The organism is Lamprobacter sp., assembly GCF_034860625.1.
GTDB lineage: Bacteria > Pseudomonadota > Gammaproteobacteria > Chromatiales > Chromatiaceae > Lamprobacter.
Genome location: NZ_JAYESN010000023.1, coordinates 1 through 56,783 on the forward strand (window position 1 = coordinate 1; position 56,783 = coordinate 56,783).

59 protein-coding genes (1 of these 59 running past the window's edge) are annotated in these 56,783 nt (G+C 58.4%); 23 read left to right on the forward strand and 36 right to left on the reverse strand.

Annotation, left to right across the window (positions count from 1 at the left end; genetic code table 11):
- Nucleotides 1-64 precede the first annotated feature (64 nt).
- The 14 genes from VBE63_RS08190 (at nt 65) to VBE63_RS08255 (ending at nt 20,263) form a co-directional block, all read left to right on the forward strand.
- The gene (locus tag VBE63_RS08190; protein WP_323682524.1) at nt 65-673 is read left to right on the forward strand and encodes a hypothetical protein; all 609 of its coding nucleotides are present in this window, start codon (nt 65-67) and stop codon (nt 671-673) included.
- Nucleotides 670-951 carry a hypothetical protein gene (locus VBE63_RS08195; RefSeq protein ID WP_323682525.1) on the forward strand — a complete coding sequence of 94 codons (282 nt, stop codon included), beginning with the start codon at nt 670-672 and terminating at the stop codon, nt 949-951. Before VBE63_RS08190 ends, VBE63_RS08195 begins: the two co-directional genes overlap by 4 nt.
- A 375-nt stretch (nt 952-1,326) precedes the next feature.
- Nucleotides 1,327-1,623, forward strand: a complete 297-nt coding sequence (locus VBE63_RS08200) for a hypothetical protein (RefSeq protein WP_323682526.1) — start codon at nt 1,327-1,329, stop codon at nt 1,621-1,623.
- A 67-nt stretch (nt 1,624-1,690) separates the two neighbouring features.
- On the forward strand, nt 1,691-2,143 hold the full coding sequence (locus tag VBE63_RS08205; RefSeq protein WP_323682527.1) for a hypothetical protein: 453 nt from the start codon (nt 1,691-1,693) through the stop codon (nt 2,141-2,143).
- Between the two features lie 2 nt (nt 2,144-2,145).
- Complete coding sequence (locus VBE63_RS08210; protein ID WP_323682528.1) at nt 2,146-2,922, forward strand: hypothetical protein; 777 nt, start codon at nt 2,146-2,148, stop codon at nt 2,920-2,922.
- Nucleotides 2,922-4,568 carry a hypothetical protein gene (locus VBE63_RS08215; RefSeq protein ID WP_323682529.1) on the forward strand — a complete coding sequence of 549 codons (1,647 nt, stop codon included), beginning with the start codon at nt 2,922-2,924 and terminating at the stop codon, nt 4,566-4,568. Before VBE63_RS08210 ends, VBE63_RS08215 begins: the two co-directional genes overlap by 1 nt.
- Entirely contained in the window at nt 4,558-5,322 is a 765-nt protein-coding gene (locus VBE63_RS08220; protein ID WP_323682530.1) for a hypothetical protein, read from the forward strand. Before VBE63_RS08215 ends, VBE63_RS08220 begins: the two co-directional genes overlap by 11 nt.
- Nucleotides 5,319-6,749: a hypothetical protein gene (locus VBE63_RS08225; RefSeq protein ID WP_323682531.1), complete on the forward strand. Its 1,431-nt coding sequence runs from the start codon at nt 5,319-5,321 to the stop codon at nt 6,747-6,749. Before VBE63_RS08220 ends, VBE63_RS08225 begins: the two co-directional genes overlap by 4 nt.
- Nucleotides 6,746-7,651, forward strand: a complete 906-nt coding sequence (locus VBE63_RS08230; protein WP_323682532.1) for a hypothetical protein — start codon at nt 6,746-6,748, stop codon at nt 7,649-7,651. The genes VBE63_RS08225 and VBE63_RS08230 overlap by 4 nt, the downstream gene beginning before the upstream one ends.
- A gap of 3 nt (nt 7,652-7,654) precedes the next feature.
- Nucleotides 7,655-8,407, forward strand: coding sequence for a hypothetical protein (locus VBE63_RS08235; RefSeq protein WP_323682533.1), 753 nt, complete (start codon nt 7,655-7,657; stop codon nt 8,405-8,407).
- A gap of 112 nt (nt 8,408-8,519) precedes the next feature.
- Complete coding sequence (locus VBE63_RS08240; protein WP_323682534.1) at nt 8,520-9,881, forward strand: hypothetical protein; 1,362 nt, start codon at nt 8,520-8,522, stop codon at nt 9,879-9,881.
- 2 nt (nt 9,882-9,883) lie between these two features.
- Entirely contained in the window at nt 9,884-11,545 is a 1,662-nt protein-coding gene (locus VBE63_RS08245; RefSeq protein ID WP_323682535.1) for a hypothetical protein, read from the forward strand.
- A 2-nt stretch (nt 11,546-11,547) separates the two neighbouring features.
- Entirely contained in the window at nt 11,548-19,038 is a 7,491-nt protein-coding gene (locus VBE63_RS08250) for a PLxRFG domain-containing protein (protein ID WP_323682536.1), read from the forward strand.
- A gap of 250 nt (nt 19,039-19,288) precedes the next feature.
- The gene (locus VBE63_RS08255; protein ID WP_323682537.1) at nt 19,289-20,263 is read left to right on the forward strand and encodes a site-specific integrase; all 975 of its coding nucleotides are present in this window, start codon (nt 19,289-19,291) and stop codon (nt 20,261-20,263) included.
- Nucleotides 20,264-20,623: 360 nt separating this feature from the next.
- On the opposite strand, the gene VBE63_RS08260 is transcribed toward VBE63_RS08255, so the two are convergent.
- The 34 genes from VBE63_RS08260 to VBE63_RS08425 form a co-directional block, all read right to left on the reverse strand.
- The gene (locus VBE63_RS08260) at nt 20,624-20,830 is read right to left on the reverse strand and encodes a Rha family transcriptional regulator (protein ID WP_323682538.1); all 207 of its coding nucleotides are present in this window, start codon (nt 20,828-20,830) and stop codon (nt 20,624-20,626) included.
- Between the two features lie 180 nt (nt 20,831-21,010).
- Entirely contained in the window at nt 21,011-21,415 is a 405-nt protein-coding gene (locus VBE63_RS08265; RefSeq protein ID WP_323682539.1) for a dATP/dGTP diphosphohydrolase domain-containing protein, read from the reverse strand.
- Nucleotides 21,412-21,954 (reverse strand): dCTP deaminase domain-containing protein, encoded by a 543-nt coding sequence (locus VBE63_RS08270; protein WP_323682540.1) that lies wholly within the window; start codon nt 21,952-21,954, stop codon nt 21,412-21,414. Before VBE63_RS08270 ends, VBE63_RS08265 begins: the two co-directional genes overlap by 4 nt.
- Nucleotides 21,955-22,291: 337 nt before the next feature.
- Nucleotides 22,292-23,068, reverse strand: a complete 777-nt coding sequence (locus VBE63_RS08275; RefSeq protein ID WP_323682541.1) for a glycoside hydrolase family protein — start codon at nt 23,066-23,068, stop codon at nt 22,292-22,294.
- A gap of 151 nt (nt 23,069-23,219) precedes the next feature.
- Nucleotides 23,220-23,438 carry a hypothetical protein gene (locus VBE63_RS08280; RefSeq protein WP_323682542.1) on the reverse strand — a complete coding sequence of 73 codons (219 nt, stop codon included), beginning with the start codon at nt 23,436-23,438 and terminating at the stop codon, nt 23,220-23,222.
- A gap of 121 nt (nt 23,439-23,559) precedes the next feature.
- The gene (locus tag VBE63_RS08285; RefSeq protein WP_323682544.1) at nt 23,560-23,931 is read right to left on the reverse strand and encodes a hypothetical protein; all 372 of its coding nucleotides are present in this window, start codon (nt 23,929-23,931) and stop codon (nt 23,560-23,562) included.
- The gene (locus VBE63_RS08290; RefSeq protein ID WP_323682545.1) at nt 23,928-24,125 is read right to left on the reverse strand and encodes a hypothetical protein; all 198 of its coding nucleotides are present in this window, start codon (nt 24,123-24,125) and stop codon (nt 23,928-23,930) included. Before VBE63_RS08290 ends, VBE63_RS08285 begins: the two co-directional genes overlap by 4 nt.
- Before the next feature lie 32 nt (nt 24,126-24,157).
- Complete coding sequence (locus tag VBE63_RS08295) at nt 24,158-24,382, reverse strand: hypothetical protein (RefSeq protein WP_323682546.1); 225 nt, start codon at nt 24,380-24,382, stop codon at nt 24,158-24,160.
- 11 nt (nt 24,383-24,393) lie between these two features.
- Entirely contained in the window at nt 24,394-24,603 is a 210-nt protein-coding gene (locus VBE63_RS08300; protein ID WP_323682547.1) for a hypothetical protein, read from the reverse strand.
- On the reverse strand, nt 24,596-25,243 hold the full coding sequence (gene thyX, locus VBE63_RS08305) for an FAD-dependent thymidylate synthase (RefSeq protein ID WP_323682548.1): 648 nt from the start codon (nt 25,241-25,243) through the stop codon (nt 24,596-24,598). Before thyX ends, VBE63_RS08300 begins: the two co-directional genes overlap by 8 nt.
- An 8-nt stretch (nt 25,244-25,251) precedes the next feature.
- Complete coding sequence (locus VBE63_RS08310; protein ID WP_323682549.1) at nt 25,252-25,482, reverse strand: hypothetical protein; 231 nt, start codon at nt 25,480-25,482, stop codon at nt 25,252-25,254.
- Between the two features lie 259 nt (nt 25,483-25,741).
- A complete protein-coding gene (locus tag VBE63_RS08315) occupies nt 25,742-25,960 on the reverse strand; it encodes a hypothetical protein (protein WP_323682550.1) in 219 nt (72 codons plus the stop codon).
- Nucleotides 25,961-26,042: 82 nt separating this feature from the next.
- A complete protein-coding gene (locus VBE63_RS08320; RefSeq protein ID WP_323682551.1) occupies nt 26,043-26,294 on the reverse strand; it encodes an HNH endonuclease signature motif containing protein in 252 nt (83 codons plus the stop codon).
- Complete coding sequence (locus VBE63_RS08325; protein WP_323682552.1) at nt 26,287-26,487, reverse strand: helix-turn-helix domain-containing protein; 201 nt, start codon at nt 26,485-26,487, stop codon at nt 26,287-26,289. The genes VBE63_RS08320 and VBE63_RS08325 overlap by 8 nt, the downstream gene beginning before the upstream one ends.
- Nucleotides 26,484-29,384, reverse strand: coding sequence for a DUF927 domain-containing protein (locus tag VBE63_RS08330; protein WP_323682553.1), 2,901 nt, complete (start codon nt 29,382-29,384; stop codon nt 26,484-26,486). Before VBE63_RS08330 ends, VBE63_RS08325 begins: the two co-directional genes overlap by 4 nt.
- Nucleotides 29,384-29,704: a hypothetical protein gene (locus tag VBE63_RS08335; protein ID WP_323682554.1), complete on the reverse strand. Its 321-nt coding sequence runs from the start codon at nt 29,702-29,704 to the stop codon at nt 29,384-29,386. Before VBE63_RS08335 ends, VBE63_RS08330 begins: the two co-directional genes overlap by 1 nt.
- Nucleotides 29,705-29,770: 66 nt before the next feature.
- Nucleotides 29,771-30,751 (reverse strand): hypothetical protein, encoded by a 981-nt coding sequence (locus VBE63_RS08340; RefSeq protein ID WP_323682555.1) that lies wholly within the window; start codon nt 30,749-30,751, stop codon nt 29,771-29,773.
- Nucleotides 30,752-30,767: 16 nt separating this feature from the next.
- Nucleotides 30,768-31,151, reverse strand: a complete 384-nt coding sequence (locus VBE63_RS08345) for a hypothetical protein (protein WP_323682556.1) — start codon at nt 31,149-31,151, stop codon at nt 30,768-30,770.
- Nucleotides 31,152-31,206: 55 nt separating this feature from the next.
- Nucleotides 31,207-32,745, reverse strand: coding sequence for a DEAD/DEAH box helicase (locus tag VBE63_RS08350; protein WP_323682557.1), 1,539 nt, complete (start codon nt 32,743-32,745; stop codon nt 31,207-31,209).
- A complete protein-coding gene (locus tag VBE63_RS08355; protein WP_323682558.1) occupies nt 32,742-33,032 on the reverse strand; it encodes a VRR-NUC domain-containing protein in 291 nt (96 codons plus the stop codon). The genes VBE63_RS08350 and VBE63_RS08355 overlap by 4 nt, the downstream gene beginning before the upstream one ends.
- Nucleotides 33,016-33,405 (reverse strand): hypothetical protein, encoded by a 390-nt coding sequence (locus VBE63_RS08360; protein ID WP_323682559.1) that lies wholly within the window; start codon nt 33,403-33,405, stop codon nt 33,016-33,018. The genes VBE63_RS08355 and VBE63_RS08360 overlap by 17 nt, the downstream gene beginning before the upstream one ends.
- Nucleotides 33,402-34,121, reverse strand: a complete 720-nt coding sequence (locus tag VBE63_RS08365) for a PD-(D/E)XK nuclease family protein (protein ID WP_323682560.1) — start codon at nt 34,119-34,121, stop codon at nt 33,402-33,404. The genes VBE63_RS08360 and VBE63_RS08365 overlap by 4 nt, the downstream gene beginning before the upstream one ends.
- Entirely contained in the window at nt 34,122-34,649 is a 528-nt protein-coding gene (locus VBE63_RS08370; RefSeq protein ID WP_323682561.1) for a hypothetical protein, read from the reverse strand.
- Nucleotides 34,650-34,728: 79 nt separating this feature from the next.
- Nucleotides 34,729-38,514, reverse strand: coding sequence for a DNA polymerase (locus tag VBE63_RS08375; protein ID WP_323682562.1), 3,786 nt, complete (start codon nt 38,512-38,514; stop codon nt 34,729-34,731).
- An 80-nt stretch (nt 38,515-38,594) separates the two neighbouring features.
- The gene (locus VBE63_RS08380) at nt 38,595-38,846 is read right to left on the reverse strand and encodes a hypothetical protein (RefSeq protein ID WP_323682563.1); all 252 of its coding nucleotides are present in this window, start codon (nt 38,844-38,846) and stop codon (nt 38,595-38,597) included.
- Nucleotides 38,839-39,105 (reverse strand): hypothetical protein, encoded by a 267-nt coding sequence (locus tag VBE63_RS08385; protein ID WP_323682564.1) that lies wholly within the window; start codon nt 39,103-39,105, stop codon nt 38,839-38,841. The genes VBE63_RS08380 and VBE63_RS08385 overlap by 8 nt, the downstream gene beginning before the upstream one ends.
- 213 nt (nt 39,106-39,318) lie before the next feature.
- Complete coding sequence (locus VBE63_RS08390; RefSeq protein WP_323682565.1) at nt 39,319-39,465, reverse strand: hypothetical protein; 147 nt, start codon at nt 39,463-39,465, stop codon at nt 39,319-39,321.
- A gap of 1 nt (nt 39,466) precedes the next feature.
- Complete coding sequence (locus tag VBE63_RS08395; protein WP_323682566.1) at nt 39,467-39,757, reverse strand: hypothetical protein; 291 nt, start codon at nt 39,755-39,757, stop codon at nt 39,467-39,469.
- Complete coding sequence (locus VBE63_RS08400; RefSeq protein WP_323682567.1) at nt 39,754-40,362, reverse strand: hypothetical protein; 609 nt, start codon at nt 40,360-40,362, stop codon at nt 39,754-39,756. The genes VBE63_RS08395 and VBE63_RS08400 overlap by 4 nt, the downstream gene beginning before the upstream one ends.
- A 1-nt stretch (nt 40,363) precedes the next feature.
- The gene (locus VBE63_RS08405; RefSeq protein WP_323682568.1) at nt 40,364-41,545 is read right to left on the reverse strand and encodes a DUF2201 family putative metallopeptidase; all 1,182 of its coding nucleotides are present in this window, start codon (nt 41,543-41,545) and stop codon (nt 40,364-40,366) included.
- A gap of 14 nt (nt 41,546-41,559) precedes the next feature.
- Complete coding sequence (locus VBE63_RS08410) at nt 41,560-42,690, reverse strand: hypothetical protein (RefSeq protein WP_323682569.1); 1,131 nt, start codon at nt 42,688-42,690, stop codon at nt 41,560-41,562.
- Nucleotides 42,691-42,831: 141 nt separating this feature from the next.
- Nucleotides 42,832-43,920, reverse strand: coding sequence for a hypothetical protein (locus VBE63_RS08415; RefSeq protein ID WP_323682570.1), 1,089 nt, complete (start codon nt 43,918-43,920; stop codon nt 42,832-42,834).
- A gap of 94 nt (nt 43,921-44,014) precedes the next feature.
- Nucleotides 44,015-44,464 carry a hypothetical protein gene (locus VBE63_RS08420; RefSeq protein WP_323682571.1) on the reverse strand — a complete coding sequence of 150 codons (450 nt, stop codon included), beginning with the start codon at nt 44,462-44,464 and terminating at the stop codon, nt 44,015-44,017.
- Between the two features lie 975 nt (nt 44,465-45,439).
- Nucleotides 45,440-46,093 carry a hypothetical protein gene (locus VBE63_RS08425; RefSeq protein WP_323682572.1) on the reverse strand — a complete coding sequence of 218 codons (654 nt, stop codon included), beginning with the start codon at nt 46,091-46,093 and terminating at the stop codon, nt 45,440-45,442.
- Between the two features lie 899 nt (nt 46,094-46,992).
- Between VBE63_RS08425 and VBE63_RS08430 the strand changes: the two genes are divergently transcribed.
- On the forward strand, nt 46,993-47,496 hold the full coding sequence (locus tag VBE63_RS08430) for a hypothetical protein (RefSeq protein WP_323682573.1): 504 nt from the start codon (nt 46,993-46,995) through the stop codon (nt 47,494-47,496).
- 9 nt (nt 47,497-47,505) lie between these two features.
- Here VBE63_RS08430 and VBE63_RS08435 read toward each other — a convergent pair whose 3' ends face one another.
- Both VBE63_RS08435 and VBE63_RS08440 read right to left on the reverse strand, forming a co-directional pair.
- Nucleotides 47,506-48,996 carry a hypothetical protein gene (locus VBE63_RS08435; RefSeq protein WP_323682574.1) on the reverse strand — a complete coding sequence of 497 codons (1,491 nt, stop codon included), beginning with the start codon at nt 48,994-48,996 and terminating at the stop codon, nt 47,506-47,508.
- The gene (locus tag VBE63_RS08440) at nt 48,993-49,796 is read right to left on the reverse strand and encodes a hypothetical protein (protein WP_323682575.1); all 804 of its coding nucleotides are present in this window, start codon (nt 49,794-49,796) and stop codon (nt 48,993-48,995) included. The genes VBE63_RS08435 and VBE63_RS08440 overlap by 4 nt, the downstream gene beginning before the upstream one ends.
- Before the next feature lie 358 nt (nt 49,797-50,154).
- Between VBE63_RS08440 and VBE63_RS08445 the strand changes: the two genes are divergently transcribed.
- From VBE63_RS08445 to VBE63_RS08475, 8 genes are all read left to right on the forward strand, one after another.
- Nucleotides 50,155-50,658: a hypothetical protein gene (locus VBE63_RS08445; RefSeq protein ID WP_323682576.1), complete on the forward strand. Its 504-nt coding sequence runs from the start codon at nt 50,155-50,157 to the stop codon at nt 50,656-50,658.
- Between the two features lie 3 nt (nt 50,659-50,661).
- Entirely contained in the window at nt 50,662-52,740 is a 2,079-nt protein-coding gene (locus VBE63_RS08450; protein ID WP_323682577.1) for a hypothetical protein, read from the forward strand.
- A 40-nt stretch (nt 52,741-52,780) separates the two neighbouring features.
- The gene (locus tag VBE63_RS08455; protein ID WP_323682578.1) at nt 52,781-53,023 is read left to right on the forward strand and encodes a hypothetical protein; all 243 of its coding nucleotides are present in this window, start codon (nt 52,781-52,783) and stop codon (nt 53,021-53,023) included.
- A gap of 61 nt (nt 53,024-53,084) precedes the next feature.
- Complete coding sequence (locus tag VBE63_RS08460) at nt 53,085-54,110, forward strand: hypothetical protein (RefSeq protein ID WP_323682579.1); 1,026 nt, start codon at nt 53,085-53,087, stop codon at nt 54,108-54,110.
- A gap of 354 nt (nt 54,111-54,464) precedes the next feature.
- Nucleotides 54,465-55,259, forward strand: coding sequence for a hypothetical protein (locus tag VBE63_RS31335; RefSeq protein WP_416274525.1), 795 nt, complete (start codon nt 54,465-54,467; stop codon nt 55,257-55,259).
- Nucleotides 55,260-55,399: 140 nt separating this feature from the next.
- Complete coding sequence (locus tag VBE63_RS08465; protein ID WP_323682580.1) at nt 55,400-56,173, forward strand: hypothetical protein; 774 nt, start codon at nt 55,400-55,402, stop codon at nt 56,171-56,173.
- Nucleotides 56,174-56,252: 79 nt separating this feature from the next.
- Nucleotides 56,253-56,504: a hypothetical protein gene (locus VBE63_RS08470; RefSeq protein WP_323682581.1), complete on the forward strand. Its 252-nt coding sequence runs from the start codon at nt 56,253-56,255 to the stop codon at nt 56,502-56,504.
- Nucleotides 56,504-56,783 carry the 5' end (the start) of a hypothetical protein gene (locus VBE63_RS08475; protein ID WP_323682582.1) on the forward strand. Its footprint extends 329 nt past the window's final position, so only the first 280 of its 609 coding nucleotides appear in the window; the start codon lies at nt 56,504-56,506; its stop codon lies beyond the right edge, outside the window. The genes VBE63_RS08470 and VBE63_RS08475 overlap by 1 nt, the downstream gene beginning before the upstream one ends.

Consider the following 56,783-nt stretch of genomic DNA (forward strand, 5'->3'; position numbering starts at 1 on the left):
CTAGTGACGATACTGATCTGCGCAACGACGTCGTCGATCGTATTGTTCTCACGCCGCCACTTTAATGAGCTACACGCGCCCTCCCTTTGGCGACACGGTCGATCTCGATGCGGGAGGGGTCGCCTACACAAGACCGCGAGCGCACGACACGATCCCGAAGCGGTTTTTTGCCGCTCTTGATGATGCTCAGGCGTCGCTCTCGGCTGAAACGTATGGGCCGGGACCGAAGGGTCCGCTCCGTGTTCAGCTGGCAGACGACGCGGCGTTGCTTGAGGCTGAGGCTGGGGCGAGGCTGATCTTTCATGGCTCGCTGTCTGCCGAGCTGGCTAACACGACGGCCTCGTTCGACGCGACGGTTGTCAACAGAAGCGCCTTTGCCGCGCGACTGGATGACGGGGTAGCGGTGTTTGACGCGCAGCTGGTTCTGCGCGGATCGCTCGATGTTTGGCTGCAGAGTAGCGCTGCTAGCTTTGCGTCGAGTATGACGCCTCCCGTGTCGTTCGACCCGCTATGGCGGGCGTTCTCTCGCCCACCCCAGCAGTCCGAGTTCTCGCGTTCGGCCCAGCAGGCCGAGTTTTCTCGTCCCGCACAGCAGTATGAGTTTTCCCGCTCAGCTTTGCAGCCCAAGTTTAGCCGTGGCACAAGCTGGGATCGAAACAGGAGAGGATTATGAGACTTGGCGCAGCTAACCAGCAGCCCGGTGAGCGACTTTCGTACACTGTTTGGTATAATGACGCACTAACAGTCAGCGACAACGCGCTAGAGTCTAGCGTGACGGTAGAACCCGCTGGCGAGTTAGTTATCAGTGAGGTGCAGACGCTTGCTGATCGTGCGCGTTTCTGGGTGAGCGGAGGCGTGTCAGGCACTCAATACAAAGTGACGATTTCAACCTCGACTGAAGAAGGTCGCGTGTTTGAGGATGAGTTGATTTTCCGCATTCAAGAGATTTGACGTGAAACGCTTAGCGCTGCTTGCCCCTCTTCTTCTCACTAGCTGCATGGCTGCGAACCCCGCGCGCCCGGTACTGACATGCTCCGGCGAGTGCACGTACTATGGCCCCCAAGCACCGGACCCGAGAGTTGAAATGGCCCGCGTTCTGACGGGCGGACTCTCAAGTGTCGTAGGTATCGCTGTTGGAGGCGACGTCCTGAAATCACTTGGCAGCGCATCTGGCGCAATTAACACCGTCGAGCGCACAACGAACAACACCACAGCTCGCGACTATACTGTCCGCGAGTCGAGCCAATCGAGCGTCGTCTCTAACACGAGCAGCGCAACGACTAACACACAGATCACAGCAACACACGAGTCAATAGGAGTAGAGCCATGAAACTCGCACATTTCTTTGTCGAACGTCTTGACGAGCGTAGCACTTGGCGTGCATTGGTCGCGTTTTTGACGCTCATTGGTATCGGCCTGAGTCCGGAGCAGAAAGATGGGATTATTGCGGCGGGGGTCGCGATTGGTGCTGCGCTTGAAGCGCTGCTTCCTGATCCTGCTGGTCGCATCCACAATCGGGTGTCAGAGCAATCCGACACATCCGAGTTGCCATCTGCAGCCGACGCCAAACCTCGCTCAGCTAGCCACAGCGACGCTTTCGGACCTTGGCACAGCGGTAATTGAGTCAACGCTAATCGAACTGCGCTGTCTTTATTAAGGCTGCCGTTTACCGGACGAGGCGTGAATAGCCATGACTCAAGTTCTTGAGCCTGCGAATGTTGCACATGATGTGGATGCGGCTCACGCCAGACTTCGCTCTCATCAAGCAAACCTCGACTACGTCAACAGCCGATTGGATGGCAATGAGCGACGTATTGATCGGCTTGAGCGACGGATTGATGACCAAAGCCAAGTATTAGCGGATACTAAAGCAATGACGACATCAATCCGAGAAGAGCTTTGTTCGCAGCACAAAATGCTGGAACGCGCAGCAGAGCGGCAAGCGGACATAATTGAAAGTCTCCAGGAACACATTCAGCAAGAGATCATGCAGGAGAAGACCCGTACAGAACAGGTTGAGCGTTTGCATCGGACGATTCTGAGGGCGACGACGTTGTTTGGTGTTTTGGCGCTAGGTCTCGCTGCGATTGCCGAACAGCGCGGATTGTTTGCTCAGGTGATTGCGCTTATGGGTGGGGGCTAGCGGTGAAAATCGTCATCGACCAGTGCAGTGGAATTGCCCCCCGGACGCCACCGGCGCGCTTGTCGGCGGAGGGGGCGCAGATCGCTCGTAATGTGGACGTCCGTCGCCAGACCCTGCAGCCACTTAGAGCGGCGAGCAGTCTCGCGGTGACCTTGCCATCGGGCACGAAGACCATTTACAAGTGGGGTGGGACGCTGAGTGAGCGCGTCTGGTTTGCCTGGTCGACAGATGTGGATGTCTGTCGGGGGCAGATCGCTGGTGACGACCTGGAGTGGACGATTTTTACGGGCGACGGCTATCCGAAGATCACGAACGCGAACATGTACGGCTTGAGTGAACCGCCTGAGCCGGCCCCTTACGACCCCTACGAGCCTCCTGATCTGGACGAACCGACGGGTAGTACGTCTTTCAGTGAGGTGTATTCGTCGTATGTACGCGTGTTTGATTCGATTCATGCCGGTGCATCGACCCTGCGGATCATCATCGCCCCGTTAGAGGATGCGTTTGCGCTAGCCTCTGGCCCCGTCTCTATCTCGGGCGGGGCGATTGCGACGACTGAGCCCGTTGATCTTTCGGGTCTGAACGCGGCGATCAATGGCACCTACAACACGCTGAGTGCGCTCGAGTCGGCTGTGCTGGCTTCGTTGCCGTCGAGTTATGGCGGCAGATTCGGGTCGACCTATCTCGGGCGTGTTTTCACCGTACATCACGGCGCTTATGGCCCTGTCGGCGAGGAGATCACCGTTGGGTCTCCCTTCACCGTGACCTGGGGGTCGTAATGAGCACGACGGGATGGGTTAAATCGCCGACGGCTGTTCGCCTGGGCTTGCCTGCTCCCGAGGTGCCGCTATGGGTGTCGGTGCACGGTGTCGGCGCTTTGATCCCGATCGGCAAAGAGGTCTGGTCTCGGTTCGATACGAGTGCACCGCCATCATTCTCGCTCGACGAAGGCGAGACGTGGACGACGATCTCGATCTCCTCGAACACCGACGCGAGGGCGCTTCATGTCGATATTGCAGGGGCGATTCCCGCAGCGGATATGGGAGTGGCGCGGTTGAGTGACACGCTGTTCCTCTACCTCACCGACCCGGACCCCACGAAGGCGCTGTGGTTCAAGTGGGGCGAGACGGACGAGGACATCCTTAAGCGCACCTACGAGACGAGCTACGCGGAGACGCGCCTCTATACCTGGACCTGGATACGCGAGATCGATGGGATGATCATGGAGTCGGCTCCGGCTGAGCCGTCGCAGATGGTGAGTGTCTGCCCGTTGTCAGACGTGGTTCGATTGACGTTTCCCGGCACAGGCAGTTATCCGACGCTGCCGGCGAGCGACGGGCATTTTGCAACCGGCGTGCGGATTTACCGCTCCGCTGGTGGGTCGTTCTTGTTTGTAGCTGAGTTGGGACTCGATGAGTTCTCTGTAGAGGGCGAATCAGGGGCGCCGTTTGCGAGCGATGCACTTCCTCCCGAGATGCTTGGGGAGTTGATGCCTTTGACGATGGAGCCACCCGAGGGCTTGCGTGGCATCGTGAATTTGCCCAACGGCATCGTTGCCGGCTTCCACGATCGAGACCTGTATTTCTGCGACCCTTATCGTCCCTACTCTTGGCCTGAAGCCTATCGGCTGACGGTGGACTATCCAATCGTCGGTTTGGGCGCACTCGACACTACGCTCGTTGTGCTGACCAAAGGGCATCCGTATTTCGTTCAAGGGGCGCACCCAGACTCAATGGTAATGGTTCGCAGCCCCGTGGAGCAGTCGTGTGTCAGCAAGCAGAGCATCGTTTCGCTTGGGGGCTCGGTGCTTTACGCAAGCCCGGACGGATTGATTGCCCTCTCTCCTGGGGGCTCGTCCAACGTCACCGACGCGTTGTTCACTCGCGAGCAGTGGCAGGAGTGGTTCGACATCGAGAACCTACATGGCTACGCACATGATGGTCGTTACCACGCTTTTCACCCACGCAAGACGCATGAGATTCGCTACCAGGACTCTGAGGTCACCTCCGAGGTGCCGCTGAGTGGGTTCGTCTTCGATCCAGGCAGGGGCGTGCTCATCACACATGATCTGCCGTATTTGGGTGGGTTCTCAGACCTTCGCTCAGATCAACTCTATGTCCTGGACAGTCGCTCACTCCGCGTCTGGAACGAGGGGGTGCAGGAAATCTACACCTGGCGCTCAAAGCGTTTCGATGTGCCTCACGAAAGCTGGTTTTCTTGGGGGCATGTGGAGGCGTATGGCTACCCGGTGACGTTCCGGCTGATCGTCGATGGCCGAGAGCGATTTGTGCATGAGGTGGCATCGCGTCGGGCGTTTCGCCTGCCGGTAATCGTGGGTCGGGATTGGGAGGTCGAACTGAGCGGGCAGCATGAGGTGACTAAGATCACGCTCGCTCAGTCGTCGCAAGAGCTGTATGAGTCGTGACACCCGTCTGCCGACGATCACCAGCGACATCCCCGCTGATCTGCGAGCGTTCACGGATGAGTTGCGACGCGCGCTGACGCAGCCATCCGGCTATCGAGCTTGGCCGAACCATCGCCTACCGCATGTCTCCAGCCAAATCCCAGAGGATTTGCGCAAACTGATTCGCCGCATTCGCGAGGAGTTGCGCCGGGCGGTGCCGTCTGAGTGCATCCCGAAGTGGCGCGAGGATGAGTTCGGGCGCGAGTGGCTGAATCCCCGAGACACGCTTCCGCATTTGAGTTCGTCTGCTGAGCAGGATGTTCGGCGGTTTTTTGAGCGGGTCCGCGAGATGATGGTCCGCGAGCAGCCCGAGATTTGCCCGGAAGAGAAAAACTGCGACTCGCCCGAAGGCGAGTGGGTGACGTCCTTGATGTATCCACTGGAGTTCATCGAGGAGATGAAGGCGTCGTCGCAGGTAATGCGGGGGCAATTCTACCAAGGGACGTGGGATGCGTATGTGCCGTCATTGGTGGTGACGGGCGGGTATATCGAGATCATTTGGAATAGCATCTTTACTGAAAGTTGGGATGCGTATACGCCTTCGTTGGAAGTGACGGGCGGATGGATTGCAGATACTCGGGTTTATGCCGAGGTTGCGGAAGCGATCACAACGACAGTGCGGCTAACAGGGTTCTTGAAGCCGGGCATCTTTGCGACTGCGCCGAATGAGATGATTACATCATCCGCGTCTATTGTGAGTGGTGGGTTAGAGTGAAGATTCAAGTCCAAGGGTTGTACAAGGTGTGGGTGGAGCGCGAGGGGGTGATTACCCAAGAGACGCCTTGGTTTGACAATCTCATCACGGATAATGGGATGGATTTGATTGGGTATCACGACGACTATGGTGTTAACTGCTATGTAGGCTCGGGTACGGCGGATGCCCGTTATGATGACGTGGCGCTCGGACGCTATGTGGCTTCGGTTGACTACCTTGGCAGAGCGTTTACGGACGGGACTGCAGAAACACCTCCGTATCGCGGGTATAAAATAACCTATCGATCAGGTATTGGTTCGATTGCTGGCCCTGTGAGCGAGGTGGGGATTGGGCCGGGCAGCAGCAATCTGTTCTCGCGGGCGTTGCTCCCTGTTGAGTTGCTTTTAGATGGTGATGTGGATCGCCTCTATGTGATGTGGGAATTTCGTCAGTGTATTCCGACGGAAAGCTACGAATTTAGTGTTGAGGTTGCGGGGGCGATGCGGGATTGTGTGGCGTTCCCAATCAACACGGGCCATAAGCACATTTGGCTAAGCTACTCAGGGTGGAATTTTAAGCCAGGCGAGCCGTTGTTTCGTTGGAAGGCACCAGCTGACGGCACTAAAAATAAGATACGTCTGGATGGCTCTTGGGTGTTAGGCGACCCAAGCGAACTAAAAGCTAGTGGCACTGATTCCTACTCGCGTCGAAGGAGTTATATACCTGGAAGCCATAGACTGACGTTCGATGTTCAGTTCGGCCCTGGCCTGACGGGTATGATTGACGGCTTGCAATTCGGTCAGGGGAGGGATTGGCTTGATGTGCACCATAGTAACGGAGGCACTTGGCAGGTCGACTTCACACCCGAGATCGCACTAGAGGACCACCAGCGCATCCACTTTACTTTTGATCTGTCTTGGGCACGCTGCGGTAGTTCGAGCGACGGTGAGGGCGATCCGGGCACGCCGCATACGCCGGGTGAGTCGTATCCTGAGCCGGAGGGCGATCCGGGCACGCCGCATACGCCGGGTGAGTCGTATCCTGAGCCGGAGGAGCCAACAGACCCGACAGACCCCGAGGAGCCGATCGACCCCTCCACCTGGATCGAAAGCGTCGACGCTGAGTTCTGGCCGACACAGCGACTGGTGCTTGGCGTGCTCCCTGCTGAGGGCGATTCCGTCCACATTGAGACATGGGAGTCCGCGTCCGATACGGTATTCCCGAGCGATGACGTGATCGCCTCTGTGAACGCGAAGACGGCAGAGACAGGTGTCTCGGCTGCGTATGGGGCGGTAACGGCAGAGGGCTACACGCTCACCTTCTCAATCGCTGAGTCGACCGGCGCTTTCGACGCTGAGGTCACGGTGGCCCAGCACGAAGATAGGGAGTACCTCGGGGAAATCACGACCGTGTTCACCTCTCGGCGCTACAGGCTGTATAGACAATGATTATTCCGGTTCGATTTTCAGGCGAGTATCAAGTCCAGGTACTCAAGGCCGACCGCACGGTTCGCTATCGCTCTCATTGGATGCCGAACATCGTCACGAATGCCGGTCTCGACCGCGTGGGGAGTGGCAGCGACTTCTTGAATGAGTGCCATGTCGGCACCGGGACGGTGGTTCCCCAGGCGACTGACTCGGCCCTTGAGCAGCATGTGGCTGGCACAAGTAATCGCAAGAACGCTTCGAGTGGCCGGCTGATGGAAGCGCCGTTTGGGGGGCGTTACCAGGTGAGCTGGGAGTTTGGCCTGGGTGCCGTCGTTGGCAATATGTCCGAGGTAGGCGTCGGCTGGAGCAGTGGCGGGCTATTCTCGCGGGCGCTGTTTGTGGATGTGAATGGCAATCCGACGACGATCACGGTGCTTTCCGATGAGATGCTGTACGTCACCTACCGGCTGTTCAATTACGCCCCGCAGGCCGACGAGACATTTACCTTCAGCACCCCGTCCGGGACTCGGACAGCGGTTGTGCGGCCCGCCGACTTGGGTAACGGGGGCTATCGGTCAGGATGGGGGATACAAAACGGGGTGGAGTTTGGGTCACGGGCTGATTACCCCACTGTTGTTTACGACGGTGCTTTGGGCGATGAGTTTTCAACGCCAACAGGAGTGAGTTCGGAGGCAAGTAGCGGTGGGTCGGTTAAGGCATACAGTGTAGGCAGCTATCAGCGAGACACTGAGTTTTATTGGAGTCTAACGAGGGCGAATTTTGCGGCGGGTATTACAGCGTTCTTGTTCCGCTCACAAGGACTTGGCGCGTATCAGTTCTCGGTCGACCCGCCGTTTATGAAGACCGACGCCGATCTGCTCTCGATGACTTTCCGCACACAATGGGGGCGTTACGAGGATTGAGCGATGGCGATGCCGGGTGATGTGTTGTCGGGCGATCCTGCGGTGGGGGAGATTCTGGACCCTGACACCTGGTTCGCCTATCGCTGCCCTTGGATTGATTACGAACGCGGCGGGGTGGATGTCGGTGATCCGTCTCAGGGCTATAACGTGCAGACGTGGCGACTGCGGGGGATGTTGGCTCCGTGTAATCGCTATGACGGCCAGTGGGCGGGCGATTGGCGCGGATTGGTCCTCGATGCGCCGGGCAACTCGGATATTCCTCCGCGTCGACTCTGGCCGGTGGCTGACGTGCGGGAAGTGGCCCTAGCGTTTGATCAGAACATGCGACCGGCGGCGGCTTTTGTCGATGGGGCGATTGGGAAGCTCTACTGGTACGACTCAGATCGGGCTAAGACGGTGGTCGATGTGATCCCTGGAATGCGCTCTCCCCGGCTGTGTCTGGACGATAAGCGGGTGACTCAGACAGCCGCTTCGGACATTCTGTTGTTCTATTTGGCCGATGGGAAAGTCTGTATGCGCCGACAGCGCGATCGTTTCTCAGTGCTGTATGTGTTGAAAGAGCGTACAGGTGCCCGCGCATTAGGGCGCGTGGGAATGGGCTCGAATTGGAGGCTGCACATTGAGTTGGTGTATGATGGAACGAATCCGGGCCGACCTTGGTATCCTGAAGCGCCTTGTCTCCCGAAAGGACCGCTTGACCCAGACAAACCTTGGCGTCCTTGGAACCCGAAAGGGCCATGCGCTCCAGGGGTGTGAAGCACGGTATTCTGCTACGCTAAGTCTTATCAGTTAAAGGGGCACGGTTATGGTTTGGGCAGCAATCGCTCCCGCGCTTGTGTCAGCAGGCGCTAGTTTGATCGGGAACAGCATGGGAGGCGGTGAAAAAGCGAAGCCGTCGACCCCCGGCTTTACTCAAGCCGGCCACAACGCCATGTGGCAGTTTCAGAACGACCTCTACAATCGCGCGGAGGCTTACGGACAGCATGGCGCGAACGCTTTGCAATGGCAGCTGCCACACGCTCAGGAAGGGCTTAGCAATGCGGCGAACTTTAGCAATACGGTTCAGGGACTCACCGGCGTGTTGGTCCCACAAGCAAGCGATTTCTTGTCGCAGGCTCAAGCCGGCAACACGGCATTTCAAGGAGCGCTTGGTGGTCTCGGCACATCGCTGTCGTCGCGCCCTACTGCCAGCGGTAGCGGGGCCAACACTGCTCCCGCTGCGCTTCTCGACGCTCCTGATGGCGCGACGACGTACCAAGCCCCACAGATCAACAGCGAGCTGCTGGAGGCGTTCAACAACACGGTGAGCATGTACGGGGATGCGTTTGGCGATTTCGTCATGCCGACGTTTCAGCAGCTCAATCAGGCGGCGCAGAACTTCAGCTCACCAGGCTACGCGGAGCACCTCGCCAGGCAAGTGGCGGGCGATTCAGCTCGCTCCTTCGCCCAAGCGCAAGACGCTTCACGTCGGGCTAACGCCTCGATGGGCGTGGGGCCAGGGACCGGACGCGCGCAAGAGGCGCAGCGAGTCTCGGCGCTTCAACACTCGGCGCAAACAACGAACGCGATGAATAACGCCCGGATGACAGCTGATCAGGTTGGCTTTGACCGGCTCGGAGCCGCCGCACAGCAGAGCGCCGTGTTAGGTCAGTTGGGTAACCAGGCGTTGGATATTCGCAGCGGCTATGACCAGAGCCACATGAATATGCTGGCCGGCCTAGAACAGTCGCGCATGGGCAACGCGACGAACATCTACGGGCATCAGCTCGGCGCTCAATCCAGTATGCACAATGCGGGTGTTAATGCTCGGGCGAGCATGGCGAACGCTCAGACTGCCGCGAATGCCAGCATGTATGGCGCGGGTCTGCAAGCGCAGATCGGAGCGCTCAACGCGATGAACGATCGCGACTACAACATGGGGCGGCTAGGGCTAAGCACGTTAGACACGTTAGGCTCTCTACACAGCACGTCTTCTATGGGCCAATCGCGTGCGCTGGACGATTCTAGGGGTCTGTATAACGACTTCTTGACGACTCAGTACAACGCCAGTGGCTTGATCGGCAACGCCAACAACTACATCGTCTCTGCTTTTGGTGGCACAAACGCGCAGCAAGGCGCGCAAGCCGGGTCGCCGTCGCCGTGGGGAACCGCCATTGCGGATATAGGCGGCACGCTTGCTAAAAAAGTTGATTGGGGCTCGGTCTTCAACTCCGGCGTAGCAGGGGGCTAACCATGGCCGACATTCGATACTACATGGACGTCGCGCGCAATGCGTATGAGCGTGCTGGACGTGAGCAAGAAGAGGAGGAAGCCAAGCGCAAAGAGCGAGAGGCAGAGCAATGGCGCCAGCAGACCGCAGACAAGCTCCAGGCGTACTATCAAGCTCCAGGCGGAGGTCTAGCCTCCCCCCAACCAGCGATGGCGTCAGCAGGCTCTCAAGGGCCTGTGCCGGCAGCAACGGCTCACGCGCCTGCCCCCTTGTCTGGTGGTCTTGCCCAGCCAGTAGGCATCCCGGACAGCCTGGTCCAGAATGAGAGCGGCGGAAACTACCAGGCGCGCAACAACGTCACAGGCGCGGGTGGACTTGCGGGCCATTTTGGCAAGTACCAGTTCGGCCAAGCCCGCTTGCAGGACTATGAGCGCGCGACCGGCGAGAAGGTCGACCCTCAGAGTTTCCTCAACAGCCCGGAGCAGCAAGAGCGAGTCGCGCGCTGGCACTTCAACGACATCGACCGTTATATCCAGCAGAACGGGCTCGATCAGTACATTGGCCAAACTGTGGGCGGTGTGCCGATCACACAGAACGCACTGCGCTCGATGGCCCACCTCGGCGGCAGCGCCGGTATGGGGCGGTTTCTCAAGACGGGAGGCCAGTACAACCCTGCCGACACCAACGGCACGCGACTATCGGATTATGGAACGCGCCACGGTGGCGACGGTGGGGGTGGTCAGGCGGCAGGCGGTCAGGCGGCAGGTCCAGGTCAGCAGGCTCATCAGGCGCCCGACGTCTCACGCGCCGCACAGCTCTACCAAGAGATCGTCATCGACGCCTTCCGGCACAACCAGCTCGAACAAGCGGCGCCCGTGCTCGCCCAGCTCGCCTCCAAAGGGTTTGCCGCGCACATGCAGAGCTTCCAGGGAGACCCCACAACTCCAGACGGTGCTGTGGAGTTCATGTGGCACATGGGCGCCGGCGCCGGCACATTTGGCCGAGACCCCTGGGAGATCGCCAGTCAGGCGGCAGGCCGAGCGACGGACTTCAACCGGACTCGCCAGAGCGATCAAGCGCATGGTCTCGCTCAACGCCAAGAGACTCGCCTATCTGAGAACGCCGAGACGGCGCGCGAAGACGCCGCCTTTACGCGTGAGCTGAAGCGGCAAGAAGCCGGCCTGACGCGCACGAAGCTAATGCTGCAGTACATCAACGCTGGCATGGTGGATCAGGCGACCCAGCTGGCTCAATCGCTAGGCTACGACCTCACAAACATCGAGGAGGCCCAGACCGATATGCCGGGGGTCGGACCAGCGCGCACGATGAAGTTCGACCTGGTGGGTCCGGACGGCAAATCCATGACCACCGATGCACTGACCATGGCAGGCCACCTGGGCTTGACGTCAGCGGCCTCGTCCGACGAAGCGCGTTCTGTGTCGGCGTCCGAGCAGAAGACGGTCGACGAGGCGCTGTATGGAGCAGTCGAAGCGAAGTGTGCTCAACTACCTGGCGGTCAATGCACGTCTGCACAAAGACAGACGCTGACCCAAGAGCTGCTGCCGCAGGTGATGGCGGCTCATCAAGCGCGCTACAAAGCCTTATCCACAGGGCGACCGTACCAACAACCGAGCGGCGGGCCTGACATGGCGACGATCTACGATCAAGCCTTTGGAGCATTCTAAGCATGTCCCTGATCGACACCCTTCGCGAGCGCCACGCGGACAAGATCGGCGATGCGTCAGACGCTGAGATCGTTGGCTTCCTGTCTAAAACCACTGGGCGAGATCAAGCCTTGGTGGCGCTTGATCTGGGTCTCGACGCGACACAGTACGGGCAGAATCAGGGACTCGGCGGGGATATGTGGACCTCGCTGAAGAAGGAAGCCGTCAACTTCGTCACTGAGGGCGTTCCCGGCCTCATCGACATGGGCGCTTCGATCCTGACGGCGCCCTCTCGCTACGCCGTTGGCGCGGTCACCGGCAACGAGGTCGAAGGGTTCGCCCCGGCAACCCGATTGGCTGAGGGGTTGGCCGATCTGACGGGGCTTTCCGGGGATGCCTACGAGCAGCGCATGGACCTGCAGTACAGCCCCGAGCAGCAGGCGCTGAATCAGCGCACCGCCGCGCTCGATCAGTCCACCGGCATGAACGCCTTCACCGGCGCACTCGGCTCGGCCCTGACCGGCCAGGGTGGGTTCAACGAAGTTCAGCAAGCGTGGAATGACTTACAGCTCGGGGAGTGGTTAGCTCATTACGGGTCGAACGCGGGACGGATCGCGCCTAACCTGATCGCCGGGTCGACTCCCTCCCTTGTGGCGGGCTTAGGCGCTGGTGGACTTGTTGCCAAAGCGGGTCAAGCCGCCCGTGGGGTCATCGGCCAGCGTGCTGCGGATACAGTCAGCCGCCTCTCCCCCTTCGCGGGTGAGGGTCTTGTCATGGGCGGACAGCAGACCGGCCAGCTGCTCAAGGAAGGCGTTCATCCAGACGAGGCGGCGCTTGCGGGTGGTGTGACGGCAGTGCTTGGTGCGGGTGTGGGTGCGGCAGGCGGCACGCTGGCTAACCGATTGGGAGCTGGCGACGTCAACCAGGCGTTCTCCCGTGCAGGACGTGACGCGGCTCAGGATGCGGCGGTTCGTGAAGGGCGAGACATGCTCAGCTACGGCCCGCGTCTTGTTGTTGGCACCGGCATCGAAGCGGGTGAAGAGCTGCTGCAATCAGGCATGGAGCAGACTGTCTCCAACATCGCCCAGGACAAGCCCTTCTTGCAGGGTGTGCCGAGCGCGATGGCTCAGGGTACGCTGGCCGGTGCGGGCATGGGTGCCGCGTTCAACCTCATCCCTGGTGGCAAGCCTGTGGACTTGATGGCTGGCCGGGACACTCAGGAGGGTACGCCCGAAGTCGGCCAATCCCCGATTGAGCCACAGTCTCCATCGCCTTTGGTCGAGATTGCCGGTCGAGCTGCGCCTCCAGTTGGGCAGCCCAGCGCACAAGCGCAACTACCTCGTCCCGTCGAGCCCAGCAATCTGCTAGGCGCGCCACCTCAAGCAGACGTCGAGACGTCCACCGCGCGCTCAGAAGCTCCCCCGACAGACCCTAACAAGACGAGCGAGTTAGCTGACCAGCTGATCGATCTGGCTAACGATCCGACATCCCCCGTCGACCCTAACAAGACACTTCAGCGGAATAACCCCAGCCACGTCAACTATGCGGTGGCGAAGCGCATTGAGCATGTGTCCACCCTCGATGACGGCGCGCTCAAGGCCGAGGCTCGTCGGAAGCAAGCATCCAAGTCGACTTGGGTGCGAGCGATCTATGACTTAGAGCTGAAGCGGCGGGGGCTCACGCTAGACGACGAGACGACCTCTACAACTGAAGATGGCGAAGCGACTTCACCACTCAATGCGGCATCACAGACGCGTACCACGGCACCCCCAACTCCACCGACTGGAGTCACCGGAGCAACAGCACCAGCGCCTGCAGCGCCGCAAGCGAACACGGTCGCGCAACCTCCGCCGACGCCTGGCCCAGCGGCTCGCCCACGCCCGGTCTCTTTCCCTGCTCAGCCTGCCCCGGTAGCGACGTCAGGTCTTTTTCAGTCGAGCGACTTCACGAAGCGAAACAAGGCTAACGTCGGGGCGATGAAGCGGCTGGCGATGAGCGCCCAGGGTGAGACCGACCCGGCGCGTCTGCAACGCGCGCTTGAGGAATCAGGCCATGTTCTGCCGACCGGCGATGTGTCGACATCGAGCGCGTCGATCACGAAGATGATTGAGGCTGTTCAAGCACGCATCGCCGCTCTGAAAGCGTCCTCGCCTCCGACTCCAGCAGCTGACCCGCGCGCTCGACTCCAGCAGATCGACCAGCAGCGCTCTGAGATTGCTCAGCGCTTGCAAGGGGTTGTTGAGTTTCTGCCGGAAGGGCAGCGAGAGACCATACTCAACACGCTGGCTCATGGCCAAGTTCGGGACGGGGAGAAGTCTTCCGCTAATCACTCACAGCAAATGAGGAAAGCGCTTGAGAAGTTGGATGCGGTTTCTCCGACGCTACGAACGCTTTATGAGCAGTCCGAAGCGCTGGATCAAGAGGCTACTGCACTGAGAAACGCGCTGGCGCAAGACGATGCTCGTCAAGAAGACGACGCGCAAGCGCTTAGCGAACTAACAGGACAAGCACAGGTTAGTGATGAGGCGTATGTCGGAGATGATGTTTCTGGCAACGAAGCATATAACGCGGCGGATGAGACGACGGCAGAAGCCGAAGCAGCGGCTGGCGAGCTTTCGTTCGGCACAGGAAAGTATCTGAGGGGGCAAGTATCGGAGGCGCGTCGGGAAGAGAACAAGCAGCGTGTTAGCGAGCTTGTGGAGGGCGAACTTGATTGGAGTGACCAACAAGCTGTTAGATCGCTGAGAGCGTTTGCGCATGATCAGATGACAGACAACAACGACCCCACTGGTGCGTGGGGCGAAGTCTATCGTCGCGTCTCAGAAGAGCTAGCGATCCAAGGAGGAGGTGAGAATAAGGGTTCAACAGCGAAGATTGACCGCGCGCTGAAGCGTGCGGCTGACGTACTCGATAAGATCGCAGACCTCGAAGCGAAGCCGAATACACCGGCTAACAAGACCAAGATCGGCCTCTTACGAGAGCAGGTGCGCGACATCCAGGAGGCGTGGCGTAAGTCTTTCGCCGCCGAGTTTGGCAAGAGCACTGGGCAGGACCAAGAGCAGACAAAAGGGTCCGGGCTTAAAGCCCCTTCCCTGCGCAAAGAGCTGACCCGTTACCGACGCGCGCTCGCGGCTCGCCGTGGAGTGGCGGAAAGCGAGGTTTCTTTCAAGGAAGCTGCTGAAGCCAAGCCCGACGATCTGGCCAGTACATCCGCTGTCGAGCAGGAGAACCGAGCGCTGGCAGAGTGGGAGCTGCAGAAGGCTGAGCTGGATGCGATTGAGAAAGCAGCGACGTTCTCTGAAGCCGAAGAGACTACATTCTCTACGCTTTGGGGCCAGATTGTTGATGCACGAGGCGGCGTGCCTTGGTCTGAGCTATCCTTACGAGAGCGGGCTGACCTAAGAAGCAGGATTGAGTCCAGTTCTTCCTATATTGACGCCTTGTTAGGGGCGCATGGAGCTTACAAGAATGAGCGGATTGTCGATTCAGAAATTGGCGAACGACCCAGCACTGTTCAAAGAGGTGCAGCAGGAGCTAGCACAGAGACTAGCCGAGGAGAAGACACCGCAGCCGCCAAAGAATCCGGAGAGGCCGACGTTTCGGCTGAGAAGCCAAAGCCACGTGTCGAAGTCCGAACCAGGCGGCGTCGCACCGCGCCATCCAAAGAGGCCCCCGCTGCCGAAGGACAATCGGAAGGTGTAGCGTCAACACGCAAGGAGCGAACATCTCACGACAAGGCTGTCATCTATGCGTGGCACGCAGCCATGCCGAAGACGACGGATGGTAAGCCGGCTCCCCTTGGGGACGCACTCCGCCAGCTTACGACGATCAAACAGAGTGCGCCGGATGACTATGCTGTTCTGGTAGACCGCCTGACTGGCTTTAAGGACCAGCGGCTTCGCAATGACGAGGCCCAGCGTCTCTATAGCAAGCTCATGGCGGGCGAGTCTCTGGTGGAGGCTAGCACGGACCTGGACGCGGCTGAGCCAGACGGCGACACGCGCTATGGTCACGACCAGGTCGCCAACCCGACGACTCGTGAGGCGTTCACGCAGACGATCAAAGATGTTCTGGGCATCGGGTCGTCCTGGAAACTCCACGTCTACGACAGCGCCCAAGACGTTCCCGCCGAAGGCCAGCAAGGCGTCGACAAAGGCGCCTACGGTTGGGTCGTGCCCGATCGCAACGGTGTCAAGCACGCGCATTTCATCTTGGATCGCATCGAGTCCGGGACGGAGCTGGGCAAGTTCCTCCACGAAGTTGGCGCCCATGTCGGCCTGGAGACGATTCTTTCTCCAGCGCAGTACGACCGGCTACACAGTAAGATCGCCGAGTGGGCCGTTGAGGCGCGCCTCTCCGCTGATTCGGGGACCATGACCCAAGCCCAGAGCATCGCGCTGCGCGCCTGGGGTCGGATGAGCGACGCGACCAAGGGTGCCGACCCGGAGACCAAACACAGTGAGCTGATCGCCTACTTCGTCGAAGAGGCCGTGGCAGCCGGTGTGGACCCGACGGCGCTGGACATGAAGTCTGACCTCGGTCGCTGGTTCAACACGTTGTGGGCGGCGTTTAAGCGGGCGCTGCGCCGGCTGGGCATCAAGAACATCGACAGCCTGACACCACAAGACGTGGTGGACTTGGCCTATGGCGCGGCCAAGCTGGAGATGCGGGGCACCCAGAGCGCTGAATCCACGACCACAGAGGGCGCCCCTAGTGGCGATCTTGGCCGGATGCAGTTCGGTGTCAACGCCCCGCCCGCCCATGTCTCTGCACTCAAAGACGCGCTCGACTCAGCACTTGAGTCCGGTGGCAAAAGCTCAATCAAACAACTCTTGGGCTGGATGACGCTCGGCCAGATCGCTGAGCGCTTCGGTGACAACCACCCTGCCCTTCGCACGCTGGCTTCTTCATTCAAAAGCATGGAGGCGCTGGCTAAGCGCTGGCTCAATCGTGCTGAGGAGATCGACCGGAGTTGGGCCAGCTTGGATAAAGCACGCACCAATCTCCTCAACCAAGTCATGCAGCGGGCCACACTGGCTGGCTACGACCCTGAGACCGGGGATCGCCAAGCGTCGACTCACGAAGAGCACGAGATCAATCGCCTGTGGAAGCAGCTCGAACAGATGGATCGCCGCGTACCCAATACGGCAGCGAAAGCGACGGACGTCTACCGGGCGGCGCGGGATCATTTCGAGGAGGACTTGAAAGCCGCTCGCGACTATGTGAAGTCGATGAATCGGGAGAGCGCATCGCCACGCACGCAAGAGCTGATTAAGGTGCTCGACAAGCTGGGGCGCCAGGGCAAAAAGCCCTACTTCTCCCTCACCCGCATTGGCGACTTCTATACGGTCGGCATGTCGCCGGAAATGGCCGCGCTGGACGCCAAGGTCCAGAATGACACCGCGACGGAGGCGGAGGTCAAGCGCTATCGGGAGATGCGCAAAAAAAGCGAGCACTACATCCAGACCGCGCACAAATCCCAGCGGGCAGCCATTCAGCACCGCAAAGCCTTGGAGCGTCGAGGGTTTGTCGCCTATGACAATGAGAGCACATTCAAGCCTGGCCCCAGCGGGCAGTTGTTGCGCCCTGAGATGAAGCAGTTTGAAGACCTGCTCAGCGACATCGGACTCGACAGCAAGGTCGTCAATCAGCTCAAAGCCCAGTACGAGACCATGCTCATTAGCGCGCTGCCAGAAAGCCACGCACTCAAGCAGTCACTCAAGCGTGAGGGCATCTATGAAGACAACGCCGACATGCGTGGTAAGTTCGCGGCAGCGGCGCAATTCCGCGCTCACACCCTGAGTCGATTGACGCATCTGCGGGATATTCAGGACGCCACCCGAGAGCTAGTCACTTCGGGTCGAGGTGGAGACACGGAGGCGCGGGCACTGGCCAATGAGATTCAGAAGCGAAGCGAGCTGGCCTTTGAGCGCTATGAAGGCACGGGGTTTGTCCGTGGGCTGACCAAGCTCTCCTATATGGGCTACCTGGGCGCCTCCCCGGCCTACATGCTGCTCAACCTCTCGCAGACGCCGGCAATCACCGCCCCCTGGCTGGCCGCACGCAACGGCAACCGGATGCCACAGACCCTGGGCATGTTGCTGAAAGACATGAACCGGGTGCGCAAAGCGATCTCTCTGCATACGCAGGGAGAAGTCATGGTGGACTTCGACCCGAGCAAGAGCGACTTCACCGCACAGGAGCGGCGCGTCATCAACGACCTGGTCGACTCCGGCTCGCTCGACTTTACCATCACCTATGACCTGGGCGCGGTCTCTGCGGGCAAGAGTGATGTCCTTGAGCGCACGACACGATCACTGAATGCGCCGACTCATGCGATTGAGATTATGAACCGGACGGCGACCGCGCTCTCGGCCTATCGCATCAGGTACGAGCAGACGCAGGACCACGCCAAGTCCTTAGCCTTCGCTCGGGAGGCGGTCGACACGACGCAGGTGGACTACTCACCATCCAACGCGGCGAGGCACATGCAGAAGCTGCCAATCGTCGGTCGAGATGGCGCCAAGCTGGCTTTCCAGTTCTATCGCTTCCAACAAGCCATGACCTACTTGGCGGTCTCGACGTTCAAGGATGCGTTCTGGTCCAAAGACCCAAAGGTGCGGCGCGAAGCGCGCTCCACCATGGCATGGTTGTCAGCCAGTCTGACGGCGACCTCGGGGGTGTTTGGTCTGCCCTTCGTCGCAGGTGGTCTGAGCCTGGCGAGCACGATCGCCGCAGCGCTTGGGTTTGGAGATGAGGAGGATGACATCGACCTTGAGCGCTCCCTCAAGAACTTCATCCACGACAACGCGGGGTGGGCGGCGGACTACCTGAACCAAGGCGCGCTCGACACGCTCACTGGCATGGCGATGGGTAAGCGCATGGGCCAAGGTGACCTGATGAACCCATTCGCCTACACGCGCTCGGGACGCGACGACACGACTGAGGATACGTTTAAGGAGATGTTGTTTGCGCTCGCAGGAGCGCCGGTGAGTAATGCGGTGGGGATGTGGGATGGGGCGATGAGTCTCGCCGAGGGAGATGTGCAGAACTTCATGGAGAAGGCGGTGCCGCTGAAGATGGTCCGCGACCTGGCCCGCGCCCACGAGCTGAGTACGGAGGGGCTGACCGAGCGCGACGGCGACGTGATCCTGGGGCCGGATCAGTTCACCTCGCTGGAGAAAATCTACCAGCTGCTTGGTATCACGCCGGCGAAGAAGTCGCGCTACTACGAGCGCAACAGTGCGATCCAGGGTGCCCGTATGGGGGTGGAGAGTGCCAAGAAGAAGCTCATCGCGGACTTCCACCAGGCAGACAGTGGACGTGAGCGCGCACAAGCCAGGAAGGCGATCACAGCCTTCAACCAGCGCAACCCTCACGCTCGCATCACCTACAAGACACTGCGGCGATCCACTGACCGGCGCCGAGACAACCAGCGGCAGCGTGATGCGACTGGAGTGGTGATCAACGAGCAGATGCGCCCATACCTGGACGCTGGGCGGTTTGCACAATGACGGATTTCACTGCACACTATTTGCACACGGCCTGCCTAAGTCTTTGATTTTATTAATGCGAAATTGCATTCGCAATGCGGAGGTCAGGGGTTCGATCCCCCTCAGCTCCACCAACTAAATCAACGACTTAGCAGAATAATCCTCCTAGTTGCCCGCATCTTGCGGGCTTTTTTGTGCGCGTGTAATATCCTGATTTGTCAGGGGTTGCCCCACGACTCCATTTAGCGACTGCACACGATTTGCACACACCATGGCCTCGATTTACCCCCTCTCTTCTGGCAAGTGGCGAGCCCAGATTCGCCGCAAAGGACACCGCCCGGTCTCTCGTCTATTCGCCACCAAGAAGGCAGCCGAGCGCTGGGTCCGAACCCAAGAGGTTCAGCTCGACACCACGCGTCCCGGCGAGATGCCGGGAACCGACCCGCTGAGCAAGCTGCTGAAGCGCTATGAGGATGAGGGGAATGTGCAAGCCAAGCGTGGGCACGTCAATGAGACGAGCCGCCTGCGGCTGTTCCTAGCGGAGCTGGGGCATCTCACGGTTGCGGAGCTAGACAAGGGCGCCATCATCGCCTACGCCCGCAGACGTCTGAAGTCGGTCTGCTCGGATACGGTGCGCCGCGAGCTGATGCAGCTCTCCGGCATTCTGACCCACGCCAGGGATGAGTGGGGCTACCGTCCCGAGCCGGGGGCGATTCGATCCGCGCAGAAGTATCTGGAGTCCAAGCGCGTTCTCAAACCCAAGGTCAAGCGCACGCGGCGGCTGCGGCCAGGAGAGTACAAGCGCCTGCTACGCGGCCTGAAGGACAACCCGCGCATGCGGGTGATTGTGCGACTGATGATTGAGACGGGACTACGACGTGAGGAGGTGGCGAAGCTAAAGCGCAGTGCGCTGGTGGGTGAGGGGTTGTGGGTGATTGACGACAAGATGGGCGGGACGACGCTGATTCCGATCTCGATGAAAGCGCGTCGACTTTTGGAGGGGATGCCAGAGGAGGGGTTTGGGATGAGGCCGGACTCGATCACGCAAGCGTTTAATCGAGCCCTGAAGCGGGTGGGAATCACGGACCTGCGACCCCACGATCTGAGGCATGAGGCGGTCTCGCGACTATTCGAGAAGGGTCTGACAGTGCAGGAAGTGGCGATGATCAGCCGACACTCGGACTGGCGCAGCTTGAAAATCTACACGCAGCCGAGTGTGGCAAAGGTCACGGAGAAGTTGGGTTAGGTCTCCCATAAGTTCTTTTCCGGATACGGGCCGTCTTCTCTGACACGCAAGGCCCGTGTGGGCTGCCCTGCTTTCCACAGTCTCCAGGCTTTGAAAACCAACGCAAGTTTGTACCGTGGTTTTAGCACCGTCTTCGCTGTGCGCGCATCTATCAGCCGATTTCGCAATAATAGAATAGGTGACGTAGCCTCTAAGTTTGTTCCGTTGCGGAACCGCTCAGTAAACTCAACTGCTTTTGTTTTGTCCGCCTTAGAAGCGAGGTAGAAAAAGAAGCAGTAATGCGACAAAGTTACAATTCTAGTAATACCCTCTTTCCTTCCAGCGATGTAATTTACTGCTTCAACTAGCTGCGGGTTGTGGCTAACATAGTCTCGCAGAATACTCGGCGCCGCCTTCGTCTGTGTAAGTCGTTGTTTCTACTCGAAAATCCAAATCTGGATCGGCCTCTAGTCGATCGACCATGGCGCGAATGTCGCGCATAACGTGTGCGTGCGTCTTCCCCGTCAGCTCGGCAATCTCCTTGCTGGTCATGGACAGGGCGGCGGTCATTGCGATGATGGCAGACATGAAAAACCCCACGGGTCTGGGACCGGTTGGCGACCGGAGATTGTGAGTCGTAGCAACAAGAAAGACCGACTAACAATCTGCTTCCCAGACCCGTGGGGTCTGACTCTTGTTGCTGGCGCCGGGGAGCCACCCCCTGCTGAGGACTAACATAGCTCCTGTTAGCCCCCGCGTCAATCCTTGTTAGTCATCCTCCCACTCACGATTCCTGAGCATAAGTTCTAACACTGCGAGGCAGTTCCAGGCGGCATGCGCCATGTGTAGCAGGCCCGTCTCGGGGTCTGTGTTTCCCGCTCCGAAGATGTGCCGGAGCATGGCGTCGGTGTAGCGGGCCTGGCCATCATCGACGTGCTCCCAGCCGTTGTCTGAATACTTCTTGGCCCCGAAGGTGCCGACCTTGGCGACTTCGACCAGGGCGTTCTGGAAGCCGAAGAGCACCAGCCCCATGCGTGGCTTGCCCGCGTCATCTTTGGCGCCTGGTACGTGAAGGTTGTCGCGACCGACCTCGATGATCCCGGCGATGGCGGCATCCATTATCTCGCGCTTTTCTTTGGCGGAGCGTGTCTTCCAGCTTTGTCGTGTTCTCATACAGCCACCTTTGTTGGACCTTGCTGCCCGTTGAACGACCCGACTGTTCGGTAGCTTCTCGACAGCGGCACCGGCTCACCAACCCAGAATACGAGCTGGCCTATCGACAGGCCAGGCTTTAGTAAGAGCATTGAGTATTGCGAGGCATTTTTCAGCTCAAGCGTTAATTCCGCGTTGTTGAATCCGGGGTCTGCCCACCCGGCGAGTAAGTGATTGCACGCTCGCCGGGCAATGTTGCTGCGCAGCTTAAACTCAAACGCAATATCATCCGGCAGGTTGAATCGCTCCATAGTGCTCGCGAGGGCGAACGCACCCGGATGTAGCTCCCAGTACCCTTCGGAGGTTAAGGGCAGGCGCATTAGCGGCAGTGGGTCTTTTCTGTCATCGAGCCGCACCCGTTTACCCCCGTTGGGGTCTTCAACTAGGAGTGTCGTCCCCAGCCGCACGTCGATCGACGCCCCGTTGATTTGCTCAGGCTCGACGTTCTCAACAACGCCCCGTCCAACTAACTCAACCAGCTTGTTGTACGTAATCAGCACGCTCGGCCTCTCCGTCGTGTGGGAATAAAGGGTCGAGGTAAAACCGGGGACAGAGGTGCCCTCGGTCTGGGAAGTGCGATTCTGAAAGCTCGCAGCGCAATAGCCCCCAATGGACACACATCTGACATTGCACTATCGCGTCAGGCTTCGTATACACCAGGAACCTCCCATAGCTTACGAGTCGACAGGCACCATTCAATCCCGTCGTGATACCAGAGCCGACCCCGACTCATCTTGTAATATTTCCCCTGCTGAAAAGCCTGTGCTCCCGGCGGAGTCCCGCTCACCCACGCACTGCTCGGCTGCACTGGCGCAAACGCTGCTGCTTTGAGATCGCTCATAGGTAATCCTCCAGTGCTCTCCAGGTGTGTGGGCCGACAACGCCGTCTCTTGTTAGCTCCTTTTGAAATTGGAACTGCCGAACGACACCTTGGGTAATAAACCCAAATATCCCATCAGGTGTCAGGACTCTTGTCCCTGACCATCGGTTCAAAGCCATCTGCAACCGCTGAACACAGGGGCCTTTGTCGCCTTCGCTGAGCGCGAGGACTTGGCAATCGTTGAATGGGGTGGGTTCGACTTCACGAATGCGGTCTTCGTAGTCAGGTGACTTGAACGGCTCGGATAAAAACAGCTCTCGCTCAGCCTGGCGTCGGAGCACTAGCCCCCTCATCACCTTTCCGCCACCACGATTCCATCGAAGCAGTTGATCTGCAGCACCCTGGTAATCGCCCGCGTTGAGTTTGGTCAGGAGGGTCGATCGGCGCAATGCGCCACAACCGACGTTGAACGCGAACGAGACTAGCGCGTCATACTGATTCTGGTTCAGCGGGACATCAACCGCGTCGGTGACGCAGCGCTCGAATTGTTCTAGGTCTTCTTGCAGTAGGTTCTCTGCTTCATCTTGCGTGATCGTGTCGCCCCACCTCACGCCTTTGGTGTGGCCGTAGCCAATGGTGATAACCCCGACGCCGTCGTCATAGGCTTGCAGCTTGACGCCCTCAAAGCGTTTGATGAGTTCGATTCCAGCTTCTGAGATGTTCATGCTTGCTTGGGTGCCCCGTGGTTTTGGTGGAAGTTGTTCTCGATTCTGGCATTTTTGCTGCTCAGTCATCCCCCACACCCCTGGCAGCGACGCGCCATTCTTTTGTAGTGATGCTCTGTCATTACTGACAGGGCGGTTACTGTTCTCTCGCCGTGCAAAAACCAGGCTGTCGTCATCAGCGCTCTCGACCTTGTTGCGTAATTCATCGGCTTATCTCCAATTAGGTAGCGCGATTCCGCCCAGCTAGCGGGTATACGGCAACGAAGCCGCGCTTCAGCATCTCGATCTCGCGATCTTTTTGCTCGATAACCAGCCTCACCAACTCTGCCGGTGCCGTCCCTGCAGGACCATGTTCTTCGAACATCCAATCAGACAAATCGAGGACGTTAACAACGTCGAAAAGCATGTTTTCAAGCTCTTCTTTAGTCCAGCAGCTCATCGGTTCATCTCCGCGCCCATTAGCATCGGCTCCAGGCTTTCTTGGTACGCCACTTCGTAATTCGCATCGGTTGCGCTAAAGATCGCGACGTTTTGGAATCGCCTGTCTAACTGTTCCCATGTCATTCTCTCATCTCCAAATTAGGCGGCAGCCTCGTCGTGTGTATCCACCCAGACCCTACAAGGGAAAGAATCACGCGGGCTGCCGTGTTCGTTAAGCCGCAGGAAAAGCAGCCCTCGCAATACCAATCTTTTAGCGGATTGGACCAATAGAGCTGAGCAGCTGACCATGAGTAGTCTTCGTAGCAGTCCGCGCATAAGTAGCGCGCGTCTGGTAGTGGCTTTTCGGGCGCGCTTTTCTTATCGAGCAGCGCGATGAAATCGTCGACCAGCTCTTGCTCTTCGGCAGTCAGAAGCTGCTTCCCATCTGCGCGTGACAGCTCGATTTTTCTAAGCAAATGCAGGATCGCCGCCGCGATATGGTGCTTGTTCACTGATCCACCTCCAAATACTGCGGGCAGTTATGCTGCTCGTTGAGCCGGACAGCCACGACCTCTCTCACTGCGTACATCCACGCATAAGGCAGCCCCTTTTCGGGCTCCCACTCGCAGGAAATGATGGCGTCTTCGTTTTCCAAATACTCGCCATATAACGGATCAGCGTATTTGCAGCCTCTGCAAGTCGTCATTCTTCACCTCCCACCAACGCTGCCCAGTTCGGTTAGAAGAACTCAGGTCGCGCTACGGCGCGCGCCAAAGCCATCAGTCCGGTCTGCAGATCAGTAGCGCCGATGCTAACCCATCGCTGGTCAATGTCTTTCATAGCTCGGAAATCATCGATAAGATTCCCCAGTTCTACGCCCTTTTGTTTGATGACATTCATTAAGTCAATCTCAGCCTGGCTTAGCTCGCGGTAACCTTTGATCTGTCTGTGTTGGTTTTCCATCGTGTTTGCCTTTATGTTGGCGGGTCGGGTTGTTGAGATTTTACCCATTCAAACTCAGCGGTTTGCGGGTTGTACCGGGCGCAGCCTTGCTCTATCGCCTCTTTTTTGTGGGTAGTGTCCGCTACCAACCAAGTAAAAACAGCGGTCGAAATGACCACGACTGCTAACACAAAGGCTGCGAAGTGCGTCGTGTCGTCTAGTGTGCCACTCGTATCAATCATCGTTTCTCTCCATTAAGCTTTGCCAGGAGTACGGGAACAGTTCTGCGACGACTCCATACACCTGCGTAGCGAGGTCTCGAATCTCAGCCTGTGCATGGGGATCAAGTCGCAGCTTGCAGATGCGGGCGTAGGCCATTAAGCTCGCGGTCTCGATCCATTGCGTTTCCATTGACTGCGGGAGAATCATGCGAGCTTGCTCGGGGGCCACCCCATCCCCAATCGCTTCCATGTAGGACCACTGAGCAAACTCTACGATGTTCTGATAGTTAGCCTGGGTTTTCTCCTCAATGGGTTGTGGGACAGCGTTACCACTCCCTTGCTTAATCGAGCCGTCTGGTCTGGATCGCCATTCATCGGGAATGAAGAACTTGGGTTCATCATCGACGTACCTGCGGCTCACTTCGTTGCGAGCCACCCCCACATTGGAGCGAAACCATTGACGGGCGACGAAGATCGGTGCCGTGATTCGGAATTGAATCTGTGGGTGGAAAAACGGCGACGCGTGCCCATTGCGGGCGAGGTAGTTAATGAGCTTAATGTCCTGCTCATCGAATCGATCTTTCCATTTGCCCATCGAAACGCGAGCAGCATTGGCGACCATCAGGTCGCTTCCTAGTGATGCTAACAGTTCAGCTTTCATTCTTCCCCCTATAGATTGTGCGGTGCCCCTGCATCCAGAGCGATGTCTGGGAGCACTTTGCTCGCGTCGTCAAACGATGCCAGCCCGAAATCGACCAGTGACCGGGCCGTTTTGCGCTCGTACTCAGACTTGAGTGGGATGTACCGGGTGCTGGGGTCACCGCAACCGTTCAGCCAATAGCGCCGCTCGGCCTGGATCAGCCGATACAAAAGCCCCATCTGGGCGCGTGACATGGACATGCGGTTAGTCCTGCAGGTGGCACATCGCGAACAACGTCGCGCAGATGACGACGCCGATTGTGACGCCGGCTAACACACCTAAAATAAACATCTCAACCTCCTACAGCAGACAAAGAAAAGCGCCTTACGGTTGTATCCCATCCAGACGTTAATCTTGATGACCGCAAGGCGCCGTGCCTGATCACGCCAGCGTGTGGAGGAGCTGTTGCAGTTCCTCGTCTGTACACTCGCTAGCGAGCTGTTGAGCCCACGGTGACAGTCAAGCTGCCTCCCGCTCCTCTTCCAACTCCTCAAACGCGCAGTAGTCCGCGATGATGTTGATCGCTCGCGTCTTGCTGGCACCCTCAAGATTCTTGGCTGCAGCAAACGCCTCGGCGCGCTCCAGGTATGCCTTGCGGTGCATGTGGATCATCGCCTCTTGCTTGGAGGCGAAAAACTTACCGTCTGGGGTGCGGAAGGATTTGACTTCTTCAATCATGGTGTAAACCTCTAGTCTGAGTGGTGCCGGCGTACTGCCCCGACACGCATAGACTAACACAAAGATAACATAATGCAACCCGTTAGTTCTTGTCGCCTCGCCACCCTCTGTTTGCTTTCGCACTCTTGGGCTTGAGGTTGCTCTTAGCGTGGCTGCCACCTTGTCGCACAGGCACCGTATGGTCCAGGTCAATGCCCTTTGGACGAGGCTTGCCTTGCTTGTCATAGCGGTCGTAGCGTGCCCGCTCCAACGCCGCCCGCCGCTCCTTCTCGGCGGGTCGAGCGTTGTATTTTTTCTGGTAGGAGGCGCGTTTTGGCCCTCTTGCGTTAGCCATGGGCTGGCTCCTCCAGTCGTGCGGCGACATCCGCTGTTTTTGCCAAGCGTCGCCTCCCGATCTTGTAGGTGGGGATGGGGAATTGCTCCGAGGAGATCGAGTTGCGGATGGTTTTGGGGCTCATCTTGAGCACGTCCGCAAGATCATCAACCGTCATCGTGAGCCCGTACCGCTCTGTAAGTTCTTTAATCATCTGTAAGCGTCCATCTGAGTGACGTTGCTGGTCTCGTTGGGTGCGCTGAGCGCCGAATCATCCGGCAGCTTGATCTCCCAACACCGTTGGCCTCCCATATTACCAATTTTTGTGCCCGCTGTTAGACGATACACCTTTGACATATTGGTAACACACCCTAAGTCCTTCGCCGCATCACGGAACACGGAGTAGTCCTCCCCCGTCGCCGAGCACCATCGTCGAACCGCCTTCACGGTGATGTAGAGCGTGTTCGAGTCGGTCAGGTAGCGGCCAATAATGTCCTTGTACCTGGGGGCGGGGAAGTCGGGATTGACGACGCAGGGGCGCTCGTCGGTGTTTGTGATGAGGGTTTGCGGCAGCAGCTCGGAGATCATGCGGGTGAAACGACTCTCGACGTCCTCATCGCTCTCTCCAACGGTGGCGCGCAGTATCTTCAGCTGGCGCTGAGCAAAGCGCTCCAGGGCGTGCATGTCGAAGTTCACCAGGCCGAGCTTCTTGGCGATCAGACCGGCAAAGATCGTGCACGCTGCCGTGAGAATCCAGAAACGCGCATCCGTGGCGCTGTCGTACTTCTGGAAGCGCTCGATGAGCTTGCCGATGGACTCCTCGACCTTCTCGCGGTGTTTGACGATGTACTGGATGAACTCGCGCCCGATCAGCCCGTGATGCTTCTCCAGCTTGTGGATGGTGCGTCGGTCGCCCGGGTCAAGCGTGACAGGGGGCATCCGAATCTCAAACACGCGAGCGATCATGGGGCCGGCGTTGACCAGTGAGGTGATCATGGTCGAGATCAGGGAGCGGTTGGCCGTGGTGTAGATGATGCTCTGCCAGTTCTTTGTGGAGTTGTCGCGCAGCCCGCCGTCTGCCGATCCTTGGAGCTTGGCCAAGCCGGACGCGGCCTGATAGAGGAAGGTCGACGTGCGCTTGGCGTCCCAGTTCGTGGTCTCATCGACCATCGCCGGGATGTGGTGGCGTTCCCCAAACATGGTGTAGAGCGCGTACTCTGTTGCGCCCTCCGAGTAGGCCATCTGGCCGTTGGCGTTTGGGTTGCCCCACAGGCTCATCCCGACCTTGCAGACGGTTGTTTTTCCTGTGCCCGAGACCGGACTCCACAGGGCTAATGGAACCCCAATCCACCCTTCGTGAACTAACGGTATCAGCGCTGAACCTAACGAGGCTAACAACGCAAACTGATAGGCTTCCATGCCGGGGCGGTTGTACAGCTCGTCGATCAGATCGATGTTGGTCTGCAAGTCACCACGCGGCTCGTGAGCTGGGGCGCTTTTCTGCAGGGCCTTGTTCAGCGGGGCCATCTCTGCGACCACCTCGCCCGCCTCATTGCGGAAGAAGCGGTCCTTGCCGAGTAAGAAGCTGCCGTCTGCCTGCCAGCCTTGCTGGCGTAGCAGCTCGCCGAGCGCCTGGTTCTGGCGCATGGTGTCGTACCAAGTCTTCATATAGCGTGTGAGTTCGTTGGGGTTGTGACTGACGATGCCGGCACGACCACCGAGCGCGGTTTGGAGTGTGATGCCACCGGCTGAGATCGCCGAGATGCGGATGTCCGCTTCTTCATCGACGCCGGGGCGAACCCGTGAGATCACGCGCGCCCAGTGCTCGCCCTCCTGGTCCTGGAAGATCGCCGCAATCCGGGGAAACGCTGAGCAGAACAGCTCATCTTCGCGGTCAGGGTGTTTGCGGTACAGCCCGCGCCGAACCGGGTCGAAGGCATAGTCCTTCTCCATACCGGGAAGCATGGGGGGGATCGCTTCGCCCGCCTGGTCCTTCTCTGCATGGGCAACATCGTGCCCGAGTTGGATGGGTGAGGTGACCTTGAGGGCGCAGCCGTCGCAGAGCCCGTTCGACTTGCCTCGGAAGTTCTCGCAGGTGGAGGGACCACGGAACTCGGACTGGGCCTGGGCAAACTTGCTGTCGAACTCTGCCTCATCGAACCCGGAGAAGCCCGCAGACCACGCTCTCGCCGTCTCCTCGCCGTTGATCACCGTGTCTTGGCTGAGCACACCCAGCGCGGCATACCAGAGGGGTTCATCCTGCAGCGAGCCTTGGGTGTCGCGCATCGAGCCGAACACCGCGCAGCGATCGGCCATCTTCTCCGGGTTGCAGTCAGGATAGATGTTGGCGGTCAGATCGCTGTTGTCCACACGGCTGCGAGACCGAGCCCTACCGCCGCGCATCTTGGCCCCGGCTTTGTCGATCAGCCCCTCCGCTTGGAGGGTGGCTTTCAGCGCCGCCTGGAAGGCTTGCAGGTCGATCGGCTCCCCGGGTGAGACACGCTCAACGATCTTGACGTCTTTGGGGTTGCTCTTATCCTTCCAGTTCTTCGTCCCTGGCACGCGCAGTACAGAGGACATATCCTTGGTCCTGGACTCATCTGGGTGGACGCCCGCCCACTCCAGGCAGGTCTCCAGGGCGCAGGCTGAGCGCTTCCACACCTTGGCCGGCAGGGCGTCGGGCAGGCTCCAGTAGACGTGCAGCCCGTTGCCACTGCTCACGACCCAGCTCGGGAGGGGAATACCGATGGCTTGGCAGCCGTTGTAGAGGCTGGTGAACGCGGCCTTTTGGTCGGGGTACTGCTTGTCTGGGCCGCAGTCGAGATCGAGCCAGAACGCTTTGAGTTCGTCGACGTTCTCGTGCGTTCGCCAGTGGGTCTTTCCAGCTTCGTCGACGTAGCTTTCTTGGTGGAAGCTGGCCAGCGCGAAGTAGACATCCTCCTTGGACTTTGAGGCCGTGCGCGCCAAGAGCGCGAGATCATCCAGATCGGTCGCGCTCTCGTGCTTCCACCAAATTTTTTCAGGGTCGTCTCGGCGGGGCTTGGGGAGGGTGAGAAAGTGCCAGCCGGTGGAGGGGAGAACGGAGCGGAAGAACTCGGTTGTCGTGGTCATTAGCGGTCCTCAGCAAAGGCTTCGCCCTCCTTATCGTCCTCCATCAGAGAGGACAGCATCGCGACCACGCGGACGTCGATCTCGGAGGGGCGCAGCCCTTTGTCTCTGTCGATGGGTAGTGAGTGGTTCTCCAATGATAGACGAACCGCCCGCATCAGGCGATTGGCCCTCTCTTGCAGCAGGTGGTGTGGATTGTGCTGTCCAGTCAACCACTTAGCGGCGGTCATGCGGTGCACGTCCATCAGCACAGCCACATGGCGCGGCCCCAGGCCGGCGCGTCGAAGCAGGTCTGCGCTCCACATCTGTTCGTTGGTGTTCATAAGTGTTCTCCGGTGGGAAGGGGCGGGCCTTTTATCGTCTTGCCCAGGACTGCGCGGGGTCAACCGCTAGTCGTCAAACCCCTCCAGGAGACCGTCCAGCCCGCCGTCATCGGCCTTGGCCTTGGCCTTCGGCTTCTCCTCGACTTCTTCCTCGTCGCTCTCCTCGGGCTCAGGCTTCGCCTTGGCTTTGGCCTTCGGCTTCTCCTCGACTTCCTCCTCGGGCTCGGGCTTGGCTTTCGCCTTGGCCTTCGGTGTGGCCTTCGGTGTGATCGCCTTCTCGACCTCCTCGATGCTGGGGGCGTCCTCGTCATCGTCGACTTCCGGCGCCGGCTCACCTTCGACCTCGCCGGTCACGCCCAGGATTTGGTCCACGAGATTGCTCTCTCGGACCTCCTCGATCTCTTCCAGCGTCTCCTCTGGCACGAACCCGAGCGGCTTGAACAGCAGCTTCGGCGTCGCCTCTTCGGCGTCGAACTGAATCTTCGTCACGACGACGTGATAGGGCACATTGCGCTTGGCCAGCTCGTTGCCGTAGATGTTGAGATTCTTCAGGCTCGCCGCAGGCACCCGCAGCAGCATCGGGTCGTTGATCGCATCCACCGGAGCCACCGCCAGGCGGCGCGACTGGCGGCAAGCCGGCCCCTTACCCTGGACGAAGACAGCGTGCTTGCAGGCCGCACAGGTCTTGGATTGAGGGCTCTCGACAGAGGCATCCGGCTTGACAGAGTCATGCGAGAAGCAGTCCGGGCGATCGGACTTGCCCTCCTCGAACCCCGCCTTGTAGAACACCCGCCCCAGGTGCTTGGAGGCCCGCAGGATGACGACGGCGACATTGCTCGCCACCTCGTCCGGGTCGTGGCGGCTGCGCAGAATCTTGCGATCCTCCTTGGAGCGCACCACGGTCCAGGTCTTGCCCTTGATGGACAGGAAGGGGAAACTACTGCCAACGCCTTCAGTCAAGTCCTCGTTGGACACCTTGGAGGCGTACTTCTTGAGGTAGGCAGGCAGCTTGCTGTCAGAATCGAACGGGATGATTTGAGTGGCCATATAGACTCCTAACGCGTTAGTTTGAGCGTCGAACATTGACGACGGCGTCACGATGGACAGACACGCCCGGTGGCAGGTCTTGGTGCTCTTCCAGGAAGGTCTCGACATCTTTCTTGGCGGCGCGGGATTCGAGCAAGCCCCACGCCTCGTTTTCACGGACATAACCCAGGAACTTGTCCCGGTCCTCGACTTTGACGGAGGTTCGGATCGAGCGGTAGCAGGTTCCGGCTGAGGTCTTGATGGATTCCGACCCGGCGCTTTCCAGCTGCTCCATCAACAACTTCTCGATCTTGGACAGCGCGTTGTTGATCCGCGCCATCACGGCTTTTTGCTCGGCTGCAATCTCCTCTTTCTTGTCTCGGATCGCGATGTAGCGATCAATAAGATCATGCGTATTCATAGCAAACCCCGTTATTTAAGGTGCAGTGTAGACTTACATCATAGGCGTGTCAACCTCATTTTTTGAACATATCTAACAAAACCCCCTGCATGTTAGTCTTTGCCTTGAGGCGGCTGTACATGGTCCGCTCCAGCGTGGTGCCTTGAAGGTGGACGATGAGCTGGCTGTGCTTCTGTCCAGGGCGAGTGATTCGAGCATTGGCTTGCTCGTAGACTTCTGCGGACGTGACCGGGGCGAACCAGACGATGACTGAGGCTGCCGTCAGGGTGAGGCCGTGCGACATCGCCGCAGGCTGAGCGACAAGCAGCTGGTAGGTGTCGCGCTTCTGGAACCCCGAGAAGACCTCGTCGCGTTGGGTCTTGCTGACGCCACCGTGGATGACGCCAACAGAGTAGCCCCTGGAGAAGATGTCCACGATCTGGTCGAGCGCTGCGCGAAACGGTGAGAACACGATGACCTTGGAGCTGGCCTCCTCGATGATCTCCCGCAGCGCAATCAGACGGTGTTTGGGTGGGCACAGGATGATGCTCTCTTCCTCGCCACGAACCGCCCCCGAAGCGATCTGAACCAGCTTCATAGCCTTGACGCCCTCGTTGACAGCGGTCACCTCCTGGCCTTTCCACTCGGTCTGCAGCTTGACCAGCATCTCCTTGTACATCCGCTCCTGAGCCGTCGTCAGCGCCGCCTCGCGGCTTTCGTACATCACAGGGGGTAGCGAGATGCAGTCGTCTCGGGCATAGCGGATCGCCGGCTGCATGGCTTCGTGGACAATCTGAGAGGCTTCCGGTCGTGCCACCCACTTGTACTGCGTCGCCTGCTGCATGGTCCGGTCCCGGAATCGGGAGAAATACTGTGGGACGGTCTCTGGCGTGATCAATCGGCATTGCGCCCACGCATCTGTCGGCTCGTTGGGTGTCGGCGTCCCGGTCATCCCCCACACATAGGGCACCCCTTCAACCAGGCGGCGGTAGGCTTTCCAGCGCTCGGTGCCCGCGTTGCGTGCGGCCTGAGCCAGCTCGTCGATGATGATGAGCCCGAACCGGTTCGCCGTGAGCGCGTCGAGAATAACCTTTACCCCATCATGGTTAATGATGTAGATGTCGGCCTGACTGTTGAGCAGGTCCAGGCGCTTCTGTTTCGTGCCGTGCAACACGACCGCCTTGAGATGAGGCAGGTTGAAAAACACCTCATCGGCCCAGGTGCGCTCGACGGTGGAGAGCGGCGCGACGATGAGCATCTTCCCCACAGCGCCTTCCTGACGGAGGAAGTCCGCCGCCCACAGTGAGCTGAGCGTTTTTGCTGTGCCCAAATCATTGAGGCAGTACGCCCGAGCGTGGCGTGTCAGGAAACGAGCGGTCTCTTTCTGGTGCTCCCACGGCTGCCACCCGCCCTGGATCGGCCAGTCGTAGTAGTAATCGATCGGATCGGGAGGCTCGAAGCCGAGGTTGCGCAGCAGCCTGCACTCGGGGGTTCGATGTGGCACCACCGTCAGGGTCTTGCCTTGGTACTCGATGGTGCCGGATGTGGGAATGATGTTGGTGACTTTCTCAGGGTGGCGAAGGTGTAGGACCACCTTGCCCTTGCGAACGATCATAGAAGAACCTCCAGTTGTTGGACATCATCCACCACCAGGGCCGTGCCTCCGGCCTGGTTGATCTGACGGATTTCTCGGTCTTGGTTGGCGGTGGTGTTCGCGCGCTTGCCGGGGGCCTTGACTTCGATCGCCACCAGGCGTCCGTTGAGGTGTGGCAGGCAGGCAATGATGTCAGGGATGCCGACCCGCCCGCGTCCGTTCTGCGAGGGGAAGTAGTAATAGGCGTTGCGGGCTTTGAGCCATTGCTCAATCGCCCGCTTGACCTTGCCTTCAGGCGTCGTAGCCATATTTCTCGGAGATAGCGGCGTGGAGCGCTAACAAGTAGCGCCGCAGTAAGTCAATCTTGTCAGCGGGCTCGCTGTAACCCGCATCAGTTGCCTCGGCTTCCCAGCAGACGGGCGAGTCTTCATAGCCGGGAATCTCTACAACCAGTGGTAGCAAGGAGTTGAGTTTGTCCTCGACCTCATCCATCTCCCGGTACAGCGCATCCACATGCGTTTCGGCTTCTTCCAAGCGATCCACCGTCTCGACGATGAAGGGGTTTGTTGACGGGCTGATCTTGCACTGCGCCTGGTAGACAAGCTGGCTCGTCGGCAAGTGAGAGAGTGCCGTCTTCCCGGTGTGGCGACGAATGCTGTCGAAGGGGTGCTCAAGATTCACGATTCATAACCTCCGTTGTGAGGGCAGGTAGTAACAGGGCACCAGTGCTTGCATAGTCCGGATGGACGCTCTGGCCAGGTGCTTGCGTCAAACGCTTGCTTCATGCGTTTGACCCTTGGTAAAAACCGCTCCCAAATCTCAGGGATGTCGGCTCGGGTAAATTCTTGTTTGTCGACGTCGTTGTTCTTCAGCCAGACGAATCCTGTCACTACTCGCTCTAGCTTTGGCCAGACGTGCATGGCCAAGGCGGAGAATAGTTGGAGTTGGTCACTGTCGAGTCGGCGCTTTCCTATCTTCCAGTCAACAAGCAGCGCCTTAGTCTCCTTGATCAAGCCTAAGTCGATGACACCACGGACCCAGGCTGTCTTACTAAACCAGTCTGTCTCACAGAAACGATCATCAAGACATATCTGACGCTCGACAACGGTCTCCGTCGAGTCGTCTGCCTTACTGAGAATGGCTTTTATCATAGTTTCCCAGCCTTCTGAGGACTGGGAGACGGTCGAGCCATCCGTGGCTGTGACCTGGATCAATTTCGGGATCGGTGTTCCACGCGAAACACGCAGCTCAAGGCACTTGTGGGCCGCGTTACCCAGTAACAGCGGAGCGCCTTGAGGCTCGACGATGGTCTTTGCGACCCGCGTCTCGTAGTAGCGTCGAGGGCAGGTCTCGAACGCTGTTAGGGAGCTGTAACTCCACGCAAACGGTTTGGACATTTATACACCTAACACCTTGCGAGCCGCTTGCTCGTCACCATTCAACGCATCCTCCAGCTGCGCGTCGATCTCATCCCAAAACTGCTGAACCAGCTCAGGCGAGCGTGTCCCTCCCCGCTCAACAAGCCATTCTTCCTGCACCACCATCCACCAGGCTTGGGTCTCTGAGCGGAACTCGTCCTTCTCCTCGGCGCTCATCAGGCGCCGGTCCAGGCGCTGCTTGATCTTGATGGCCGTGTTCAGCCGGCGCCGGCGCTCGGCCATGTACTGGCGCTGGTAGGCAGTCTTGCGATCTTCTGGGTGACGGCGTCTATAGTAGCGGTCGCATAAACCAAACACATCGTCGACCACGTCGACGGGCTTCTCTCTCACGAGCGTCACAAGGGGGTCGAGGACGAAGTAGTCGTCCTGAAACCCTCCATGCGGCGTCTTGGCCAGGGTGAATATCTCTTGCTTCAGCTCATTGTAGTTGTCCTGCTGTAGTAGGAACTTCAGGGCCTGTCTGACTTTCTTAGCTTCTAATGTCATGCTTCGTCTCACTTACTAAACTACAAGGTTTGACAAACCTATATAGAGTAGTCTACAAGCAAGACAAGTCAAGCCTAACTTACTTAGCGGCTCCGTAAGAGTCTGCGACGTCGCCCTCGGAGAAGACGACTAGCTCAGGCCACCAGGTCGGGGATGTCGACAGAGTTGTGTTGACGAGCTTGAACATCTCCTCGGCGTCCTCCTCCTTGACAACATAGATGATTTCGTCGTGAACCGTGTGAGCCAACGGGTACTGACGCCCCAGATCGGTCTTGGCGATGCTAAGAATCGCATCGACCATCACTTGTCGGCTCAGGTGACTCACCAACTGCTCACACATTTTTCCGCCGAAGAGATGCGCGCGCTTACGCGGCGTCTTCTGGTACGTCCAGCCGCCATCATCCTCCAGCTTCAGGCCGGGGTAGTGGATCAAGGTGTCGTAGGGGAGGAACCGGATGCCGTGCTTCTCGGTCTGGAACAGACCCCACGAATCCAGGGTGTAGCTTTCGCCCCGAGCGATGTCCGGTATGGCGTCCTGCAGAATCTTCCAGCCAGAGGCGATCTCAGAGAAGTGATCCCGCCAGCCGTAAACCGCCTCCTTGGCTTCTTGCTCAGACATGAGCAGCCCAGAGTTGCGAGCGGTGTTTTGGAACTTCTGCCAGCCCGTCTGATACCCCAATGAGAGCATGCACAGCTTGGCGTAGCGGCGTTGCTCCTTGGTGACCTCCTCCGGCTTGCAGTTGTAGACACGGGCGGCATAGGCCCGGTAGAGATCAGCCTGAGCGTTCTCCTGATAGAGACGCATGGACTCCGGGACTTTCCACAGGAAGTGGTTCACGCGCAGCTCGATGCCGCTGAGATCGGACACGACGATCTTGTAGCCAGGTGGTGCGATCAGGGAGTTGCGTAGGATGTCGGTGGGTTTGGGGTTGTCGGGGTCTATCCGAGGGAGGTTCTGGCACTGGCCGCAAACAAAAACTCCATCATTATGGCGAACAAGAATGTAGCTGGACTCCACACTTGCACAATACACAGTCCCAACAAACTCGCGAACGGTGACGTCGGTCGCTGTAGTGATTGAGGTATGCTTCGATGCGCGTCGGTGCAGTACCCAGCGATCTTGGCAGTTAGCACTGCTGCCCTTCGGTGGGGGGTAGACCCTCACCCTCGAAGCGTGCCCCGTCAAATGCCAGAGCGTCGCCGCCCACAAAGCATCCTCGCGGTTCGCGGTGCAAAAATTGGGGCTACCCCCATTGTGGTGGCTCCATCCATCCCAATGGATAATCTCCTCTGATGCGGCCAGTAGTGCCTCCTGCGACAGCTGAAGAAGCCACCGGCCTAACCCTTTGCTAAACCTGGAATCCCTAAAGTGAAACGTCGTCGTAAGCTGTGAACCCGAGTGTCCCTGTTGAGGCGTCTTTTCACGCTCGAAGAAACTAACACCACAACGAACCAGCAAGTCGCGAAGCCGCTGCGCTTTTCGTGCTTTGCGAAAGCCGAAGTTGATCATTCCTCTGCTGTCCACATAGCCGTCTGCCGCAATCGCAACCATTAATCTGGTCTCGTCCGGAGAGTAGAGGCTGTTTGGTGCCCCCTCCCACACACCTCCAAGCGGGATGTTGTCCAAGCCGCTGTGCGTCGCAATCCAGTCTGCCGTTCGCTCCTTGATGCCGGTCTTGGTGGGCGGGCAAGAAACGAAGCGGTGGTCAGGCGTAAAAACACCTGATACAAACCGAGAGTTAATCTCCACAACATCGCCCTCGTGCGGCTTCGCTAAGTAGCCGGGCGTCTCTTCAAACGTCAGCCTGCCGTCTGGCCACCACTGCATGATTGGTTCTCCTCGCCATTCATCAAAGCGTCGCCAGCCTTGGCGTGTTAGCACTTCTGTGTCGCCACCAAAACAGTTGCCCCCCGCCGTGCCCGACCAGCGCCAGGTTTGATCCGCCCCGCAGTATCTGAGAGGCACCGGCATCCGCCCATCAGCGCGCACCGTGTCTAGGAACCAGGCGATGCGGGACTCCAGCAGGGTGCTCTTGACCTCCAGGCGAACCTCCGCCGCGTGGCGGATCAACTCGTTGGGGTGCTCCAGCAGATCAGCCATCCCCCTGTCGGTCTTGGCCAGTGCGGGGATCGACTTGCCTGTCGTCGGGCTGATCTTCATCGGGCAATCCACACCTTGCGCCCAGAGCAAGTCTTTGAACTTAGCGGCGCTCCCGAGCATCTTCTTCACGCTGGGGATGTCGGGCTCGCCCAGGCGGGCGGCGAGGTCTTGCAGGCTTTGGAGCCGGCGCTTCTGCTCGCTCTCCTTGGCAATCTGCAGAGCCGCCTCGTTGAGGTGAAACTGCGGCTCCACGAACATGCGTGTCGTAATGTCAATGAGTTTCATTTCCCGGCTTGAGGTCATCGGACGCAAGCGCTTGAACAGCTCATAGGTGATCTCGACGTCGAGCTTGTTGTACTCACGCATGGCCTCGACTTCCTCGGGCGAGAAGTCTTCCAGGTGCTTGCCCTTGGTGTTGGTCGCCTCCAGTGACCCCTTGGCCTGCAGGCCGAATTGCTCAGCCAGCGCCTTCAGTGAGCCTCCCACAGCCTTGGCATAGTGTGGGCGAGCCATGGCCAGGGTGCAGCCCCACGCGGCTGGGCGGACGTCGTAGACCCAGGCGGCGATCAACGCGTCGAACTCGGAGCAGTTCCCGGTAATCCAAACCGCACCCTCCCGCCTAACAAGAAAAGCCTGTGAGGGCACCGCCACACAATAGACGAAGCCGTCGTAGTCAATCTCTTCAGGTCGATACAAAGTTTTGACTCGGCCCCGCTTTCGCATCGTACCCGCTGCGACCTGGCGACCAGGCTTTGCCCACTTTGATGTCATGTCGGAAACCGCGTGCTTGAAGCCATGGCCATTGAGGCAGGCCAAAGTCTGAAACCACTCGGCGGTTTCTAAATCGCACATACTAAAAGTGTGGCTTGTCTTGCCACCCCAATCGCTGCCATCCCAATACTTTGTCTCCTCAAGAATAGCTCGCTGGCTTTCTGGGGGGATCGTAAGAATAGACTGGCTTAGTTTTTTCTTGCTGCCAATCAACGCCTTAATGCGATGCACCGCTGTCTGATTCCGACTCACACGGAAGCAGTGAACGCCGGCGCGAGCAGCGTAGCTGTACCTCAAACCCATACTGTCCAGCAGCGCTGTAAGCCTGTGAACCTTGCGCATTTTTTTGAATCCGAACTGCATGGCACCTCCAGCGGTCCACGTTCCGTCCGCTCGAAAAGCCTCCAGCAATCGTGCTTCGTCTGTGGTCAAATCTGTTGTGTGGAAACCGATCAGCCGGTCAGCTGCCGAAGGCACGTAAGGTCTATTGGGAGACATCGTTGCCAACTCAGCTGCCGTACTCACGCGCCATTCACTTCCCCCACCACTAGGCTGCCAGTAAATGCGGTGATCTGGCGTGTAGACGCCCTTATGGAAGTTGGAGTCGTACTTCAGCATTTTGCCCGCGTGATGCCGCTTAACAGGCTTGTAGGACACGAACTCGGCAGCTCCGGTATTGGCGTCCCACTGAGCAATTTTCTCAGAGCCGTCGAGCTGATCGAAACGCACCCAGCCGTCGGGCGTTAAGACTTCGTGGTCTGGAGTCAGACAGTTGTGCCCGACCATCAGGCACTTCTCCCAGGGGATGGCCCGCATGGCCTTCCCGACGTCGTCACCGAAAAAGACCTTGGTCGGCTTGTCGTCGACCTTGAGTGCGACAGAGATCACCTCGAACTCGGGGTGATCAAGATATTGCATTGGTGTGAGCTTGCTCAGCGTGACGTCCTTGTCCCAGTACGTCTCAAAGTCAAGTGTGACTAAGTGCTTGATCATTCGTTGCTCCTAGAAGTTGTTAGTCATCATATCTTTACTTTGCGGGTGCGTCAACCCTTAAAGCTAACGCACCCTGCCTGCTAGTAGTCCCAGTCAGGCTCGATGAAGTTGTCGCGAGCTAACTCGTCTAACATCCGCTCGGCGACGGTGTTGATGATCTCATCCAGGGTTTCGGTCTCGTGCGGCTTGAGCTTGGTGCGAATGGACTCAAGGCTCCAGGCATCCAGCTCATCGGCCTTCTCGCCGATGGTGTCCAATCGGGCTTCCCACAGGGCTTCGCTGTGGGCGTAGTTGCGTGCGGCGAGGTCGTTGTAGCAGGGCATGTTAGGCATGTTTATTCCTCTTGGCGATCTGGAGCCATTCCGTGGTGTTGGACGGGTCCATGACTTCGTCGGTGATGAGCGCTACCTCATCGGGTGTGAGCTTCGGGAACAGCGCCTTGACCAGGTCATAGATGGCATCCCGTCCTGGGTGCTGGAGCGAGTCGAAGATGTCGATGACGCGAGTCAGCTGGCCGAATTGGTCGACTCGGAGTGCTGTGGCTCGGTCACCATCTCTGAATTGGATGTTGTGGACTTCGGTAATGGGCATGGTTAGATTTCCTCTTGGTCGGTCTCGGTCTGGTTTTCCGGCGCTGGCTCGCGGCGCTTGATGCCTGCCAATGCGTCTGCGAAGTCGTCGAGGATGAGCCTCGGGATTGGACGGTACACAGCCAGGGCATCAGGGTGGAGTTGGCTTGGGTCATTAGCGCCGGCTGGGTGCGCGACTGGTTCAGGGCGTGGTCGCTCATTTGAAGCTGCATGGCTATTCAATCTCCTCTGGGTTTTGGAGCGGTGCGATCCACCATTGCTCCAGGTTTTCTTCTGCCCACACAATCGCATCGCCTATTGATTGGAATGGACCGTAATAAGCAAACCCCTCGACGGGGTCACCGCTAATAACTAATTTCATCTCATTCCTCCTCTACACAGCAGTCGTATTCACCAGCGGCATAGCCCTGGTGATAAGCGTGGAAGTCACGCCACTCGCCGTGGAACGACGCGGGTCGGTTAGCTAGGGCATCGACATAACCCCGGTCGTAGGGGGCCATGCTTCTGCACTCTTGGGCGGTCTCTTCGCCTTCCTGGTAGCCCGCTGTGTAGGCGGGGAAGAAGCAGGCGAGGCCGGAAAAGCTCGGCGCGGCGCCGTTGAGTCCGTCGTCGTAGCCGATGTGGAAATACGCCAATTCAGATGAGCCGATCATGCGGCGTCCTCCAGGTGGATGATGTGAGGGTTGTCAGCCAGTAGCTCGCGGACGTAGTCGTCACTGGTGAGATAGTCGTGCTCGTCGCTGAGCTGCTTGTAGAGATCGCGCATCCGGGCGCGGCAGTAATCCATGATGTCTTCCTCCAAGCTGTCCTGCTCGTCGTGGAACTGGGCGATCCAGGTCTCCCAGTGAGGCTCGACCATCGGATGCTCCCGGTCATAGATCAGGTCCAGGTCGTCCTCGATGTCCAAGTGGCCCCGGACGGTGTACTCGTGGCTGTAATGCGTGTTCGTGCGCTCCAGCTCGAAACACCAGCTCACCTCGTCGTGAGCCAGCATCAGCATGGTGAAGGGGTACAGCGCCGGGTCAGAGTGCCGGGTGATCCAGTCTGAGAGGCAAGGCACCACATTCCCGGAAAAGCTCGCACCGTCGCCTTGAGAGCAGAACCCTGAGAACTGAATATCCTTGGGGTTGATGTCGAGTCCCTGCTCTTTCTGCTCCTGGACGAAGCACTCGATGGTGGACTCGTACCACCAGTTGTCCAGGACGTCGATATAGCGGTGCTCGTCGATGAGCGCTTGAGGGATGTCTTCGGGTTTCATGTTAGTCCTCCAGGAAGATCGTCCGACCGAACGGCGCCGGCCAGTTAGGGCTGGTTGAGAGCGTGAGATGTGGCCACACGATCGCTTCTGCCGATGTCCAAATCACCATCCCATCGGTAAAGCAAATGACGCAGTCCGGCTCCAGACCGTGCATCTCGATGGCCTTGGGTACGCAGTGGTAGTCCGTCCCGCCGCCGCCATAGGGGGTTGCGTTCTCGATGTCGTCCAGGTCTTCGATCTGGACCAGCACCGCCTCGGTGTCCCACCAAGCGATCCACAACTCGCGCGGAGCCAAGTCCTCGAAGATCGCCCGGGTCTCGGACAGGAACGCGTTCAGCTCCTCCTCAGAGATCGACCCCGAGGTGTCGATGGCGAGCACCGCGCAGTCGAGCTGGAACCCATCCCGAGCGGGAAGGACCAGCTTGTTCGTCACCAGCTTGCGTTTGTTGAACTTGCGGAAGCTCAACTCATCCCGACCCGAACAAGCTGACACGAACTGACGGAGTTCCTGCTTCCATGGAATCTTGGGCTCCAAGAACTCACCGAGCGCCCGCTCCAGGGCTCCGGGCATGTTGCCTGTCTCCTTGGCCACGGTGCGGGCCTTGTGCACCGCCTCACGCATCGCCTCCTCCTGCTCGGGGGTGGCCGGCTCGCTTGGCAGGTGCTCATCCATGGAGCCGTTGTCGGGGTCGCCGGGGTTGCGCCCCTGACCGCCCTCTTCACCCTCGTCTTCTTCGGGCAGCTCCATGTAGACGGTATCCCACGTCTTCTCTGCATCAAGCTGATACGGTCGGTGCAACGCGATGCTCGGCTTGCGTCCGATCCGGGACTCCACCAGGACGTCGTTGATGACGTAGTCCATGGCCTTGTTGGCCCGCTTGTCGTCCCAACGCTTCATGTCCATGCCCATGCCACGCTGACGGTAGGCGGACGCCCTGGGGATGTGGTTGTAGGCGACGTGCAAGACCTCATGGCAGAGCACGAACACGCGCTCAGGCAGCGGCAGCGAGAGGAACCAATCCCCGACGACGATCTTCTTGCCATCGGTCGCCGCTGTCGGCGTGCTTGGCTCATAGATCAGGTCGCACTCCTCCATCAAGAGGACGCCAAAGAACGCGGTCTTGCTGTTGGTGACCACGGCGCTGGCCACCTCGATCAAGCTGTTAGGGAGTTGTAGGCTCATCGTTAGGTCTCCGGTTAGAACTTCGCCAGGCTGGCACGGACAAGGGCTGCGTTGTTGGGGTCCAGACTCCACTGGCTATAGGTCGGGCAGTTGAAGAACACGTTGGCCACGGCGGGGTTCGCCCCGATCTCGGTGGCGGTCTTCACCGCCAGCTCACGGCGCAGCCGCTTGGCATATCGCCACAGGGCATCCACGTTGGTCGCCGTGACCATGGAGATCAGCATCCGGCTCGCGGCGTAGTGGGCGCCGATGTTCTCCTGGGGCGGCAGCTTGGCGTTGTCGGGGTCGCGCAGAATCTCCTCGGGCTTTGGAAGCTCCTTGTAGCTGGCGAGGAACGCCTTCAGGCTGTTGGCTTGCGTCGAGCCAATGACGCCGCTGATGGCTGCCCACATGGCCGGGTTGTCCGGGACAATCAATGGGTCGGTGATCTTCTCCAGCTTGCGAGCGGTGCGGACGTACTGGCACGCGGCCATGTACGAGCGGTTGGTGAGGAACGGCCCGTCCTTGGTTGGCTGCGCACTGGCGAAGTCCTGAGCGGCGAACTCGGCATAGTCCACCATGATCGATGGGACTTCTTTGGAGCGCAGATACTTGAGATACCCCTCGTGCGGGTTGTAGACCTCCAAGGTCGTGATGCGATTATTCAAGATCGACAGCAGCTTGGTCGCTCCGGCCCCGTCTTGCTGGCGGTTACCAGCGGCAACTATCCAGGTGCGTTGGCTGAGTTTGTGGTCTCCCAACCGGCCATTTAAGAGGGTGTCGCAGGCGGCTTTCTGAGTGACGGTGTCGGCCTGCGGCAGCTCATCGAAGTTGATGACGACGATCTCGGCGCCGAACTCCTTGTAGGCCCGCTGCTCCTTGGCAGCGATGTCGGGCATGATGTAGACCGACTCCTTGTGGCCCGTCTCCTTGTTGGTCTCGAACAGCTGCCAGCCCCTAATATCCATGGGGTCCCGGGTGGACAGAATCTCGGTGATGCAGATCACCTTGCCGCCCGGGGAGCTGGTCATGCCCGCAGGCAGGTCCAGCGGGGTCTCCAGCGGCTCGGCGTCGGGGAAGAAGTGGGCTTCGAGCTTTGCCAGCAGTACGTCAGTGAGAAAGTCCGACTTGCCCATGCCGGGGGGGCCAACCAGATAGGCCGGCATCGGTCGGCTGTTCTGGCGGGTCAGATAAAACATCGGGGAGTTGCTAACGAAGTCGTTCAATGAGATCATTGCGTTTATCTCTGTTAGGAGTGAGTGAGTTCGGCGCGGGTCTGAGAGGCCCGCGCCTTTTTGTTAGTCGGCTCAGAAGCTAGTGAGCAAATCATCCAGGTCAGCCGTCGACGCCTGCTGACTTGCCCGCTGGATGTGCTCCGGCATGGGCTCGTCCCAGATCGACCCCAGTGCGTCACTGAGTTGACCGGCTGCCTTCTCGGCGTCCTTGGCTTTCTTCGACGCCAGCTGGGGGTCTTTCTTCAGGTCGTCCGCCGTGATGGCGGTGAGGTCCAGGGCCTCGGATAACTCGTCGACCAGGTCGACGATGCGAGAGCCCGCCTCGGTCTCGGGCATGGCATAATCCCTCAGCTTTCCCAGGCTATGCTGGACGTTCTCCACCAAGCTGTCGTAGATCGCCGGACGGCGACCCTTCTGAGTTGCATACCATTTGGACAGCTTTGTGAGATTCTTGGTCATGGTCTTCAGATATTCGACCGTCTCCAGGATGGTCTGCTGCTGGCCGAACTTCAGCTGCTCGGCAGCCTGAGCCTCCATGTGCGCCTCGATGTTCTTCGCCACGTTCGGGGGTAGGAACATGCCTTCCAGTACGTCCGTGCGGGCCATGGGCTTGAGTGTGACCGGGGTGTACACCCAGCCGGCCAGGATGTCGGTCGATGTCACATACTTCGCATAGGGCTGCAGCTGCGCATCCAGCACCTGATCGTTAATCGCGTCCTGAACGCGCTGGTCGATGGTCATTCCGCAAGTCTGCCGAGCCGCATCCAGTGCGTCATAGAGCGAGCCAGCGGTCTGGCTACCCGCCACAGTGAACTTGCTGCCAAACTCGGCTGACGCCGCAACGGAGCTGACAATGAAGCGGTCACCGGAAGCCGTCTTGGTGTCTGCCGTCGCGCCTCGGTTGCCGAACGGCATCGTCGCCTTGTAATACTCCGTGCGAACAAGCCCGTGGGCTTTCACCAGCTCGGCGAACTCCTTGTTGTAGGGGTCCGGCAGCGGGTTTACCGCGAGAGACTTCAGGGCGGATTCCTTCACGCCGAGGAAGACAGCCACGTCTGCACGGCGGGTCTTCGGGATGTCAACTTTGGGCCGTGCACCGCCGGTGCCAGTAACGGACGAGACGAGACCAGCCGATGCGAGGGTGTCGAGAATCTTTGCCATGGGGTTAAGCTCCTGTGGAGTTAGATGCACAGGCTAACAGGTGCCTGTGCGTTAGGGAAGCGTTAAATGGTGTAAAGCGGGGCTGTGGGACAGACTACGGCAGGAAGACCGAGATGGCCGCGAGGTCCAGCATCGCTTCCAAAGTGAGTGGTAGCGGGCGCCCTGATAGGGTGTCGTCGGGGGTGTAGCCCCACACAAATCGACCCCGGGTGCTGATCCCACGGGCCTGCATGGCGTCGTCCCAGCTGATGGGACGCGCGGTGTCAATGGTGATGCCGGGGTAGATCGCCTCCGCCAGCTCGCCAACGGAGATGTGAAGGTGCTCGATGTTGGCCTCGGGCAGAAGCTGACCCGGCTGGACTTTCGGGCGAACAGGGTCGCAGACATACTTCAGCACAGTGTCTGGCCGGACACTGTGCTGCAGATCATCCAGTACGAGCCGTCCGTCTTCGGTGACGCTGGTTAGCGCGTGGTGTCCGTCTGCACGGAAAACGGTGTCTCCCACGCGCGGTGGGTTCTTCTCAGTGTAGGTCGTGTACGGCATGTTGGCCCCCTGTTAGCTGTGTGAGGAGTTGGTCTGCTCGGTGGGGATGTCCCACCACGGTATCCCTTGGTCGTCGGTCTCGTGCTGCTGGCCAGCGAACGGGTTCTGGAAAAGGGCGATTTCGGCCATGTCGGTCTCCAGGTGAGTGGGTGGGGCGTTGTAACGCGAAAAAGTAACGATGACCCCATTACAGATCAATGACTTAGCTGGTTTGTTACCACCGTAACAGGATTTCGGCGGTATCCAGGTGGGTCTTGGGCGCGCTTCCACCACGCGCTTGCGCCTGATAATCATTCTCAAATGGGATTTTTAAGGTCAGAATCCATTATTTTTTTAGTAACGTTGTTATTCTGGTTGGTAAATAACTGAATTGACTGGAAAAAATTTCCGTTACAGCGGTTACGGACTGGTTTACAAAAATCGAAAAAGTAACAGTTTCTGGGCCGTTTTCGGCCAGAAAAGGGGGATATGGGCGTGGATTACCCCGCCGCCGCCGCCGCCGCCGCCGCCCACACAAACTTCTCCTTAGCGCGCTAAGGAGAAGTTGATTTTGTAACTAGATTTGTAACGACCTGGATGAAGCCCGAGCCGAGCCCCCAGACCGTTACAAACTCCCAAAAAAGTTACAGACCGAGCCGAGCTGGCGACCAAGCCCGGACTGTTACAAAAATCCAAAAAAGTTACAGTGTCGCGAGCGCGCTGGTGATTTGAGCCATCGCTGGCATGACCACGAACAGAACCACAGACCCAACGCTGACGATAGACGCCAATGCAAAATAGACAGACGACATGTTACAAACTCCCAAAAAAGTTACAGACGCGCGGAAACCTGAGAGGCGAGCGTGGACAGTCCGACGCCTAACCCTCAAGCCCGTGAGTCGTTGGTGAGATGATGCACTGCGGGTGCATCGACCGAGCCTGATACGTTCAGGCTGGAACGGACACCGTCCTTGGTGTCAGACGTCTGAGGGCAAGTTAGGCCACGTGGCGTTTGGCGTCTTGCTTCTCCAACTGGTAACGCTCAACCCATTTTTCGTGTTTGTCTGACTTACGCGCGTGGTCGACGCGCTCCATCAGCCTGTCCATGAGTTCCCTTTCAAGATATTCCTGTGCTTGTTTAAGCGTATACGTCTCGTCGACGTCTATCGTCCTGGCGATCTCTCTCACCAGAGCGTCAATCCCGCGATCGACGCGCGGATCGGCCAGACCCCTGACCGACTGGGCCGAGAACTCCATGAACGGATTGACTTTCGCCCCTGCCAGGTTCCACTCCCGAGCGTTCTTTTTCGGGATGGTCAGACCTAGAATCTTGCCCGTGCGCTTGCCGTTAGTGTCGCGCTCGTACTTCCCTTTGATAGGGGTAAATTCTTCCATCCAAGCTAACAACTTGGCGCGGACTGGGCCGACCGTGTCGCAGACAAATACGCGGTTTAACGCCGCGTCGTTAATAATTTCTTTTTTCCCAGCGTTCTCGAGCGGACGCAGTAAATCCAGCATGATTAGCTGGATGCGGTCGAAAACTTTCTCAGTAGCGTCAAACGCGCCTACGATGGCGCTGGCTAGCTCAATGCGAGTAAATTTATGTTTGTTATTTTTGGTTTGATGGATAACAGTGCTGAGTGCTGGCATGGTCTTGATCTCCTAACGTAGTCAGTGACAGATAGCCGAGCGACTATCCCCACAAGGCCGAAAGACCCTGTAGGGATACCCGAAACAAAAACCCCAGCGTCAACGTGGTCGACGCTGGGGTGTGGTATGTTCAAAGTATCCTAGGCTACTAAGTGCTACTTGTGCATCCTGCCCGTAACGTGCGCCATAACCGCACGTTACGTGTTCACAGTGTTTGCCTTAGTGTTGTTGAGGCCATAATGCTTGCACCATAATGGTGATCCCCAACGATCCTAGCTGCACCATGGCTACTTGCTCGTGTATCAGACAACCAGCGCGGGCGTTACACTCGATGTAAACGACATCCCACACGCTGGCCAGCATGGCCGTGCTAGGTTTTATAGTGGCTTGACCCGCATTTCGATATTGCGTCGGCTACCCGTTTCACCCCTGCGTCTTGACATTGGCATACCGTTAGCGCGGCACCGAGACAAGCGTTAGATACTGGCATGTTAGCCGCTTGCCAACTTGGTAGGGATAGACCTATCCCACTAACGTGATACCACTGCTGATCGCGCATCTATGGGCTATCTGGTAGTGAACCACTCGATCTGTTGCGCCTAGTGCCACAACTAATCAGTACCGAATTTTTAAAGACCTGGGTAAGCTCGGCGACTCCCGTCGGGAGCGGCTTCGCTTACCATAGGCGAGCTGCTAACCTGACCTTGACGCGGCTTCGAGCCGCTGCTCCCCCCTCCCCCCCCAGGACACCGCCCCGCCCCCGCCCCACCGCCCCGCCCCTACAAGGGCCTCACACATAAAACCAAAAATCCCATTTTTCCGTAAGCACAGACTAACGTTTCGTTCCAAAGCCTTACACCTGCTACACTTCACCTAACACAACTCACCAAGACCCCAATATGAGCGCTTTACCCACGAGCCTCCCTGATCGGTTCTACATCGACCTGGCGATTGGCACGCAGTCCTTCGTCGAGATTTGCCGGCTCTACCAACTCCGCCCGGAAGAGGTCGAGGAGCACACCGAAGACCCGCTTTTTATTCAGCGTTTGGCTCAGGCAGAGCAGGCGGTGGCGGATGATGGGCGGGCGTTCCGCGCTCGTTGCAAGCGCGTGGTTCATGACTCGATCCCGCAAATGCAGGCGTTGATCAACCGCCCCGATGTGCCTGCTGCCACGCAATTAAGCGCATTCCAGACCCTGGTGCGTTACTCGGGAATGGAGCCGGAAAAGCAGGCCAAGCCAACGCATTCCGGCCCGGCCTTGACGTTCACAATCATCGGCCCCGGTCAGCAGCGAATGGAGACGCGAATTGAAGGCACGGTGGTTAATAATGAAGACGATGATGAAGATGACGACTTCATCCCATTGGCGAGCCCAGAAGAATCGAGGATGTTTTCGGTATGAGCGGTTGTATTACGTCCACCCAAGAGCGGATCGGGGCTTAATCTCCCGGCGTCTGTGAGCAGCGAGAATGGACCCTCCTGTCGGGTTGTTGTCGGCTACCAACACAGCATACTGGCAAGCATCAGCTAGGTGTGAGTGCTCATCCTTTAGCGGTCGGTTATCTTGCACCCCTTGCTTGTTTACTTTGTATTTGTAACCGTACCGAAAGCCTTTGATTAGCTGGGTACAGGTAGGGTTAATGACAAAAGCCGGCTTGCCCTCGATATGGTCTAGCAAAACCCGCTCTACAGCCTCAATGCGCCGCTCTGGATCATTGGTGTTTGGTCGCACAACTTGATAGCCTGCAGCTTTAATGACATCGACCGGACTGACCTCACCGATTTGCTGCTTAGCCCAACCTGCTGGGTCGGGCGCGATAACGACATGGCAGCCGATGAGATCGGATTCACCAAGGCGCGGGCCGAGCTTCTTTGAGATAAACGTCTCAATCCCCATGTTTTCGCTAGTCAACTCATCTAAAACCACTAGCTGGCCACTGGTATTGCGCTGGCAGATCGCCGCCGCTGGTGTTCGACCGAAGTCCAACCCTACAATCAGCGGATAGTTTGCCGACTTCAGCGCCGTGAACGGCTCGGTGGCGATGTGAAAGTCTGGTGAAAATGTCTTCTCATACACTGGAAGACCAGAAAGGGATCGCCCGTAGCGACAGCGAAGGTATACATCGATAAAATCTTGGGATTTTCCCGGCACCACCCCCGGGTAATACTGCGGGTCTAAGTGTTGGAGGTTGTCCGCTTGTGGATTCAGCCACCAGACGTTGCCTCGGGCATCCGTGGTCCCATCTTCTTCATCTGGCTCGACGCCCTCCTGTTGGAAGTATTCCTCAAAGTTTAGGATTGCCGGAGGCTGAACATGAATACTCCAGTTTTCTGGAGGGTTTTCGATGACGTGAAAAAGGTGTGTGTCTTGGTCAGGGGGGTTGGTGTCTAGGATAGCTCCAGACCACGTCGGTCCGCCGTCCTTCATCGATGGATAGCGCCTCAAGCGCATAAGTAAGCCGTCAATGACCTCGGGAGCGACCTCACGGGTTTCGTTAATAAAGACGCCGGTAAGCTCCAACGACAAAGCCTTTCTCACGTCATCTGGATGGTCGAGTGCAAGAGCTTGGATTTCGCATTTTACCCTAGTGCTGTCTGGCAGCTGCACATCAATATAGAAGACTTTTTCACTAGCTTTCCACACACCCCAGACGCCTGGGGGAATCCAATCAAACAGCGTCTTGAGTGTCGTGGAACGAAGTTGATCAACAGTATTCCGAACAATCCCCCACCTTGTTTTGCGTACTCCCTCAGAGTTAGGCGCTTGTTTGATGGCCCGGTGGAGTATTTCGTGACAGCAAGCCACACTCTTTCCGCTTCCGATAGGCCCCATAAGCACTCGAACAAAGGAATCATCGTTGATAAACTCCCAGATTGTTTTTGTTGCCACGAAATCAGTCATGCTGCTGTCGCCTTTTTGGAAAAGTGTTTAACTGCTGCATCGCGCCCGTTACGTCTAGCATAAGCCATAAATGTGAATGGTTTAACACCAAGACTTTTAGCGATCTCTGTCATAGAAGGGCCTTGCGTTTTCCTTTTTTCATAGTGGGCGATTGCCGCCTCGACTCCATGCCGCCTGGCGTAAGGCGCGAATGTGCCTGGGGGAACTCCGACGCTTTCAGCGATCTCCTTTAGTGTTTTTCCGTTTCTTTGTTTTAGCGCATTGTAGTGCTCCACCGCTTCTTCGTATGTATGGGACTGCAGGAAAGCCCAAAGAGTCCGAGTGTTTGTGCCTAGCTCTTCTGCAAGTTCAGTGATGGTGCATTCTTTTCCTTCGTGCTTGAATGTTGGGCGCCCGTTGCGTTTCGCTTTCTCCCGCATTGACTCCGCGTTGTGCCTATCTGTGTACGGCATTGACAGCGCAGCCTCAACTCCAAGTCTCCGCACTCTATCTGATAAGCCTGCCGTTGTGATGCCTAGCTCCTTAGCCCATTCAGCTCGGGTCTGTGTTCGCCCCTCAAACGTGTATTCTATGTTTTTTGGCGGTGCGGGTGTTGAAAGTGCTTGCTCGACGGACCAATTGCAGTCATTAAGCCGCTTGGATATTATATCTTTTGGCAAACCAAGGTGTTTTTCCCATTCTGTTATACTTTTGGTTTCGCCGCGATATTCGATCATCCGAGTATTACGCTCTTTGGCCATAGCGACGCACCTTGCGGCGTGGATTGCTCGTGTTTCGGGGTCGTCGAGAATACGCTGCATTGCGGCCTCCAGCGGAAGAATATAGTTAATTCTAACACTAACACTCACTGGATGCCAGCGCACCTAACAGCCACGGACGGCGCTCGACATCTGCCTAACACCGCTCTACACTGACAGTTGACACTTCTCAGAGGGCAGTGATATGGTATCGAACCGGAAAGAGCGGCGGACAGACGCTAAATCGAAGGTCCAGGCGCGCGTCTCCACATCAGGCGCTGGTCAGCCGCCTGCAAAGACGACCAAGACTGAGGCGACAAGAGGGTCGTCTGGCAAACAGCTCACCACACGCGGCTCTCGTGCTGTGACCGCATCCAAGGCAGGCCCCAAGCTCACGACGGCGGCTCAACGTGCTTCGGCTATGAGTGGGTTCGGGAAAACGGCGGCGCGGGGAGCCGGTGCAGTGCTCGGCCCGGTCGCCACAGCAGGACTTGTCGGCTCCGGCCTGGTGAAAGCGGCACAGGATGTGAGTAAGAAGGTCCAAGCCAACCCCGATCGCGAGTTGGTGCGGGGGCGCGGCCAGCGGGCGAAGGCATCCAGAGCCGCCGCAGGCGTAGGCGCAGGCAAAGGCGTGAACCTTGGACCAACCGAGCAGCAGCGAATGCTACGCAGCCAGTCCGCCGACCTGGCGGGTGGGGCGACTTCCAAGCCGAAAGCCAAGACTTCACCACCTAAGCCGAAAGCCAAGGCTTCACCCTCTAAGCCAACTCGAAGCCAATCCTCCAACTCCGATCTCAAGTCCTGGGCGGCGAAAGAGCAGGCCAAGCTCAAGGCTGACCAAGCCGCTCGCAAGAAGACCTCAAAGGCGCCCACGAAGCGCAAGAGCGGCGCCGACAAGTCACGCGAACTCTGGTTAGGACACTAAACGATGTCGGGCCTCATCGCCATGTTCCCAGTTGCGTCTTTGGAGGAAGAAGAGACGCTGGAGGAGAAGACGCGTCGTGTCCGTGAAGCGAACACGGAAAAGCAAGGTCGTGCTCTCATTACCTCCCTCGCCAGCCACGTCCGTAATCGATGGGCTGAGGCTCGGGATGCGAAGCTATCTGTTGAGGAGCGGATGGGCGACAACCTTCGACGTCGCCGTGGAGAGTATGACGCGCACAAGCTCGCCGAGATTCGCGCCCAAGGGGGGTCCGACATCTTTCTTGGCGTGACCTCCGTCAAGTGTCGAGCGGCAGCCGCATGGCTACGTGAGACGCTTCTGGGAACTGGCATTGATCGCCCTTGGCAACTCGAACACACCCCTCAACCCGAGCTACCTCCTGACGTGCTTCAGGGCTTGATGCGGAAGCTGCAGCAACAGTTTGTCCAGCTTGTGTCTTCTGGCGTCCCCATGGATGAGGCCGCGTTGCGTGAGCAGGCTGAGAAGATGAAAGCGCAGGCGGCGCATGAGCTGGAGGAGAAGGCCAGGGAGCGCGTGGAGCGCATGGCCGACAAGATCGAGGACCAGCTTGTCGAAGGCGGCTGGCTGCGTGCGCTCTCTGAGTTCATTGACGACCTGGTGACCTTCCCTACGGCGGTTCTCAAAGGCCCTGTGCCCCGTAACCGCACGCAGATGAAATGGGAAGGCGCAGAGATGGTGCCGACGAAGGCGCTCCGCCTAGAGTGGGAGCGTGTTGATCCGATGATGGTCTATCCCGCCCCCTGGTCGAGCAACGTCGACGACGGCTTTCTGATCGAGCGCCATCGGCTTACCCGCGAAGACCTTCAGGCCATGATTGGCGTGGAGGGCTACGATGATGATGCCATTCGCAGTGTGCTCAGCGAGTTCGAGTCCGGGGGGCTCGGGGAATGGTTGTGGATCGACACCGCCCAGGCTGAAGCGGAGGGCAAGGACTCAGACGCGTACCAGACAGCGGACCTGATTGACGCCATCCAGCTGTGGGATAGCGTGGAGGGCAAGCTCCTCATCGAGTGGGGCGTGCCTAAAGAGGAGATTGAAGACCCGTTCCTCTCCTACCCTTGCGAAGTATGGCTAGTCGACAACACGGTCATCCGGGCGGTACTTAACTACGATCCGCTGGGCCGCAAGCCTTACTACGCGACGAGCTACGAGAAGGTGCCGGGGGCGTTCTGGGGCAACTCTGTGGTCGACTTGGTCCGCGATCCGCAGGATATGGCCAACGCCTCTGCGCGCGCCTTGGCGAACAACATGGGTATCGCGAGTGGCCCTCAAGTCGAGGTGAACGTGTCACGTTTGCCTGCTGACGAAGACATCACCCAGATGCACCCATGGAAGATTTGGCAGTCGACCTACAACGACTTCAGCGATCCACGTCCGGCGATCAGTTTTTTTCAGCCCAACTCCAACGCCGCAGAGCTGCTGGGTGTGATGGAGAAGTTTACCGCCCTGGCTGATGAGTATTCGGGCATCCCCAAGTACATGACCGGTGAGCACGTCGCAGGCGCTGGCCGAACCTCGTCTGGCTTGTCGATGCTGATTAACAACGCCGCAAAAAGCCTCAAGCATGTGGTGTCTAACGTCGACTATGACGTGATCAATCCCATGCTAGAGCGTCTATACCAACACAATCTGCGTTATAGCCTCGATCCTGCGATGGTCGGCGATGTTCGTATTGTGGCCCGAGGCGCGATGAGTCTCGTGTCACGCGAGGCGGCGGCGGTACGACGCAATGAGTTCCTTCAGGTGGTTTTGGGCTCCCCACTGGCTCAGCAGATCGTTGGTGTGCCGGGGGCTGCTGAGCTACTGCGCGAAAACGCTCGTTTGTTGGACGTCAACCCGGAGCGTATTGTCCCGAGCCGAGAAGAGATTCAACAGCAACTCGCGATGCAGGCCCAACAACAGCAGGCAATGATGCAGGCAAAGATGGCGCATGAGCAGCAGATTGCTCAGGGTGGAGCAGGCTCTGCACCGACGCATCCTGACGGCTCTCGTCAGGGGGGTCGAGACGCTAACTTCATTTCTCCAAGACCTAACATGAAGTAATAGCTTGACGTCGTTAGTCTTTCGTCTAATACTTCGTGTTATGCGTACTAGAGAGCTAACAGGGCCGCAACTCACCGCACTGACTCGTCTGCGACTCCCCGAGATGGAGGGTGTGATTGAGCTGCTGAAGGCTGAGATGTCGGACGCCTATGCGGCGCTCACGAAAGCGGACGATCAAGTACAGATTTACCGGCTCCAGGGCAAGATTACGACCCTTGGCGCTTTTATCGAGCTAGTGGAGACCTCTAGCGAACGCCTGTCCAGGCACAACGGAAGACCATAACGCGTTGAGACAGACCGCATCGGCGTCTTCATGCGAAGTTGGCTCCAACCGAGAGAACCCAATGGCAGACTCACATTTACCCCGACAGATTCGAGAGCGAGCAAAGCGTTTGCGGCTTCACGAAGAGCAGCTTGACCAGGCCGAAACGGCGTCAGAGCAGCCCGCTGAGACTGCGTCTGAGCCACCGGAAGCGTCGACACAAGCGCCGCCAGCGGAGCCTGGGCAGGCCGCTGAGGCTGTTCAGGAGGCTCCCACCGAGCCCGAGCCTGCGCCCGAGCCCGAGCCCGAGCCCGAGCCCGAACCGGCTCCAAGCGACGATTGGGAGCACAAATACAAGACGCTGAGCGGCAAATATCAGAACGAGGTGCCGCGCCTTCACAACGAGATACGCGAGCTGCGCAGCGCACTGGACGTGCTCCATCGTCAGATGTCGAGCGCGAATCAACCCAAGGAGCCCGAGGCGCCCCCCTCGCTGGTCACGGCGGATGATGTCGATGCGTTTGGTGAGGACTTGGTTGATCTGCAGCGACGCGTAGCGCGTGAGGTGCTAGCTGCTGAAACGGAAAAGCTGCGCAAGGAGAACGAGGCCATTCGACAGCAGATGCAGCAGGTCCAGGGCACGTCTTTTGAGGCGCGATTGCTGCAAGCGGTGCCAGATTTCCAGCAGGTCGACCAAGACCCACGGTGGGTGGCCTGGCTCGATGAGTTCGATCCGATGCTGCAAGGCCCGCGACGGGCGATTGCGCAAGCGGCTTACTCGCGGGGCGACGTTAATGCTGTAAGGGCGTATGTCGACCTGTTTAAGAGGACGATTCAGCCTTCGGACGACGGTGCTGTGCCGACACAGGCGCGCGCTCAGCAGGTGGCAAACCGACAAGCTGAGTTACAGCGTCAAGTTCAGCCTCCGAAGGCAGCAGCGCCTGCGACGACACCGAAGTCAGGCAAAGACCGCGTCTTTACGCGTCAGGAGGCCGAGCAATCGTACAACCAAGTTCGTCAGTTGCTGGCGAAAGGGAAGATTGACGCCGCTGCGGCGTTAGAGCAGGAGATCAGTGCTGCTTGGATGGAAGGTCGCGTCCGCGACTGAACCTAACAGGTAGCCTGGTGAGTGAACTACCCACAACACGGAGTCTACTATGGCTACCTTAACCCCAGGTCCGGTTTACCCGGTTAATGCACCCTACAACACTAACCCTGCATATTCGGGTACTTTTATTCCGAATCTGTGGGCTGACAAGCTGCTGGTTAAGTTCTACGAGAACACCATGCTGTCAGAAGTGGCGAATACCGACTATAAGTAACCTTTGTAGTCGTTAAACTCGGTGAATTGCTGGAACCCTGAGACGGGAATCAGCAGCCAAGCCCCAAGGATGCGGGGAAGGTTCAACGACTAGGGACTTAGTGTTTACCTCTAGGCTTTATGCCTTGACTGAGGTGGAAGATGGATGTAGCGAAGCGTGGCGTAATTATTGGTATGGCTTTGGGCGATGGCTACGTTCGGGTGCGAACCCGATACGATCGTAAGTTGCCCCGAGAAGAGCGGACTTTGCGAGTTTTGCACGGCCCTTCTCAACGCGCATACTGCGAGTGGAAAGCTGAACGACTTGCGTGGGCTCTTGGGTGTCGACCGATGAAGGTGTCGACGTATAGGAACGGCCCAGGCGGAAGATATACCGCTTATCAGTTTTCAAAGAACCACAGTTATTTTGGGCAGGTTCATCGCTGGCTGTACCCCAATGGCAAAAAGCTGTTTACGCGAAAAGTGCTAGACATGCTTACACCAGAAGGATTGGCCATTTGGTATATGGACGACGGACACGCTAGGAAGAACACAAATAGCAGAGGGTTTGTGTCTTCTGTGGCTACGGACATCGCGACACAGTGTACAGAAGTCGAAGCGCAAGTTATTGTAGATTGGCTGCAAGATCGCTTCGGTTTGGAGTTTAAGGTTCGGTGCAACAAGCGATGCTCGCCCGGTAAGCAGTTTTATATCCAGGCGAACACATCAGCTAGTAATCAGTTTGCGTCGATTATTGCTCCTCACGTACCTGAGTGCATGTTGTACAAACTTGCTCACGTCGCAGCGCTAAGTTCCCACGAGTGCCGAGCACCAGTCTCGCATTGCTTTTCATGCGACACACCTGTTTATGATGATAGGCGCGGTGGGTTGTGTGTAAGGTGTTACACGCGAGAACGCACGAAACGACTTCGTGCGGCTGGTGATGATATAGTCTGATCTAGCGGGAATTAAACCACTAGAAGCATAGGATAAAGAGCCTGTGCGGTAACAGACCGGAAGGTCAATTCAAGTCCAAGGGCGACTCGATTCGTATTCGCACGCGTCCAGACATCAACATCCGGCCCTATGAAGTCGGTATGAATCTGCAATATGAGGTGCCGACGCCGGACTACCTCGACATGCAGATCGACCAGGGCTTCTACTTCGGTGTGAAGGTCTCTGATGTCATCCAGTACCAGGCCGATCGTGATCTGATGAATCTGTTCACGGACGAAGCCGCGAAGCAGATGAAGATTTCGATCGAGGAGGAGGTGTTCTTCAACGCCTTCGCGACTGAAGGCCCCGATGCTGAGAACGAAGGTGCGACAGCGGGCGCGCTGAGTGCCCACTACAACCTCGGCACCGATACGGCGCCGCTTGATGACAGCACGCCTAACAACATCTTGCAGGCCATCCTGCGGATGTCGTCCGTGCTTGATGAGCAGAACATCCCAACTGACGGGCGCTTTATCATCTTGTCGCCCTACGATCGCCACCTGCTCCTGCAGACCGACATCGCCGCGTCCTACTTCTCGGGCGATTCGACGTCGATGCAGCGCACCGGCAAGATCGGCATGATCGATCGGTTCTCGGCCTATGTGAGCAACTTGCTCCCACGCGCTGAGGCAGGTAAGGCGTATGTGCCCGGTCGCTCGCCAACCTCCGGTGGCGCCGCTGTGGCTGATGCGAAGCCGCGCCGGATGATCGTCGCCGGCACCAAGCACGCGCTGAGCTTTGCGGCTTCGATCGAGAAGACCGAGCCGATGCGTGACCCGACCGACTTCGGCGACATCGTGCGCGGCCTGGCGATCTACGGTCGCAAGATCGTGAAGCCCGAGGCCCTGGTTGTTGCTCAGGTCGGCACGCCGTAAGAGGTTGACGCGCTAGACGTGTCAATCACTGCTATACTGGGGGCTAACAAGCCCCCAATTTGTTAGGGCATACAAAGCGATGAATGTTTACGAGCTGGTTGAGAAGGTCGGCGGTGAAATCGTCCGGGGGCGGGCTCGGTATCGGCCCGAGGGCCAGAAATGGGTCGAGCTGGGTCGCCTGAATGGCGACAGCATGGAGTTCACACCAGCCGGAACGGCGCTGCGCCGCGAGCTGGATGAGGCACTACCCAAGCGTCCTCGACGGCTGAAGAAGTCGGAAAGCGACGAGAACGCTGACAGCAAGATGCTGTCGGAGCTGGGGTTTGAATAATGCTCCAGGTCTCGCTCGATGAGCTGTTTCCGCTCCTCGCGCCGCATCTCCCCGATGTGCCTGACGCGACCATGCGGCTGCATCTAGCCGCTGCCGCCTCGGAGTTCCTAGCTGAGACCTATCTGTGGCGCGAGCCCTTCGACGCCACGGCAACCCAGGCCGGCGTCCAAGAGTATCAGCTGTTCAGTGTGGCGCCGATCGAATCCGTCCTCTGGCTCAGAGCGGATGACGCCACGCTAACCCCCACCGACCCCCGATTTCTCGACAAGACGGTGCTGG

Coding starts and splice junctions, on each gene's coding strand:
- VBE63_RS08190 (WP_323682524.1), top strand. CDS start 65: ATGAGCTACACGCGCCCTCCCTTTGGCGACACGGTCGATCTCGATGCG.
- VBE63_RS08195 (WP_323682525.1), top strand. CDS start 670: ATGAGACTTGGCGCAGCTAACCAGCAGCCCGGTGAGCGACTTTCGTAC.
- VBE63_RS08200 (WP_323682526.1), top strand. CDS start 1,327: ATGAAACTCGCACATTTCTTTGTCGAACGTCTTGACGAGCGTAGCACT.
- VBE63_RS08205 (WP_323682527.1), top strand. CDS start 1,691: ATGACTCAAGTTCTTGAGCCTGCGAATGTTGCACATGATGTGGATGCG.
- VBE63_RS08215 (WP_323682529.1), top strand. CDS start 2,922: ATGAGCACGACGGGATGGGTTAAATCGCCGACGGCTGTTCGCCTGGGC.
- VBE63_RS08220 (WP_323682530.1), top strand. CDS start 4,558: ATGAGTCGTGACACCCGTCTGCCGACGATCACCAGCGACATCCCCGCT.
- VBE63_RS08230 (WP_323682532.1), top strand. CDS start 6,746: ATGATTATTCCGGTTCGATTTTCAGGCGAGTATCAAGTCCAGGTACTC.
- VBE63_RS08235 (WP_323682533.1), top strand. CDS start 7,655: ATGGCGATGCCGGGTGATGTGTTGTCGGGCGATCCTGCGGTGGGGGAG.
- VBE63_RS08240 (WP_323682534.1), top strand. CDS start 8,520: ATGGGAGGCGGTGAAAAAGCGAAGCCGTCGACCCCCGGCTTTACTCAA.
- VBE63_RS08245 (WP_323682535.1), top strand. CDS start 9,884: ATGGCCGACATTCGATACTACATGGACGTCGCGCGCAATGCGTATGAG.
- VBE63_RS08250 (WP_323682536.1), top strand. CDS start 11,548: ATGTCCCTGATCGACACCCTTCGCGAGCGCCACGCGGACAAGATCGGC.
- VBE63_RS08255 (WP_323682537.1), top strand. CDS start 19,289: ATGGCCTCGATTTACCCCCTCTCTTCTGGCAAGTGGCGAGCCCAGATT.
- VBE63_RS08260 (WP_323682538.1), bottom strand. CDS start 20,830: ATGTCTGCCATCATCGCAATGACCGCCGCCCTGTCCATGACCAGCAAG.
- VBE63_RS08265 (WP_323682539.1), bottom strand. CDS start 21,415: ATGAGAACACGACAAAGCTGGAAGACACGCTCCGCCAAAGAAAAGCGC.
- VBE63_RS08275 (WP_323682541.1), bottom strand. CDS start 23,068: ATGACTGAGCAGCAAAAATGCCAGAATCGAGAACAACTTCCACCAAAA.
- VBE63_RS08280 (WP_323682542.1), bottom strand. CDS start 23,438: ATGAGCTGCTGGACTAAAGAAGAGCTTGAAAACATGCTTTTCGACGTT.
- VBE63_RS08290 (WP_323682545.1), bottom strand. CDS start 24,125: ATGACGACTTGCAGAGGCTGCAAATACGCTGATCCGTTATATGGCGAG.
- VBE63_RS08295 (WP_323682546.1), bottom strand. CDS start 24,382: ATGGAAAACCAACACAGACAGATCAAAGGTTACCGCGAGCTAAGCCAG.
- VBE63_RS08300 (WP_323682547.1), bottom strand. CDS start 24,603: ATGATTGATACGAGTGGCACACTAGACGACACGACGCACTTCGCAGCC.
- thyX (WP_323682548.1), bottom strand. CDS start 25,243: ATGAAAGCTGAACTGTTAGCATCACTAGGAAGCGACCTGATGGTCGCC.
- VBE63_RS08310 (WP_323682549.1), bottom strand. CDS start 25,482: ATGTCCATGTCACGCGCCCAGATGGGGCTTTTGTATCGGCTGATCCAG.
- VBE63_RS08315 (WP_323682550.1), bottom strand. CDS start 25,960: ATGATTGAAGAAGTCAAATCCTTCCGCACCCCAGACGGTAAGTTTTTC.
- VBE63_RS08320 (WP_323682551.1), bottom strand. CDS start 26,294: ATGGCTAACGCAAGAGGGCCAAAACGCGCCTCCTACCAGAAAAAATAC.
- VBE63_RS08325 (WP_323682552.1), bottom strand. CDS start 26,487: ATGATTAAAGAACTTACAGAGCGGTACGGGCTCACGATGACGGTTGAT.
- VBE63_RS08330 (WP_323682553.1), bottom strand. CDS start 29,384: ATGACCACGACAACCGAGTTCTTCCGCTCCGTTCTCCCCTCCACCGGC.
- VBE63_RS08335 (WP_323682554.1), bottom strand. CDS start 29,704: ATGAACACCAACGAACAGATGTGGAGCGCAGACCTGCTTCGACGCGCC.
- VBE63_RS08340 (WP_323682555.1), bottom strand. CDS start 30,751: ATGGCCACTCAAATCATCCCGTTCGATTCTGACAGCAAGCTGCCTGCC.
- VBE63_RS08345 (WP_323682556.1), bottom strand. CDS start 31,151: ATGAATACGCATGATCTTATTGATCGCTACATCGCGATCCGAGACAAG.
- VBE63_RS08350 (WP_323682557.1), bottom strand. CDS start 32,745: ATGATCGTTCGCAAGGGCAAGGTGGTCCTACACCTTCGCCACCCTGAG.
- VBE63_RS08355 (WP_323682558.1), bottom strand. CDS start 33,032: ATGGCTACGACGCCTGAAGGCAAGGTCAAGCGGGCGATTGAGCAATGG.
- VBE63_RS08365 (WP_323682560.1), bottom strand. CDS start 34,121: ATGTCCAAACCGTTTGCGTGGAGTTACAGCTCCCTAACAGCGTTCGAG.
- VBE63_RS08370 (WP_323682561.1), bottom strand. CDS start 34,649: ATGACATTAGAAGCTAAGAAAGTCAGACAGGCCCTGAAGTTCCTACTA.
- VBE63_RS08375 (WP_323682562.1), bottom strand. CDS start 38,514: ATGATCAAGCACTTAGTCACACTTGACTTTGAGACGTACTGGGACAAG.
- VBE63_RS08380 (WP_323682563.1), bottom strand. CDS start 38,846: ATGCCTAACATGCCCTGCTACAACGACCTCGCCGCACGCAACTACGCC.
- VBE63_RS08385 (WP_323682564.1), bottom strand. CDS start 39,105: ATGCCCATTACCGAAGTCCACAACATCCAATTCAGAGATGGTGACCGA.
- VBE63_RS08390 (WP_323682565.1), bottom strand. CDS start 39,465: ATGAAATTAGTTATTAGCGGTGACCCCGTCGAGGGGTTTGCTTATTAC.
- VBE63_RS08395 (WP_323682566.1), bottom strand. CDS start 39,757: ATGATCGGCTCATCTGAATTGGCGTATTTCCACATCGGCTACGACGAC.
- VBE63_RS08400 (WP_323682567.1), bottom strand. CDS start 40,362: ATGAAACCCGAAGACATCCCTCAAGCGCTCATCGACGAGCACCGCTAT.
- VBE63_RS08405 (WP_323682568.1), bottom strand. CDS start 41,545: ATGAGCCTACAACTCCCTAACAGCTTGATCGAGGTGGCCAGCGCCGTG.
- VBE63_RS08410 (WP_323682569.1), bottom strand. CDS start 42,690: ATGCCGGCCTATCTGGTTGGCCCCCCCGGCATGGGCAAGTCGGACTTT.
- VBE63_RS08415 (WP_323682570.1), bottom strand. CDS start 43,920: ATGGCAAAGATTCTCGACACCCTCGCATCGGCTGGTCTCGTCTCGTCC.
- VBE63_RS08420 (WP_323682571.1), bottom strand. CDS start 44,464: ATGCCGTACACGACCTACACTGAGAAGAACCCACCGCGCGTGGGAGAC.
- VBE63_RS08425 (WP_323682572.1), bottom strand. CDS start 46,093: ATGCCAGCACTCAGCACTGTTATCCATCAAACCAAAAATAACAAACAT.
- VBE63_RS08430 (WP_323682573.1), top strand. CDS start 46,993: ATGAGCGCTTTACCCACGAGCCTCCCTGATCGGTTCTACATCGACCTG.
- VBE63_RS08435 (WP_323682574.1), bottom strand. CDS start 48,996: ATGACTGATTTCGTGGCAACAAAAACAATCTGGGAGTTTATCAACGAT.
- VBE63_RS08440 (WP_323682575.1), bottom strand. CDS start 49,796: ATGCAGCGTATTCTCGACGACCCCGAAACACGAGCAATCCACGCCGCA.
- VBE63_RS08445 (WP_323682576.1), top strand. CDS start 50,155: ATGAGTGGGTTCGGGAAAACGGCGGCGCGGGGAGCCGGTGCAGTGCTC.
- VBE63_RS08450 (WP_323682577.1), top strand. CDS start 50,662: ATGTCGGGCCTCATCGCCATGTTCCCAGTTGCGTCTTTGGAGGAAGAA.
- VBE63_RS08455 (WP_323682578.1), top strand. CDS start 52,781: ATGCGTACTAGAGAGCTAACAGGGCCGCAACTCACCGCACTGACTCGT.
- VBE63_RS08460 (WP_323682579.1), top strand. CDS start 53,085: ATGGCAGACTCACATTTACCCCGACAGATTCGAGAGCGAGCAAAGCGT.
- VBE63_RS31335 (WP_416274525.1), top strand. CDS start 54,465: ATGGATGTAGCGAAGCGTGGCGTAATTATTGGTATGGCTTTGGGCGAT.
- VBE63_RS08465 (WP_323682580.1), top strand. CDS start 55,400: ATGAATCTGCAATATGAGGTGCCGACGCCGGACTACCTCGACATGCAG.
- VBE63_RS08470 (WP_323682581.1), top strand. CDS start 56,253: ATGAATGTTTACGAGCTGGTTGAGAAGGTCGGCGGTGAAATCGTCCGG.